A 56,390-nucleotide genomic window follows, 5' to 3' on the forward strand; every position below is an offset into this window, starting at 1 on the left:
CGCCGTGAGGGTGACGTCGCCGCGCGCGAAGCCCGCAAGACCCGCGACGAACCGCATCACGGTCCCCGCCTGCCCGCAGTCCACGACTGTCGACCCCTGCAGTGGCCAGACGGGCGTCACGACGAGATCGTCGCCGTACCTGCCGGCGCCCTCGCTCGCCTCGATGCCGACGCCGAGCGTGCGCAGGGCCGCGATCATCTTGGCGGAGTCGTCGGAGTGCAGCGGAGCCGTCAGCCGGCTCGGACCGTCGGCCAGCGCCGCGAGGATGAGCTCGCGATTCGTGAGGGATTTCGATCCCGGCACGGTGACGGTCGCGCGAAGCGGCCCGCCGGCGGTGGGCGCGTGCCATCGGCCGCGAACAGCCCGTGCGGGCAGATGGGAATACCGGTCGCCTGTCATCGGGTTCTACCCTACTGAACCCCCACCACCAACCAGCAGAAGTGGAGCCGGATGATCGCCATCCTGGATCGCCCGGACGCGGACGCCCTCGCCGAGGTCGACGTGTCGTGGGATCCCGCCGCCGTAGACTGGCGCGTGATGAACGACGAGGCAGAGGCCGCCACCGACGCGCGCACGCAGTTCGAGGTGCAGGCGCTCCCCTTCATGGACCAGCTCTACGCTGCGGCCATGCGCATGACGCGCAACCCCGCGGATGCCGCGGACCTGGTCCAGGAGACGTTCGTCAAGGCGTTCGCGTCCTGGGCGACCTTCACCCAGGGGACGAACCTCAAGGCGTGGCTCTACCGCATCCTCACGAACACGTACATCAACATCTATCGCAAGCGTCAGCGCGAGCCCTACCAGGGCACGATCGACGAGCTCGAGGACTGGCAGCTCGGCGGCGCCGAGTCCACCACGGCGACGAGCAGCCGATCCGCGGAGGCCGAGGCGATCGACCGGATGCCGGCGTCCGTCGTGAAGGACGCGCTGCAGGCCATCCCCGAAGACTTCCGGCTGGCGGTGTACCTCGCGGACGTGGAGGGCTTCGCCTACCAGGAGATCGCCGACATCATGAAGACACCCATCGGCACGGTCATGAGCCGTCTGCATCGTGGCAGGCGAATGCTCCGTGAGCTGCTGGCGGAATATGCGGCCGAGCGCGGAATCAGCGCGGCCGCCACAGGGAGCACCAAATGACCGATTGCGGCTGCGAGAAGGCCCGACGCGACCTCGAAGAGTACCTCCGCCACGAGGTGTGCAAGACGTCGCAGACCGACATCGCCGAGCACCTCGAGAACTGCGCGAGCTGCCAGGACGAGGCACTCGTCTCGCGCACCCTCACCGAGGTGGTCGCGCGGGCGTGCAAGGAGACGGCACCCGAAGAGCTGCGCGACCAGGTGATGGAGCGCCTGCGCGCCGTTCAGGCCACGCACTGAGCCCCAGCGGCGAGCGGGTGGTCAGGGCGTGAAGACGCTGAGGGCCGCCGGAGCGACCTCGACGGTCAGCGGAAGGGCCCCGATCGGGTCGCCGTCCGCGTAGGCCGTCACGCCGGGCGAGGCCAGCCGCACCGCCCGGACACGGTACGTCGAGACCTCGGACACCGTGGTGTGCGTGCCGCGGTAGACCCGGGGGAGCAGGCGCAGCAGACGCATGCGGCCTGCCGGGCGCATGAGGGTCACATCCAGGAGTCCGTCGGCCGGGTCGGCGTCGGGGCAGATCGGGATGCCGCCGCCGTATGTCCGGCCGTTGCCGACCGTCCCCATCACGAGGTCGCCCTCGATCCGCTCCCGTGTGCCGTCCGCCAGTTCCAGCTCGACGTCGTACGGGATGCCCTTGAGGGTGAGGAACTCGATGAGGATCGCGATGTTGTAGCGCGAGCCGCCGCGCGGCCAGCGCATCGCGTTCGCGCGGTCGTTCACGCGCGAGTCGAACCCGCTCGCCAGCACGGTTCCGAAGTACGCCGTGGATCCGTCGTCACGGACGACGCGCGCCAGGTCGATCCGGCGTGTCGCGCCCGCCGCGATGGCGTCGGCCGCCGCTTCAGCGTCGAGCTCTCGAAGACCGAGGGCGGTCGCCATGTCGTTGCCCGTGCCCGCGGGGATGATCCCGAGCGGCACGTCGGTGCCGGCGAGCTCCTGGATCGCGAGGCTCACCGTCCCATCGCCCCCGGCGACCGCGACGGCATCGGTGCCCAGCGCGATCGCTGTGCGGAGCAGTTCGCTCGATTCAGCGGCGCTGCCGCCGCTGATGATCGTGGTGCGCACGTCATGGGCGCGCAGTCGCTCGGCCGCGCGCGTGGCCGCGCCGGTGTGTGCACCGCCGCGCGCAGCGGGGTTGACCAGCAGTGTGACGTTCATTCGGCCTTCGGTGACGGGGGCGCGGATGCGGGCGGGACGAGCACTCCCGGATTCATGATGCCGCGCGGATCGACGGTGGCCTTCACGGCGCGCAGCACGGCGATGCCGAGTTCGCCGATCTCCGTCTCGAGATACGGCCGGTGATCGCGGCCGACGGCGTGATGGTGCGTGATCGTGGCACCGGCGTCGCCGATCGCCAGCGACGCGGCATCCTTCGCGCGCGCCCACTGCCCTGCGGGATCATCGGTCAGGGCGGCGACGACCGTGAAGTACAGCGACGCCCCGGCCGGATAGACGTGGGAGATGTGGCACATCACGATCGGCTTCGTGCCCTCCCCGCTCAGGCTGCGGGTCAGCGCCGCGGTCACGGCGGCCTTGAGCGCGTCGAGGTTCGCCCAGGTCGTCGCGGTCTCGAGCGTCTCGGCGAGCACGCCGATGTCGAGCAGGGTGTCCCGCAGGGCGGGGGACGCGAACCGCCCGCGCTCCCATGAGCGGGCGGGGTCCTCCCCGCGGGCCGATGCGCCGTGGCTTCGGAACAGGTCGTCCGTCTGCTCGAGCGTCGCGCTGGCATTCGCCGGGTCGCCCGCTTCGAACGTCGCGACGGCGAGGCACCCGCGTGCGCGCGTGAGGTGTCCGCCCATCAGCGCGTTCACGCGGGTCTCGCTCGCATCGCTCAGGCGGAGGACGGTGGGGCGGATGCCGCGCTGGGTGAGCTCGCGCACGGCCGCCGCTCCGCTGGGGAAGTCCGGAAAAGTCCATGCGCCGTACGCCGTCGCCGCGGGAAGGGTGCGGATGCGCACGGTGACCTCGGTGATCACGCCGAACGCACCCTCGGAGCCCAGGAACAGCTCGCGAAGGTCCGGGCCGGCGGCGCTCGCCGGCGCGCGCCCGAGTCGCAGCTCGCCCATCGGGGTGGCGATGCGCAGGGCGTGCACGAGGTCGTCGAAGCGGCCGTACCCGCGTGAGGCCTGACCGCTCGACCGGGTCGCGGCGTACCCTCCGATCGAGGCGAACTCGTAACTCTGCGGGAAGTGCCCGAGCGTGTAGCCCCTCGCGTTCAGCAGCTCTTCGGCCTGAGGTCCCGTCGTGCCGGCGCCGAAGGTGACCAGGAGCGAGGCCTCGTCCAGTCCCCACATGCCCGCCGTCCGCGTCAGGTCGAGGGCGATCACGCGGGCGTGTTCGCCGGCGGCCGGATCCACACCGCCGACTACGCTCGTGCCGCCGCCGAACGGCACGACCGCGATGCCGCGGTCGTCGCACGCGGACAGGATCGCGATCGTTTCGGCATGGGATGCCGGGAAGACGACGGCATCGGGCGCGCGCTGAAGTTCGCCCAGACGCCGCGCAAGGAGATCGGGTGTGCTCTTGCCGCCCAGGTGCAGGGCGCGTACGTCGTCGTCGCTCGTCACGGCGCCCGCGCCGACGACCGCGGCCAGCGCGTCGATGTCGTCTGCGCCGAGGCGCGCCGGCGTCAGCGTGGGGGAGGCTCGGCGTGGCACCGGATGCGGCTTGCCGGAGAGCACGGTCGACACCAGTGCCTTCGCGCCGGCCGGCAGCCGGACCGGATCGGTGCCCCATGCATCCCAGGCCGATCGCGGCCGAGGGGAGGGAACGGCGATCGACGCGTTCGGAGGATCGAGAGGCGTCGTCGCATCCATGGCGACAGTATGACACATTCTGTATGGTTGTCACATGACTGGCGTGACGGACACAGAGACCGCGATGCTCGACGCCGCGCTCGACGAGGTGCTCGCCCACGGCATCCGGCGCACGACCGCAGCCGACATCGCCCGCCGCGCCGGCGTCTCGAGACAGACCCTCTACCGGTACTGGCCCGACGTCCAGGCCCTGCTGGCGGCGCTCGTCACCCGCGAGCTGTTCGCGGTCGTGCCCCGCGGCGACGCCGCGACCTCGCTCGAAGGTTTCGCGGACGCGCTGGTGGACACCGCGGACCGCATCCGTGCATTGCCGCTCGTCGACCGGCTCCGCGAGACCGATCCCGAACTCTTCGCCCGCTACATCCTGGAACGCCTCGGCACGAGCCAGCGCGGCATCCATCGGGAGATCGCCGCCCGCGTCGCGCGCGGCCAGCACGCGGGCTTCATCCGCCCGGGCGACCCCGACCGGCTCGCCGCCATGCTCCTGCTCATCGCGCAGTCCGCGATCCAGTCGGCGCCGCTCGTGCGGGAGTGGCTGCCACCGGTCGCGTGGAAGCACGAGCTGCACGCGGCTGTCGTCGGATACCTCGCGGTTCGGGACGCCGCCCGATGACGCAGGTCGTGGTCGGCCGTCATCCGCATCCCTCGGCACTCAATGCGGCGCGCAGGTCGAGGGAACTTGTCGCGCTGGGTGATGATCCGATCGTCGACGTGCTCGTGATCGGCGGTGGCATCACGGGGGCCGGCATCGCTCTGGATGCCGCGAGCCGAGGTCTGCGGACCGTCCTGGTCGAGCGGCATGACCTTGCCCACGGGACCAGCCGGTGGAGCTCGAAGCTCGTGCACGGCGGCCTTCGGTACCTCGCGACCGGGCAGTTCGGGATCGCGCACGAGAGCGCCACCGAGCGGCACGCGCTCATGACGCGGATCGCCCCCCACCTCACCCGGCCCCTCGCCCAGGTGCTGCCGCTCTACGCGCCGGGGCATATGGCGCGCGGGGCATACGTCGGAATGGGCTTCGGCCTCGGCGACGGGCTGCGCCGGCTGGTCGGCACGCCCGATGCCGTGCTGCGCGCGCCGGGGCCGATCGGTCACGCCGAAACCCTTCGCCTCGCGCCTGCGGTGCGGCTCGACGGCCTGCGCGGCGGGATGCGCGGATGGGACGGGCAGCTCGTCGACGATGCGAGGCTCGTCGTGGCCGTTGCGCGCACGGCCGCAGGCCACGGAGCGGCGATCCTCACGCGCGTCGCGGCGGTGCGGGCCTGGGGGGACGGAGCGCTCCTGCGGGACGAGCTGACGGGCGCCGAGATCGAGGTCCGAGCGCGGGCCGTGCTCAGCGCGACCGGGGTGTGGGCGGGGGAGCTCGACGCCGGGGTGCGGCTGCGCCCGAGCCGCGGCACCCACCTGGTGGTCGAGACCGCGCGCCTGGGCGGCTCGGACGTCTCGCTCACGGTTCCGGTGCCGGGTTCGGGCAGCCGATTCGTCTTCACCGTGCCGGCTCCGCACGGGCGCACCTACATCGGGCTCACCGACGTACCGGCCGACGGACCGCTGCCGGAGGTCCCGCATGCGAGTGAGGCCGAGGTCGACATGCTGCTGGACACCGTGAACACCGTGCTGCAGGAGCCCCTGCTGCGATCCGACGTCATCGCGACCTTCGCCGGCCTGCGCCCTCTCCTCGGCACGGCGGAGGACGACACGAGCGACCTGTCGCGGCGTCACGCGATCATCGAGTCCTCCACCGGAGTGCTCAGCGTCGTCGGCGGCAAGCTCACGACGTACCGGCGCATGGCGCAGGACGGCGTGGATGCGGCAGTCGCGCGGCGGTTCGCGCCCGGCGAGGTCGCGGCTTCACGCACGCGAATCCTGCCGCTCGTCGGCGCCTGGCCGCGCGGCCGCTCAGACGAGATCGAGGCAGCGCCGCGGCTCGTGCGACGCTACGGCGCCGAGGCCCCGTTCGTGGCGCGGCTGGCTGACGGGCCGCCGGCGGCCCGCGGCGTGACGGCCCAGGAACTGCGCTGGGCTGTGCTGGTCGAGGGAGCGCTCGACGTCGACGACCTGCTGGACCGCCGCACCCGCCTCGGGCTCGTCGCCGCAGACCGCGACGCCTCCGTGGATGCGGCCGCAGCGGCGCTGGCGGACTGACCCCGCCGCGTCGTGGCCGGTCGGTAGGGTGGGGCGCATGCCCGCGCACGACTGGAAGAACGCCCCCGCCGACCGCACCTCCACCGATACCCTCTCGGCGGCCGGACTCGAGTATCGCGTGATCGACACCTCCGATGCAGAGACGTTCCACCCGTATCTTCAGGCCGAGATGCGAGGATTCCTCGCCGGCGAGCAGAGCGACGAACAGCTGGGCGGCATTCGCGACGGGCTGGCGTTCCGACGCTTCGCCGGCGTCTACGATCCAGCCGCGCTCGAGCCCACGCAGCCGGTCGGCACGGTCAACTCCTGGGTGACCGACATGACGATGCCGGGTGGCCGCGTGATCCCGATGTGGGCGATCAGCGGCGTCACGGTCGCGCCGACCCACCGCCGGAAGGGGATCGCCCGGGCGATGCTGGAGGGCGAGCTGCGCACGGCAGCGGCGGCCGGAGTCCCGATCGCGGGCCTGACGGTGTCGGAGGCGACGATCTACGGCCGCTTCGGGTTCTCGCCGGCCACCTACGCGTCGGACTGGTCGATCGAGACCAAGCGCGCGGTCTGGGTGGGACCGCGTCCCGACGGGCGGCTCGACTTCATCGATCGGGAGCGGCTTCGCGAGCAGCTCGCCGAACTGCATGGACGGATCCGCACCGCTCGGCCCGGTGAGATCGAGGCGTGGCCGGGTCTGTGGCTGCGGATGTCGGGCCTCGCCCCCGGCCAGGAGGGCGGCGGCAAGCTGCGGGCGGTGCGCTACGCGGATTCGGCCGGGACGACGCGCGGGATCGCCGTGTACCGCCTGTCGGACGAAGGGTCGGACTTCACCAAGCACGAGCTCGACCTGCACTACCTGCTGAGCGAGACGGATGATGCCTATGCGGCTCTGTGGCGCTTCGCCCTCGAGCACGATCTGGTGTCGATCGTGAAGAGCCCCCTGCGATCGGTCGACGAGCCGGTGCGCTGGATGATCGCCGACCAGCGCGGTGCGACCGTCGAGACCTCGGAGCACGGCTGGCTGCGCATCCTGGATGTCCCCACGGTGCTGACGGCCCGGACGTATGCGCGCGGTGGTTCGTTCACCCTGCGGATCACGGATGCGCTCGGCTTCGCCGCGGGCACCTGGCGGCTCACGGTGACGGAGGGCGGGCAGGCGGAGGTCTCCGCGGTCGAAGGGCCGGCGGATGCCGCCATGTCGGTGAACGCCCTGTCGTCGATGCTGCTCGGAGGGGTACGGCCGACGACCCTGCGGACGGCGGGACTCGCGGATGCCGAGGCAGATGTCGCCGCCTCGCTCGATGCCGTCTTCGCGTCGCGGGAGACCCCCTACCTGAGCCTCTGGTACTAGTCCCGACCGGTTGGCAGATGCCCGGCCACGATTGGCAGAGGGCGGTGCCGGTGCTGTCGCCGGCCCGGGGCAGACTGGACGGGTGACCGTTCCGCTCGCCGTGCCGCCGCCGGTCGTCCAGACCCACGGGACGCTCGGCCTGCCGCAAGGCGTCGCGCTCTACATCGGCGCCGTCCTCGGAACGGGGCTCCTGGTGCTGCCAGGCATCGCCGCCGAGGTCGCGGGTCCCGCGAGCATCGTCGCGGTCATCGCGGTCATCGTCCTGTCCATCCCTCTGGCCGGAACGTTCGCCGCGCTCGCCGCGCGGTTCCCCGATCCCGGCGGGGTCGCGAGCTATGCGCGCCGCGCTCTCGGCCCCACGGCCGCCCGGATGGCCGGGTATTGGTTCATGTTCGGCGTCTGCGCCGGGGGTCCGGTCGTCGCGGTGCTGGGTGCCGAGTACGTCGCAGCCGTGGTCGGCGCCGATCGTTCGGTGGTGCCCGTGCTGGCCGTGGTGTTCTTCATCCCACCGTTCGTGGTCAACGCGTTCGGGGTGCGGGTCGCCGGATGGCTGCAGCTCGTGTTCACGGCGCTGCTGCTGGTCGTCGTGATCACGGTGGTCGCGCTCGCCGCGCCGTCGGTGCAGCCCCAGAATTTCCAGCCGTTCCTGCCGCACGGATGGAGCGGCGTCGGCACCGCGATCAGCCTGTTCGTCTGGGCCTTCGCCGGGTGGGAGGTGGGCACGCACGTCTCCGGAGAGTTCCGCAACCCCCGCCGCGTCATCCCGGTCGCCACGGCGATCGCGCTCGTCGTGACGGGAGCCTGCTACCTCGTGCTGCAGATCGTGACCGTCGGCGCCCTCGGCGGCGCGGCCGGGGAGGGCGTGGTGCCTCTGCTGACGCTCGCGGGACTGGGCTCACCGGGGTTCGGCTCGATCGCGGTCGGCGTGATCGCGGCGATCGTCGCGCTCGGCGTGCTGAACGTGTACCTGGCGGCATTCGCGAAGCTGGGCGCTTCACTCGCGGCGAACGGCGATCTGCCTCGGTGGTTCGCTCCGGGCGCGGAGTCGGGCGGCATCCCGCGTCGAGCACTCGGCCTGGTCGCCGTCGTGGTGGCGGTGTACTTCGGTCTCATGCTCTGGTCGGGGCTGGAGCTGACGCCGTTCATCCTCGTGCACACCAGCAGCATGGTCGCCATCTACGTCATCGGCATGATCGCCGCCGTCCGTCTGCTCGCGCGCTGGACACCGGGCTGGTGGATGGCGTGCATCGCCGTGGTGCTCTGCGCGGGAATGCTCGTCCTCGCTGTCCGCTCGCTCCTGCCGGCGCTGGTCCTGGCGGTCGCCGCGGTCATCGTCACGATCGCGCAGCGACGACGGGCGCGCCTGGCCTGAGACGGCGATCCTGCTACAGCGTCAGGGCCTTCTTGAGGATGGCAGCCTGCTCGAGTGCGTGCACCTTCGGCGACCCGGTGGCCGTGGAGGCGGCCGAGGCGCGCGAGATGCGGCGGATCGTGCGGCCGTGCAGGTGCTTGACGACCTCGAGCGCGATGAACGGCCATGCACCCTGGTTCTCGGGCTCGTCCTGCACCCAGAACAGCTCGGCGTTCGGATAGCTGTCCAGCACCCGGTTGAGTTCCTCGATGGGCGCCGGATAGCACTGCTCGAGGCGCACGAGGGCGATCTCCGGGTTCGGATTCTTCTCGAGCTCGGCCTTCAGGTCCCAGTGGATCTTTCCCGCGTGCAGCAGGACGCGCTTGACGGCGGTCCGGTCGAGGGAGCGGTCGTCGTCCAGGACCGGCTCGAACCTGCCGGAGAGGAAGTCCTCGACCGGGCTCGTCGCGCCGCGCAGGCGCAGCATGGCCTTCGGCGTGAAGACGATGAGCGGCCGGCGCGGGCGGGCGTATGCCTGGCGGCGGAGCAGATGGAAATAGGACGCCGGGGTCGAGGGGCGTGCGACCGTCATGTTGTCCTGGGCGCACATCTGCAGGTAGCGCTCGATGCGAGCTGACGAGTGATCCGGCCCCTGACCCTCGTAGCCGTGGGGGAGCAGCAGCACGACGCTCGAGAGCTGACCCCACTTCTGCTCGGCGGAGGAGATGAACTCGTCGAGCACGGACTGGGCGCCGTTGGTGAAGTCGCCGAACTGCGCCTCCCACAGGACGAGGGCGTCTGCGCGTTCCACCGAGTAGCCGTACTCGAATGCCAGCGCGGCGTACTCGCTGAGCAGGGAGTCGTAGACCCAGAACTTCCCCTGCTTCGAACCGAGGTTGGTGAGCGGGATCCACTCCTGCCCGTTCGCGCGATCGTGCAGCACCGAGTGACGCTGCACGAACGTGCCGCGCCGCGAGTCCTGACCGGCGAGCCGCACCGGCGTGCCCTCGAGCAGCAGGGAGCCGAATGCCAGCAGCTCGGCGAAGGCCCAGTCGATCGACCCGTTGCGGCTCATGTCGAGGCGCTTCTCGAGCAGCTGCTGCAGTTTGGCGTGGACGGTGAAGCCCTCGGGCTTGTTGACGAACGCATCGCCGATCGTCTGCACGATCTCGCGGGAGACCCCGGTCGTGTCCGGCGAGCCGACAGCGGGTTCGACCACCGCATCCGTGACGACGGGCGACGTGCCCGTCTCTGCGGCATGCGTCTCGGCGAACGCGATCTCCAGTCCGTTCTGGAAGTCGCGCTTGGCCTGGTCGTACTCCTCCTCGGTGATGTCACCGCGACCGACGAGCGCCTCGACGTACAGGCGGCGCACGGAGCGCTTCGCCTCGATGAGGTTCGTCATGAGCGGCTGCGTCATCGAGGGATCGTCTCCCTCGTTGTGGCCGCGTCGGCGGTAGCACACGAGGTCGATGACCACGTCGCGGTGCCAGCGCTGCCGGTAGGCGAACGCGAGCTGGGAGACCCGGACGACGGCCTCGGGGTCGTCGCCGTTCACGTGGAAGATCGGCGCCTGGATCGTCTTAGCGACATCCGTCGCGTACACCGAGGAACGTGCATCCTGCGGGACGGTCGTGAAGCCGACCTGGTTGTTGACGACCACGTGGATCGTTCCGCCGGTGCGGTAGCCGCGCAGCTGCGACATCTGCAGGGTCTCGACGACGACCCCCTGTCCGGCGAACGCTGCGTCGCCGTGCACGAGGATGGGCAGCCACGAGAAGGTGCCGATCGGCTTGCGATCCTGCTTGGCGCGGACGATGCCCTCGAGCACGCCGTCGACGGTCTCGAGGTGCGACGGGTTGGCGGCCAGATAGACCGGCAGCTCCTCGCCTCGATCGTCGACGAAGGTGCCCTCGGTGCCGAGGTGGTATTTCACGTCGCCCGAGCCGCTCTTGCTGCCGATGGCGACGGAACCCTCGAACTCGCGGAACACCTGGCCGTACGTCTTGCCGGCGATGTTGGTCAGCACGTTCAGGCGTCCGCGGTGGGCCATGCCGATGGCGGTGCCGTCGAGGCCGGCCTCCGCGGCGCCCTGCAGGATCTCATCGAGCAGCGGGATGAGCGACTCGCCGCCCTCGAGGCTGAAGCGCTTCTGGCCGACGTACTTCGTCTGCAGGAACGTCTCGAACGCCTCGGCCTCGTTGAGCTTGCTGAGGATGCGCAGCTGCTCGTCGTGACCAGGCTTCTGGTACTTCATCTCGACGTTCTCCTGGAACCAGAGGCGCTGCGCCGGGTCCTGGATGTGCATGTACTCGATGCCGATCGTGCGGCAGTACGAGTCGCGAAGGACGCCGAGGATCTCGCGCAGCTTCATCTGGCGACGGCCGCCGAAGCCGCCCGTCACGAATTCGCGGTCGAGGTCCCAGAACGTGAGGCCGTGCTGCTCGATCTCCAGATCGGGGTGCGTGCGCTGCACGTATTCCAGCGGGTCGATGTCGGCCATCAGGTGCCCGCGGACACGGAACGAGTTGATGAGCTCCTGCACGCGGGCGGTCTTGTCCACGCGCTCGGCGAGGTCGACGTTGATGTCGTTGCCCCAGTGGATGGGGGCGTACGGGATGCGCAGCGCGGCGAAGATGTCCTCGTAGAAGTTGCGCTGCCCGATCAGCAGCTCGTGCACCTTCTTGAGGAACTCCCCCGACCCCGCACCCTGGATCACGCGGTGGTCGTACGTGCTCGTGAGCGTGATCGTCTTGCCGATCGCGAGCTCGTTGAGCGTCTTCTCACTCGCACCCTGGAACTCGGCCGGGTATTCGAGGGCCCCGGCGCCGATGATGGCACCCTGCCCCTTCATGAGGCGCGGCACGGAGTGCACAGTGCCGATGCCGCCCGGATTCGTGAGCGAGATCGTCGTGCCCTGGAAATCGGCAGCAGTGAGCTTGTTTCCACGCGCCCGTGTGATCAGGTCCTCGTAGGAAACCAGGTATTCGCTGAACGTCAGGGTGTCCGCGCGCTTGAGGCTCGGCACGAGCAGTGCGCGGGTGCCGTCCGGTCGGGGCAGGTCGATCGCGATGCCGAGGTTGACGTGCGCGGGCGCGACGACCGACGGCTTGCCGTCGATCTCGGCGTAGAACACGTTCTGGCTCGGGAACTCCTTCAGCGCCCGGATCAGCGCCCACCCGATCAGGTGGGTGAAGCTGATCTTGCCGCCGCGCGTGCGCGACATGTGGTTGTTGATGACGATGCGGTTGTCGATCATCAGCTTCGCCGGAATGGTGCGGACGCTCGTGGCGGTCGGAACGGTGAGCGACTCGTCCATGTTCACGGCGAGCGCCTTGGTCATGCCCTTCAGGACGGTGACCTTGTCGTCTTCGGGGTTCTCGGCGCTGGAGGACGGCGCGACCGCAGGAGCCTGCGCCGGAATCGGCTGGGCTGCGGCCGGACGAGCCGTGGTCCGCGCGATGGGCTGCGTGCCGATCACGGGGATGGGCGCGGTGACCGGGTGCGCGTCCGGCGCCTGCGCGGTCGGCTTCGCGGCCTCGGTGGTCGATTCGGTCGGAGCGGGCGCTGACGGCTCCGGGGTCGTCGCGGGGGCCGGAGCCGGCGCGGCCGGCTTCGCGGCATCGGCGGCCGAAGTCGTGTCCGACGCGGGCGGCGTCTCGGTGTCAGTGGCCGCCTCGGTGTCGACGGGCTGGTATGCCTCGAGGATCGGCCACCAGGCCTTGTCGACCGAGTTCTTATCGACTTTGTACTGCTCGTAGAGTTCGTCGACGAGCCATTCGTTGGCTCCGAACTCTCCTTCGCTCGACACCCCGACGCCCGTGACCTGGCTCGACACGCTCGATCGCCTGCTTTCGTGAGGACTGTTGGAGCGTGCAGGGCGAGATCCAACGGCCCCCACGCACGACTGATAAGCCTAACCCAGTCTGGCGTCCGGTTCCCCGGGACCGGAAGGGCGGGGCGAACACAATTGCGCATCGTTATCCGTACCGCAAGAGTCACTAACCTTTCGGGTATGGAGTTCTACGGAGAGCAGCCCGAGGTCGATCTGACGTATTCCGACGTCTTCCTCGTGCCCCGGCACTCGTCGATCACCAGCCGGCTCGACGTCGACCTCTCGCCCGGAGACGGCACGAACGCGACGATTCCGCTCGTCTCGGCGAACATGAACTCCGTCACCGGCGCGCGCCTCGCGGCGACGATCGCCCGGCGCGGCGGGCTCGGTGTGCTCCCGCAGGACATGCCGCTGCAGGAGTTGGATGCCGCGATCCGCTGGGTGAAGGATCAACCGGTCCGCTGGGACACGCCGCTCGTGCTTCCCCCGCAGGCGACGGTGGCGGATGCCGCGCGGCTGCTGCCCGCCACCGAGGGCCACGGCATCGTCGTGGCCGATGCCGCGGCCGGGCACCTGAACATCGACGCCGTCCTCGGCGTCGTGCCGGCGACGCGACTCGGCACGGCGCTTCCCGATGCGCGTCTGGGCGATCTGGCGCGCGGGCGGACGGCATCCATCGACGCCGACGACGTCGAGGATGCCCGCCACGCGTTCGACCTCATCGTCGGCGCCGGTGCCGAGACGGTGTGCGTCCTGCATCACGGCTTCGTCGTCGGCACCCTGTCGCGCCGCAGCGCCCTGCGATCGACGCTCTACCGCCCGGCGGTCGACGCGTCGGGTCGCCTCAACGTCGCAGCCGCGGTCGGCATCAACGGCGACGTCGCCTCGAAGGCGCGTGCCCTCGCCGCCGCCGGCGTCGACGTCTTGGTCGTGGACACCGCCCACGGGCACCAGGAGGGGATGCTGCAGGCCCTGCGCACCGTTTCGGAGCTCGGGCTCGGCATCCCGATCGCGGCGGGCAACATCGTCACCGCGGAGGGGGTCAACGATCTGGTCAGGTCGGGGGCGGACATCCTGAAGGTCGGCGTCGGACCGGGGGCGATGTGCACGACCCGCATGATGACGGCGGTCGGCCGGCCGCAGTTCTCCGCCGTTCTGGAGACCGCGGAGGCCGCGCGGATGATGGGCGCGCACGTGTGGGCGGACGGGGGAGTGCGCTACCCGCGGGACGTCGCGCTCGCGCTCGCCGCGGGTGCGGCATCCGTCATGATCGGCTCGTGGTTCGCCGGGACGATCGAGGCGCCCGGCGAGCTGCAGGTCGACGGGGCCGGCAGAGCGTACAAGGAGTCCTGGGGGATGGCATCCACGAAGGCCGTGCACGACCGGTTCGGGCGGCTCGACCCGTACGAGCTCGCGCGCAAGGAGCTCTTCGCCGAGGGGATCTCGTCTTCCAAGATCTACCTTGACCCGCTGCGTCCCGGTCTCGAAGACCTGATCGACATGATCACCTCGGGCGTGCGCTCCTCCTTCACGTACGCCGGCGCGTCCTCGATCGCCGAGTTCCACGACCGCGCCCGGGTGGGTCTGCAGTCCGCAGCGGGGTACGAAGAGGGCAAGGCGCTGCCGGTCAGCTGGTAGTCCCGGCCGCAACCCGGCGGGATGCCAGCCCGTAGACTTGTCGCCACAATGGACGACCCTCCCAGTTGCAGACCCTCGCCCCATCGACCCGCACCCGCCATGGCGGGGGGTGATGCGTGATGGAGTTCATCATGCTGGGCGTGGGGCTTCTGCTCACGGTCGGAACCGGCCTGTTCGTTGCGAGCGAGTTCGCGCTCGTCAACCTCGATCGAGCTGATCTCGAGGCGCGCCGCGACGCCGGCGAATCGCGCCTGTCGCTGACGATCAACGCGCTGCGGATCACATCCACGCACCTCTCCAGTGCGCAGCTCGGCATCACCCTCACGACCCTGCTCACGGGTTACGCGATGGAGCCGGCGATCTCGAACCTCCTCCGGCCGGTGTTCACCGCGTGGGGATGGCCGGAGAGCATCGTCTCGCCGCTCGCCGCCTTCATCGGCATCACGGTCGCGACGATCCTGTCGATGATCCTCGGCGAGCTGATCCCGAAGAACTTCGCGCTGGCGATCCCACGTCAGACCGCGAAGTTCGTCATGCCCTTCCAGGTCGCCTTCACCACTGTCTTCCGGCCGGCGATCTTCGTGCTCAACGGCAGCGCGAACGGCGTGCTGCGCCTGATCGGCGTCGAGCCCAAGGAGGAGCTCTCAGGTGCGCGCACGGCTGAGGAGCTCTCCAGCCTCGTGCGCCGATCGGCGCTCGCCGGCGTCCTCGAGGAGGACACCGCCTCGCTCCTGGATCGCAGCCTCACGTTCGCCCGCCTGAGCGCGGCCGACGTGATGACCCCGCGCCCCAGCATCCACGCCCTCGCCGTGGACGACTCCGCGGACGACGTGATCCAGCTCGCCCGGCGCACCGGCCACAGCCGCTTCCCCGTGTACGACGATTCGATGGATGACATCGTCGGGATCGTCCATCTCAAGGCCGCGGTGGGGGTGCCGCGCGAGCGACGCGCGGACGTTCCCGCGGCGGCGCTGGCCACCGAACCGCTGCGGGTGCCCGAGGCCGTCCACCTCGACACGCTCGTGGCGGAACTGCGCGCCCGCGGCTACCAGATGGCCATCGTGGTCGACGAGTACGGCGGCACCGCCGGTGTGGTGACCCTTGAGGATCTCGTCGAGGAGATCGTCGGCGAAGTGCTCGACGAGCACGACCGCCGACGTGCGGGCATCGTCCGCGGCGAGGACTCGCTCACGTTCCCCGGCGACCTCCGCCCCGACGAGGTGCTCGACCGCACCGGCATCCGCATCCCCGAGGGCGACGTGTACGACACGGTCGGCGGCTACATCATGAGCGTCCTCGAGCGGATCCCCGTCGTCGGCGACACCCTCGAGATCGAGGACGGCACGCTGGACGTGCAGCGCATGGACGGCCGTCGCGTCGACCGGGTCCGGTTCACGCCCCCGCCGATGCCCGACGAGCCCGACACGACCGAGGGCGGTGGGCGATCGTGAGCGACTGGGCGGGAATCGCATGGCTCATCGTGCTGCTCGCATTCAACGCGTTCTTCGTCGGCGCCGAGTTCGCCGTCATCTCCGCGCGACGCTCGCAGATCGAGCCGCTCGCCGAGCGCGGCTCGCGGGCGGCCAAGACCGCGCTCTACGCGATGGAGCACGCGACGCTCATGCTGGCGACCAGTCAGCTGGGCATCACGATCTGCTCGCTGCTCATCCTGAACGTCTCCGAGCCGGCGATCCACCATCTGCTGGCGGAACCGCTCGCACTGACCGGTCTCGCCGAGGGCACGGTGGATGTCATCGCATTCCTGGTGGCGCTCGTGCTCGTCTCGTACCTCCACGTCGTGTTCGGCGAGATGGTGCCGAAGAACCTCGCGTTCTCCGTGCCCGATCGCGCCGTGCTCATGCTCGCGACCCCGCTCGTGTGGGTCTCGCGCCTGTTCCACCCGGTGATCGTCGCGTTGAACTGGATCGCCAACCACGCGGTGCGACTCTTCGGCGTCGAACCGAAGGATGAGGCCGCATCGACGTTCACGCTCGAAGAGGTCACGACGATCGTGAACCAGTCGCGCATCGAGGGGGTCCTCGACGACGCGGCGGGGACGCTCTCCGCCGCGCTCGAGTTCACCGACAAGCAGGCGAAGGACATCGCGGTGCCGCTGACGCAGCTCGTGACGCTTCCGGAGTCCGTCACGCCCGACGAGATCGAGCGTTCGGTCGCAAGGCACGGCTTCTCCCGCTACGTGATCGTGGATGCCGAGGGGATCCCGCTCGGCTACGTGCACCTCAAGGACATCCTCCGCGCGGCTGAGGGCCCCGACGCCTCGACGGACGTGGTCCGGCCGATCCCGCGCAAGCGCATCCACCAGATGGTGCCCGTACTCGAAGACACCGACCTCGAGGACGCGCTCGCGCTGATGCGACGGGCAGGCCGCCATCTCGCGCAGGTGCGCGACGAGAACGGCGACACCACCGCGGTCCTGTTCCTCGAGGACATCATCGAGGAGCTCATCGGCGAGGTGCGGGACGCCACCCGACGTCGCGCCTGAGCCGCTCCGGGCTCAGGCGGGGCGCGCGCGGAGGTACTGCTTAGGCCAGTAGTCGATCTCGACCCCGAGCTCGGATGCCGCACGCAGCGCGAAGTGCGGATCGCGCAGCCATTCGCGGCCCGCCATGACGGCGTCGGCCTGGCCCTCCGCGATCAGCCGCTCGGCCTGGACGGCGCCGGTGATGAGACCGACCGCGCTGACCGGTACGCCCGCGCCCTGGCGGACGGCCGAGGCGAAGCCGACCTGATATCCGGGGCCGGGGACGATGCTCTGGTGCGCCACGAGCCCGCCGCTGGAGATGTCGAACAGGTCGGCGCCGTGCTCGGAGGCCCACCCGGCGACGGTCGTGGTCTCCTCGATGCTCCACCCGCCCGGGGCCCAGTCGGATGCCGAGAACCGCACGAACAGCACGACGTCGGGGGCCGCATCCCGCACCGCATCGACGATCCGCAGCAGCAGGCGGGCGCGATTCTCGAGCGGACCGCCGTACTCGTCTTCGCGCTGATTGGACAGCGGAGAGAGGAACTGGTGCAGCAGGTAGCCGTGGGCCGCGTGGATCTCGATGACCTGGAACCCGGCGTCGACCGCGCGACGCGCTGCGGCGGCGAAGTCGCGGACTGTCGCGTCGATGCCCGCGATGTCCAGCGCGACCGGCTCGGCGAATCCGTCGAAGGCCATCGCGGAGGGGGCGAGCGTCGGCCATCCGCCCTCGTCGATCCCGACGGAGCCGCGGCGGCCGGAGAACGGCGACCACGTGGACGCCTTGCGTCCGGCGTGAGCGAGCTGGACACCGGCCAGCGCGCCGCGAGCCCGGATCGCGGCGGCGATCGGCGCCCACGCGTCGCGCTGTGCGTCGGTCCACAGGCCCGTGTCCTCCGGCGAGATCCGCGCGGCGGGTGACACCGCCGTCGCTTCGGCCATCACGACCCCGGCGCCGCCGGACGCGAACTGGGCGAGGTGGGTGTGATGCCACTCCTGCGGCACGCCGTCGGTCGCGCTGTACTGGCACATCGGCGCGACCCAGAGGCGGTTGCGTGCGGTCAGCCCGCGCAGGGTGACGGGGGAGAACAGGGTGCTCATCGATTGCTCCAGCGCGGGTAGGGTGTCGGGCATGGTCGGCTCGTGGACGGTGCAGGATGCGGCGCGCGTCCTGCGGAGGCCAACCGCCGCCGACGACAAGTATTCCCGCGGCGTGCTCGGCGTGCGCACCGGATCGGACGCCTACCCGGGTGCGGCAGTGCTCGGAGTGGAGGCGGCCTGGCGGACCGGACTGGGGATGGTGCGGTACCTCGGACCCTCGGTACCGACCTCCCTGGTGCTGCAGAGATGCCCCGAGACCGTCACCGTCGACGGGCGGGTTCAGGCGTGGCTGATCGGATCGGGGACTGATGCCTCCGCCCGGACGGACGCCGACACCGACGCCCTGCGCACTGTGCTCTCCTCGCCCGAACCGGTCGTGGTCGACGCGGGCGCACTCGATCTCGCGCCGGATGCGAGTGCTCCGATCATCGTGACCCCCCACGCCCGCGAGCACGCCCGGCTCCGGTCGATCCTCGGCCTCGCCGAGGTCGCCCCGGGGGCGGATGCCGAACGAGCGGCATCCGCCGTCGAAACTGCCGCCGCGCTCGGCGGCACGGTCGTGCTCAAGGGATCGGTCACGATCGTCGCAGCTGCGAACGGCTGGGTCACGAGCGTGTCGGCGGGGACGCCATGGCTGGCGACCGCCGGGACGGGCGATGTGCTCGCGGGTGCGATCGGGGCAGTCGTCGCGGGCGCCGGAGCGGGCGCCGCGGGCGACCTCGGCCGGCTCGCGGCCGCAGGCGTCTGGCTGCACGGCCGCGCGGGCGCCCTCGCGGCGGCGGAGTTCGGCCCCGCGGGCGGCCCGCTCACGGCGAGCGATGTGGCGGCCGCCCTGCCGCGGGCGGTGGCGGAGGCGCTCGCGACGCGCTGACCGCTGTCGTCGGCGCAGCACCCCCGCGCGGGCCACACGTCGCCGGCCACCTAGAATCGACGAGTGTCGAGGCGGGCGGTGCTGTGGATCGCTTTCGCGATCGTCCACGTCGCCGTCGCCGTCCTCGGCTTCGTGCTGCCGAACCAGCCGATGGGCGACGTCCACAACGTCTACGACCCGTGGTCGACCGCGGCGATCTCGGGCCATGGCATCGTCGGGATCACCGAGACGTGGGTGTACCCGCAGCTGGCGCTCGTGCCGATGGTGCTCGCGCAGGGGCTGGCCTGGATCGCAGGGTACGAGGTCGCATGGGCGATCCTGGTCACGCTGATCGACGCGCTCGCGTTCGCGGTCCTCATCGGAACGGCGCGGTCCGCCGGCCGCAGGACCGCGGCCTGGTACTGGCTCGCGTTCATCGCGCTCCTCGGACCGGTCGGCATGTACCGGCTCGACGGCATCACCGTGCCGCTCGCGCTCGCAGGCTGTCTGTGGCTGGTGGGTCGTCCGTGGCTGGGCTCGATCCTGCTGGCGGTCGCCACGTGGATCAAGGTGTGGCCGGCAGCCCTCCTGGCGGCGGCCGTGATCGCGGTGCGGCGGAGGTTCGCCGTCATCGGCGGCGCGCTCGCGGTCTCCGTCGCGACGCTCGCGGTGGTGTTCGCCGCGGGCGGCGGAGCCCACGCCTTCGGCTTCATCACCGACCAGGCCGATCGCGGGCTCCAGCTGGAGGCCCCAGTCAGCGCGTGGTACCTCTGGCGCGCCGTGTTCGGCATCCCGGGGTCGTACATCTACTACGACAACGACCTTCTGACCTTCCAGGTCGCCGGGCCTGCCGTGGACGTCGTGATCTCGGTCATGACGCCGCTGCTGGTGATCGCCGTCGCCGGCATCGCCGGCCTCGGGGCATACCGCGCCTGGCACGGCGCGAGCTTCGTGAGGCTCTTCCCGCCGCTCGGACTCGCCCTCGTGCTCGCCTTCATCCTCTTCAACAAGGTCGGCTCCCCGCAGTACATGACCTGGATCATCGCGCCCCTCGTCGTCGGCCTCGTGGTCGACCGTCACCGGTGGTGGGGGCCAGCGTCACTGGGACTGGCGATCGCCCTGCTCACCCAGATCGTCTACCCGCTCGTGTACTGGCAGCTGCTGGATGCCGAGCTGCTGCCGGCCATCCTGCTGACGCTTCGCAATCTCCTCATCGGCGTGCTTCTGGTCTGGGCCGTCGTGCGAGTCGGCAGCGTCCCGCGTCGCACGCCCACCCTCCTTCGCACCGCAGCCATCCACCCCTGATCCGGAGGTCGTCATGCTCATCGCCTTCTCCGTCGCACCCAGCGGCGCGCCGCGCGATCCCGTACCGTCATCGCCGGGATCCGCCGACGCCTCGGTGCACGATGCGGTGGCCGCGGCGGTGCGGGTCGTCCGCGATTCGGGTCTGCCGCATCGCACCACCTCGATGTTCACCGAGCTCGAGGGGGAGTGGGACGAGGTGTTCGACGTCGTCAAGCGGGCGACCGAAGCGGTCCTGCCGTTCGGTTCGCGCGTCTCGCTCGTGCTGAAGGCCGACATCCGGCCCGGATGGACGGGCGAGCTCGACGGCAAGGTGGAGCGTCTCGAACGCGCGCTCGGCACTGCGCCGATCGGTGATTCCGACGCGGTCTAACCCACGGAACCACAAGCTTCGAATCGATTCGACAGGATGCCGCATCCCGGCTAGCATGACGGGGTGACCTCCTCGAATCCCACGAGGGGTGCGGCGATGTGGGCGCTCCTCTCCCTCGCCATCGGCAGCTTCGGCATCGGCATGACAGAGTTCGTCGTCATGGGGCTGCTGCCGAACATCGCGGCCGACGTGCTCCCTGCGCCGTGGGCCGTGGACCAGGGCGCCGCGATCGCGCAGACCGGCTGGCTCATCACCCTGTACGCGCTCGGCGTCGTCGTCGGCGCGCCGCTGATCGCCGGGTCGGTCGCGAAGTACCCGCGCCACCGGGTGATGATCGCCCTCGCGCTGGCGCTCACGCTCTTCAACGGACTGACCGTGATCCTGCCGACGTTCGAACTCGTCGCGGCGTCCCGCTTCCTGGCGGGCCTTCCGCACGGCGCGTACTTCGGGATCGGCGCGCTCGTGGCTGCCGACGTCCTCGGTCCGGGCAATCGCGCCAAGGGCGTCGCCTTCGTGCTGACCGGTCTGACCCTGGCCAACGTCGTCGGGGTACCGCTCGGCACGTTCCTCGGTCAGCAGGTGGGCTGGCGTGCGGCGTTCATGGTCGTCACGGCGATCTTCGCGACCGCGACGGTGTGCATCGCGTTCTTCGTGCCGCCGCACCCCGGCGAACCCGGCCGCACGCTGAGGGCCGAGCTCGGGGTGTTCCGCATCGGGCAGGTGTGGCTCGCGCTCGGGATCGGGGCGATCGGCTTCGGCGGGTTCTTCGCGGTCTACAGCTACGTCGCGCCGCTGGTCACCGACGTCGCGGGCTCGCCCGCGTGGGTCGTGCCGATCGTACTGGTGCTGATGGGGATCGGGATGACGATCGGCAACCTCGTCGGCGGCCACCTCGCGGACGTCAACCTCGGGCGCACCCTCGTCGGCGGTCTCGGCGCGCTCGCGGCCGTCCTCGTGCTGCTCGCCCTGACCGCGCAGTGGATCTTCGCCCTGGGCTTCTTCGTGCTCGCGACCGGCTTCGTCTCGTCGATGCTGAGCCCGACGATCCAGACTCGGCTCATGGACGTCGCCGAGGACAACCAGTCGATCGCCGCCGCCCTCAACCACTCAGCCCTGAACGTCGGCAACGCGCTCGGCGCGTTCCTCGGCGGTGTCGCCATCGCATTCGGACTCGGATTCGTCGGCTCCGTGTGGGTCGGCGTGGGTCTGACCCTCGTCGGAATCGCGATCGCGCTCGTCAGCCTTCGCCTGGATCGGTCGAGGGCGCTGATCCCCGCCTAGAGTGGTGGCGTGCCAGAGCCATCACCCGGCGACCGCGCTCTGCGGGCGCTCGCCGATGCCGTGGGGGAGTCCCGGCCACGTCGTGCGGGAGACGCAACGGATCCCGACGTGCCCGTGGCCGCGACCGTCGTGATCCTGCGCGACACCGGCGGTGGGCCGGAAGTCCTGATGATCGAGCGTCCGGATCGGGGATCGTTCGCCGGCGCCTGGGTCTTCCCCGGAGGCAAGCTCGAGCCCGCCGACGGCGACCCCCTCGATGAGTTCGGCGCAGCGCGTCGTGCTGCCGCGCGGGAGACGTGGGAGGAGACCGGTCTGCGCTTGGATGCCGCCTCCCTCGCTCCGCTCTCCTGCTGGGATCCGCCGCCTGGGCTCGCGCTCCGGATCCGCACATGGTTCTTCCTCGCCACGGATCCGGGCGGGGCGCAGACGCTCGCCCCCGACGAGGTCATCGCCGCCCGGTGGGTCCGTCCGGCCGTGATGCTCGAACGACACGCGCGTGGCGAGGTCACGCTCTACCCGCCGACGTGGGTGACGCTGCACGAGCTCGCCCCGCAGTCCGACGCGGCCGCGATGCTGGCGGATGCCCGCGTCGGCGGCGTCCGCCGCTACGAGAGCGTGGCGCGCCGAGGAGCCGCCGGACCCATGCTGCTGTGGCAGGGCGACGCCGAGTACGAAGAGACCGACGATCGATCCGGCCGGCTGGATCCGGCATCCCGCCATCGCCTCGAAATGGCGGCCCTGCCCTGGGTGTACACCCGAACCGGCTGAGCGCCGGGTCAGGGGCCGGGGGACTCGAGGAGTCGTCGCAGCTGCGCGCCCACGGCGCGCGACTCGATGAGGAATCCGTCGTGACCGAAGTCGCTCGGCAGGACCACGGCGGCGCCATCGAGCGTTGTGCGGATGCTGCGCGCGATGCGGTGCTGGCCGTCGACGGGGAACAGTCGATCGCTGTCGATCCCGAGCACGAGCGTGGTCGCGGTGACGCGGGCCAGCGCATCCTCGACGCCGCCGCGGTCACGGCCGACATCGTGCGAGTTCATCGCCTCGACGAGGGTGATGTAGCTGTTCGCATCGAAGCGCCGCGTGAAGCGGTTGCCGTGGAAGTCGAGGTACGAGGCCACCGCGAAGCGGCCGCCGTGGCCGAGCGGGCTCACGCCCGACTGCCAGGACCGCTGGAACCGCTGGTTGAGCTCGGTCGGGGAGCGGTAGTTGAGCAGAGCCATGCGGCGGGCCAGCGCCAGGCCTCGATGCGGGCCGTCGCCGTCGCCGGCGTCGTAGTACTCGCCGCCCTGGAATCGCGGGTCGATGTGGATCGCCTCGAGCTGCACCGAGTTCAGCGCGATCTGATCGGCCGTGTTCACCGGTGGCGCGGAGAGGATGCCGACCCGTTCGACGCGATCCGGGAAGCCGACCGCCCATTCGAGCGCGTGCATCCCGCCCATGGAGCCGCCGACGACCGCTGCCCACACATCGATTCCCAGTGCATCGGCCAACCTCACCTGAGCGGCGACCTGGTCTCGGATCGTCAGGTACGGGAATCGCGAGGCCCACTCGTATCCGTCCGGCGCGATGCTCGACGGCCCGGTCGACCCCTGACAGCCGCCGAGCATGTTCGGCGCGATGACGAACCATCGGTCCGTGTCGATCGCGGCACCGGGTCCGACGATGTCGTCCCACCAGCCTTCGGTGGGGTGTCCCGGGCCTGCCGGGCCACGGACGTGGCTGTCGCCGGTGAGAGCGTGGAGCACCAGCACGGCGTTGTCGCGCGCCGGCGACAGCTCGCCCCACGTCTCGTAGGCCAGGCGGTACGCGGGGAGCTCTCGACCGCCCTCGGTGCGGAAGGCGCCGAACCCGGCGAAGTGCCGATCGCCGACCGGATCGCCGTCGCGCCACGCACCTGTCGCGGGCGGGCGACCGAGCAGCAGGCGCGCGTCGGCCTCCGTCACCGGCGCGCTGGGCACCGTGTCCTCGGAGGTCTGCCAGTCCATTCCCCCATTCTCGCGTGCAGATGTGCACGGGTCGGGCGTGTTACGACCGACCGCTCGCCCGGCCCCTGAACGGGAGGGTCTCGTAGAGCGCGCCGTGCTGACCGGCCATGGCGATCGCCACGCCGTCGCGGGTCTGCACGAAGCGGTGCGAGGTGTCCGCGTCTGCAGGCACCTGCGCGTCGATCTCGGGCAGGGTGCCCTTCGTCTCGTTCGAGAGCCACACGACGTCGCGCCCGATCGCCTGCCCGAGCCGCGCGACGAGATCGGCGAAGCGTCGACGCTGCTCGGCGTTCAGATACAGCAGCACGGCGCTGTGGAAGACGACGAGGGTCGCATCCGCCGGCGCCTCGGCGGCGACGTCCTCCAGCCGGTCCAGCAGATCCCCGCGGACGATCTGCGGCGGGTCGGCCGCCGCGATCCGTGCTGCCGCGTGCAGCCGCGCGACGCGGGCATCGTGGTGCGGCCCGGGCCACACCAGCGTCGCGAGCCAGGCGACCGCGTCGGGGTCGGCCGCGTCGATCGGATTCAGGTCGATGCCGCGTCGCCACACCACGTCGGGCATCCGCGCCGGGACCGCTGAGGCATCGTCGAGCGAGCATGCCAGCAGCACACCGCTCGGACCGCTGTCGGGATCGACGCGGACGACGCCCGCGGGAGTCGTGTACTCGGTGCTGTATCGGTCCGGGTACAGGCACAGCCCAGCGGAGGTGCCGACCTCGAGCAGCGCGATCGGACCTTCGATCAGTGACAGCGGAGGAAGCCAGGTCGCGCAGCGGTTCGGCTCGTTGGTCTGCGTCGTGCGCTCGAGCGCGGTCGCGATCACCCGGTCGCCGTTCGCGAGCAGCCAGTTCCTCCACTCCGGGTACGGTGCGAGCGGAGCGCCCTCCCAGCGGGCCGCGGCGAAGATCAGCGTCGGCTGCCGCCTCGCGTTCGGGAGCCGCCTCAGCAGGCCGAGCATGTCGGCGTCCGCGGCGATGCCGGTGGCCCACTCTTCGTAGAGAGGCGAGGTGTCATGCGCCCATCGGCGGCCGAAGTCGTCGTACGTGGCGGCGATCTCATCGTCCACGAGCCCACCCTACGTCGCGCGTCGGAGCGCCGTCGTACACTCACGCCCATGGACGTCACCGCCTACCTCCTGGACTCGGACCCTGCAATCCGCTGGCAGGTGATGCGCGACCTGACCGACGCGCCGGAGGACGAGGTCGCCGCCGAGCGCGCGCGGGTGGCGACCGAGGGCTGGGGTGCGCGGCTGCTCGCCGAGCAGGCGGAGGACGGGCGATGGGACGGCGGAACCTATCGGCCCGGGTGGGCCGACGAGGAGCGTCCGTTCTTCGATGCGTGGACCGCCACGCATCCGTCGCTCGAACTGCTGCGCGAGTTCGGCCCCGACCGCGACGCGCCCGAGGTTGTCGCCGCGATCACCCGGGTCCGCGAGCACGTGCGGTGGGAGCACGACGGCCAGCCCTACTTCGACGGCGAGGTCGAGCCCTGCATCAACGGGGGCGCCCTGGCGAATGCCGCGTACTTCGGACAGGACGGCGCGCGTATCGCCGAGACGCTCCTGGCCGGACAGCTGCCGGATGGCGGCTGGAACTGCTGGGACGAGGATGGCACGAGCCCCTCCTCCTTCCACTCCACGATCTGCGCCCTGGAGGGGCTGCGGGCGTGGCAGCAGGAGAGCGGCGGGTCGGATGCCGTGGCCGCGGCACGCGCGAGAGGCGAGGAGTATCTGCTCGCCCGGCGTTTCCTCTGGCGCGCATCCACCGGCGAACTCGTCGATCCCCGGTTCTCGATGCCGTCGTTCCCGACGCGCTGGTACTACGACGTGCTGCGCGGACTGGACTACTTCCGTCTTGCGCGCCCCGGGCGCGACGAGCGGTGCGGCGAGGCCATCGAGCTGCTCCGCGCCAGGATGCTGCCGTTCGGGCTCTGGAGGCTCGAACTGACCCATCAGGGAGCGACGCTGTTCGAGCTGGAGGCCGAGCACGAGGGCTTCCCGAGTCGCTGGATCACGCTGCGCGCCGCTCGCGTGCTGCGCTGGTGGGACGGGGCCCGATCGGAGCCCGGAATGCCGAAGCGCCCGACCACCTGAGTGATCGGGCGCTTCGAGGATGCTGGTGCATCCCCCCTTGCACAGGTCAGGCGCGCGCGGCCTCGCTGACCCGGCGAGCGGCGGCCAGCGCCTGCTCGAGGTCGGCCTTGAGGTCGTCGATGTTCTCGAGTCCGAGCGAGAGGCGCACGAGGCCCGGCGTGACACCGGTCGTGAGCTGCTGCTCGGGAGTCAGCTGCGAGTGCGTCGTGGACGCGGGGTGGATCACGAGCGATCGCACATCGCCGATGTTCGCGAGGTGGCTGAAGAGGGTCAGTGCGTTGACGAACTCACGGCCCGCTTCGACACCGCCCTTGAGCTCGAACGACAGCACTGCGCCGACGCCCTTGGGCGCGTACTCGTTCGCCTTCGCGTACCAGGGCGACGTGGGCAGGCCGGAGTAGTTGACCGACGCGACATCGGACTGGTTCTCGAGCCACTCCGCGATCTCCTGCGCGTTCTGCACGTGACGCTCGATGCGCAGCGACAGCGTCTCGATCCCCTGGATCAGCAGCCACGCGCTCTGCGGCGAGATGGCGGAGCCGAGGTCGCGCAGCAGCTGCACGCGGGCCTTGATGATGTACGCCAGTGCGTCGCCGACGGCCGCGGTGTAGCTCGCGCCGTGGTAGCTCGGGTCGGGAACGGTCAGGCCCGGGAACTTGTCGACGTTCTTGGACCACTCGAACGTGCCGCCGTCGACGATGACGCCGCCGATGACCGTGCCGTGGCCGCCCAGGAACTTCGTGGCGGAGTGCACCACGATGTCGGCGCCGAACTCGAAGGGCTTGATCAGGTAGGGCGTCGCGATCGTGTTGTCGACGATCAGCGGGATGCCGTTCTCGTGAGCCACATCGGCGACGAGGCGGATGTCGAGGATGTTGATCTTCGGGTTGCCGATCGTCTCGGCGAAGAAGAGCTTCGTGTTCGGTCGGACCGCGGCGCGCCACTCCTCGGCGTCGTCCTGGTTCTCGACGAACGTGACATCGATGCCGAGCTTCTTGAGCGTGTACTTGAACAGGTTGTACGTGCCGCCGTAGATCGAGCTCGACGAGACGATGTGGTCGCCGGCCTCCGCGATGTTGAGCACGGCGAACGTCTCGGCGGCCTGGCCGCTGGCGACGAGGAGGGCACCGGTGCCGCCCTCGAGCGCGGCGACCCGCTCTTCCACGACGGCCTGCGTCGGGTTCTGGATGCGGGTGTAGATGTTGCCGAACTCGGCGAGCGCGAACAGGTTCGCCGCGTGCGTCGTGTTGTCGAAGACGTAGGACGTCGTCTGATAGATCGGGGTGGCGCGAGCCTTGGTCACCGGGTCCGGCTGGGCGCCGGAGTGGATCTGCTTGGTCTCGAAGCGCCAGTTCTCGGGTGCGGACATGTGCATGCTCCTGCGGGTATGTCGAGCGGCGACGGCGGATGCCGTGGCCTGCATCGAGAGTATGGATGCGGCATCCTGTCAACAACGAACCGGAAATGTTACGTAATACGGGTCCGGCGCCGAGCGGCCCGGCCGAAGCATGTTCTGCGGTGGGCGATCCTCGGTAGCGTGGACGCATGGCGACTCGACGTGCAGTGGTGACAGGAGCGAGCTCGGGCATCGGCGAGGCCTCCGTGCGCGCGCTCCGCTCGACCGGGTGGGACGTGGTCGGCGTTGCCCGGCGCGCTGATCGTCTGCAGCAGCTCGAGGAGGAGACCGGAGCCGTCGCGTTCGCCGCGGATCTGACCCGTCAGGAAGACGTCGACGCGCTCGCGGCATGGCTCGCCGAGACCGGCCCCGTGCACGCCCTCGTCCAGGTCGCCGGCGGCGCTCGCGGCACCGACCGCGTCGAAGACGCCAAGCCCGAGGACTGGCAGTGGATGTTCGATGTCAACGTGCTCTCGGCCCAGCGGCTCGTCGCGGCGCTGCTGCCCCAGCTTCGCGCGGCGGCCGCGTCCGACGGCCACGCCGACACGCTCTTCGTCACCTCGACGGCAGCCTTCACCGCCTACCCGGGCGGCTCCGGCTACAACGCGGGCAAGGCGGCCGAGGCGATGATCGCCCACGTGCTGCGGCTGGAGCTGAACGGCGAGCCGATCCGTGTCATCGAGGTCGCGCCCGGGATGGTCTTCACCGAGGAGTTCACGCTCAACCGGCTCGGAGGCGATCGGGATGCCGCCGAGCGGGTCTACGAGGGCGTGGAGAATCCGCTCACGGCGGGCGATGTCGCCGACGTGATCGCGTACGCGCTCAACGCGCCGGGGCATGTGAACCTCGACCTCATCACGATGCGCCCCGTTGCGCAGTCGGCCCAGCATCTGCTCGCCCGCGGCCCGCTGCGCGTGCGCGGCGGCTCGGACTGACAGCCGCCGATTCAGGAACGACCGACGACGAACGCAGGAGGCTGCTGGGATGGTGGATGCGACAGGGGAGCGCGAACGGCTCTCATGGGAGCAGTTCGGTGAGGCATCGCGGGAGCTCGCCCGCTCGATCCTGCGGGACGGCTTCGAGCCGGAGGTGGTCGTCGCAATCGCACGCGGGGGGCTGCTCCCGGCGGGCGCGATCGCGTACGCGCTCGGCGCGAAGAACTGCGGCGCGCTGAACGTCGAGTTCTACACGGGGATCGGAACCGTCCTGGACGCTCCCGAGGTCCTTCCTCCGGCGCTGGACATCTCGTATCTCCGCGGCCGCCGCGTGCTGCTCGTGGACGACGTCGCCGACAGCGGCCGCACGCTCGCTCTCGCCGTGCAGCTCCTGCGCGACAGCGGCGCCGACGTGCGGTCGGTCACGGTCTACACGAAGCCCGCATCGATCGCGATGCCCGACTACTCGTGGCGTGAGACGTCCCTGTGGATCGATTTCCCGTGGTCGTGGCAGGGGACCGTGACCCTCGACGGCTCGGCGGGCGCCGAGGGGGCCTGAGCGCATGGCGCGGTCGCTCCCCGAACTCGCCGAGGCGGGCCTCATCGACGCGGGCTGGGCGCGTGCCCTCGAGCCGGTCGCGCCGGACATCGCGGCGCTCGGGGATCGACTGCGCGCCGAGGTCGCGGCGGGGCGACGATACCTGCCCGCGGGAGATCACGTGCTGCGCGCCTTCCAGCGGCCGCTCACGGACGTGAAGGTCCTGATCGTCGGCCAGGACCCGTACCCGACCCCCGGTCATCCGATCGGTCTCTCGTTCGCGGTGGACAAGCACGTCCGGCCGCTGCCGCGGAGCCTGTCGAACATCTACCAGGAGCTGGACGCCGATCTCGGCATCCCGCCCGCGCCGCACGGCGACCTGTCCGCGTGGAGCGATCAGGGCGTGATGCTGCTGAACAGAGTGCTCACGGTCGCGCCCGGCGCACCGGCATCCCATCGCGGCTGGGGGTGGGAGAAGGTGACCGAGCACGCGATACGTGAGCTGGTCGCGCGAGGGGAAGCGCTCGTGGCGGTCCTCTGGGGGCGGGATGCCGCGAACCTGCGACCGCTGCTCGGATCCACCCCGATCATCGAGTCGCCGCACCCGTCTCCGCTGTCTGCGAGCAGGGGATTCTTCGGGTCGAAGCCCTTCTCGCAGGCGAACGAACTGCTCGCTCAGCAGGGCGCCGACCCGGTCGATTGGCGAGTCCCGGCGTGAGCGTAGGCTGTCGGAATGCTCGAGGAGGAATACGACCGGGATCGCCGCAGACTTCCGCGGCACCTGCGCAAGCCCCCTCCGCCTGAGCCCGGCTTCTCGTACAAGATCCGGCCGATCGAGGACCGCGACATCCCGGACATCCGCGAGATCTACAACTACTACGTGACCAATTCGGTCGTCACGTTCGATGAGAAGAAGTGGACGCTCGCGCAGTGGCGGGACAAGGCCGCCCAACTCGCGAAGCTCGGTCTGCCGTTCCTGGTCGCTCAGTCGCCGTCGGGGCAGATCCTCGGGTACGCCCTCGTGCAGCCGATGTCGAGCAAGTCCGCGTACCGGTTCTCGGTCGAGAACTCGATCTACCTCGGGCACGCCGCGGCCGGCAAGGGTCTGGGACGGGCGCTGCTGGAGGCTCTGATCGAGGCCTGCGAGCAGGCCGGTATCCGCGAGATCGTCGCCGTGATCAGCGACAAAGGGGCCGAGGCGTCCGTCGCCCTGCACGAGAAGCTCGGTTTCGTCGAGGTCGGGCGCATGGGCCGGGTCGGCTTCAAGTTCGGGCGCTGGCTCGGCACGATCTACCTGCAGAAGCACCTGAAGCCCGCCAAGAAGCGGCGCCTGTTCGGCCGCTGATCAGCGCGGCGAGCCGGGCCGCTCGCCGCCGGTCTCCGCGGACCGGACGGCGTCGATGAGATCCCGCCACGGGCCCTGCACCTCGGGGTCGGCGAGGGCTGCCGCACGGGCCGCGTCGCCGCACCTCGCGTCGACCCGCCACATGAACAGGTCGGCGCCGTTCGGGGCGATCGGGCGCCCGGGATCGGCGGCATCCCACGGGCACTCGTCGATGAGGGCGATCCACTGCGGCGTCTCTGCCGTGTCGGGCTGGGCGTGCCAGGTGCGTCGCAACCCGGCGAATCCGCCGGTGCGGGTGACCGTCACCGCGACAGCGATGATCCCGTCATCCGTTCGCTGCTCGCCGTCCGAGCCGCGGCGGGTTCGCGCTGACTCGTGGTCCGGGGTGCGGCCGTCAGGCGCTGTCGGGTCCGTCATCGAGCACTCCGACGCCGGTCCAGCCCGCCCGCACCGCGTCGACCTCCTCCGATCCCTCACCGTACTCCGCCTCGGCGGCGGTGAGGGTGGCGCGGGCGAAGGCACCGAAATCCGAGGTCGGCGCGAGTTCGCCCGTCGTGAGGGTGCGGTACCAGATCAGCCCGGCGCGCTCCCACGCGTTTCCCGCGAGCGCGCGCGCGGTCAGGTAGAACGCATGGTTCGGGATGCCGGAATTGATGTGCACGCCCCCGTTGTCGTCGGTGGTCTGCACGTAGTCGTCCATGTGCGCGGGCTGCGGGTCGCGACCGAGCACGTCATCGTCGTATGCGGTGCCCGGCGCGGCGAGCGACCTCAGCGCCACGCCCTGGACGGCCTCGGTGAAGATGCCCGCTCCGATGAGCCAGTCCGCCTCAGCCGCCGTCTGCCCGCGATGGTGCTGCTCGGTGAGCGCCCCGAACACGTCGGAGATCGACTCGTTGAGCGCGCCGGACTGCCCCTGATAGAGCAGCCCGCCCTCGAACTCGGTCACGCCGTGGGTGAGTTCGTGTGCGATGACGGTCAGCGATCCGGTGAAGCCGACGAAGACCTCGCCGTCGCCGTCGCCGAACACCATGCGCTCGCCGTTCCAGAACGCGTTGTCGTAGTCGCGTCCGTAATGGACGGTCGCCAGCAGCGGACTGCCGGCGCCGTCGATGCTGCTGCGCCGATAGGCGTCCCAGTAGAAGTCGAACGTCGCGCCGAGTCCGTCGAAGGCCTCATCCACCGCAGCGTCGCCTGTCGGCGGGTCGTCCTCGCCGCGCACCCGGACGCCGGGAAGGCGCTCGAGCCGGCGTGCATCCGAGATGGTGCGATCGGGTGCCGGCACGCCCTCGATCACGAGCGTTCCGGGCTCTTCGATCGACATGCGGATGCGCGAGCGCACCGAACGGTACTCGCGCGGAGCGTCGAGCGTCGCGCGGGCCGCCTGCGCCGCCCGCGCCCAGGTGGGCTCGCGTGCCGCAGCGATCCTGGCGAGCAGATACGGGGGGACGATCGCATGCGTCATGGTCCGAGGCTAACCCGCGCGCCCGACACCCGGCGCGGTGCCTAGCGAGCAGTCCGGGGTCAGCCGCCGGGTTCGATCACCGGGATCGAGGCGAGCAGACGACGCGTGTAGGCGACCTGAGGCTGCTGGAGCACCTTCTCGGTCGGTCCCTCCTCGACGATGCGTCCGTCCTTCATCACGACCACCTCGTCGCAGAGGTTCTGCACGACGCCGATGTCGTGCGAGACCAGCACGAGGGTGAGTCCGTCGCGGATCCGCAGCTCGCTGAGCAGCTCGAGGATCTGCGCGCGCACCGTCACGTCGAGGGCCGACAGGGGCTCGTCGCCGACGAGCAGGCGGGGGCGATGCACGACCGCGCGGGCGATGGCGATCCGCTGACGCTGGCCGCCGGAGAACTCGTGCGGGAACCGGTCCGCCATCGCCGCTTCCAGGCCGACCTCTTCGAGCACCTGCCGCACGCGCGCCCGACGGTCGCCGTCGATCCCGAGCGCCCAGAGCGGCTCGCCCACGATGCGGCCCACGCTCATGCGCGGATCGAGGGACGCGTACGGATCCTGGAACACGATGCCGGTGTCGCGGCGCAGCCAGTGCAGGTCGTGCGCCCGCGCCGCGGCATCCACGGGTCGTCCGTCGAACTCGACCGTGCCCTCGCTGGGTGTGTCGAGGGCCAGCAGCAGGCGCACGAGCGTGGACTTGCCGGAGCCGGACTCGCCGATGATCCCGACCGCGGAGCCGCTGCGCACGTCCAGGTCCGCGTCGGCCAGCGCCGTCGTGTACGTCGTGCGCTCGAACAGGGCCGTCTTCGGCACCGGGTACCGGCGCGTGAGGCCCCGAGCGCGGACCAGGAACTCAGTCATGCCGGCCTCCCTCGCCCGAGACCGGCCGTTCTCTCCGGGGCTCCGGCCCAGGCCAGCTGCTCGCCGGCGCGCGCCACAGGGTCGCCGTCGCATCGCGCAGCAGACCCTGCGCGACCACCGAGCCCGGTGCGGTCAGCAGCGTCGAGACGGGCGCCGATTCGATGACCCGGCCCTCGTCCAGCACGACACCGTGCGTGGCGATCTGCGAGAGCACCGCGAGGTCGTGGGTGATGAACACCAGCGACATGCCGTCGTCCTCGACGAGCGAGAGCATCAGCTCGAGGATCTCGGACTGGATCGTGACATCCAGCGCGGTGGTCGGCTCGTCGGCGATCAGGAGGCGCGGGCGGCACGCGAGTGCCATGGCGATCGCGGCGCGCTGACGCTGGCCGCCGGAGAGCTGGTGCGGATACCTCGCCACGATGCGCTCCGGGTCGGGGAGGGCGACCCGCGACGCCTCGGCAACGGCTCGGGCGCGAGCCTCGGAGCGGGAGAGACCCTCATGGATGCGGACCGACTCGGCGATCTGTCGCCCGATGGTGCGGATCGGGTTGAGCGCGGTGCGCGGCTCCTGGAAGACGATCCCGATCTCATCCCCGCGCAGGGTCGCGAGCTCGCGGTCCGGCATGCCGATGAGCTCGCGGTCGTTCCAGCGGACGCTGCCCCCCGCCTCGGCGCCGTCGGGCAGCAGTCCGAGGATCGCGAGGGCGGTCAGCGACTTGCCCGATCCGGATTCCCCGATCAGGCCGACCCGGGCCCCGTCCGGCACGTCGAAGGACACGCCGTCCACGATGCGACGGCCGTCGATGTCCACCGTGAGGTCGCGCACTTCCAGGCTCACGCGACCACCTCCGGGACGTGCCGGATCGCCCCACGAGGCGGATGCAGGGGGTCGCGGCCCCGCGAGAGGGTGGGGTCGGTCGCCTCGCGCAGCGCGTCGCCGAGGAGGTTCAGCCCCAGGACGGTGAAGGTGATGGCCAGCCCGGGCCACAGGACCGACAGGGGATAGACCGTGATGTACTGCTGCAGCTCGGCCAGCAGAAGTCCCCAGGACGGCTCGGTCACCGGGGCTCCGAATCCGAGGTAGGACAGGCCCGCCTCCGCGAGCACCGCGACCGCCATTCCCCATGACAGCTGGACGATGAAGACCGGCGCCACATTCGGCAGGAGATGCCGCCAGAGATTCTGCATCGGCGAGAGACCGGACGCGCGGCCGGCGAGCACGAAGTCGCTGTGCAGCACGCGGCGCAGCTCGGGTCTGGTCACGCGCGCGATGTTGACGCCGAAGCCGATGCCGACCGACCAGATCACGACCGCGAGCGAGCCGCCCCAGACGGCGCTGATCATCATCGCGATGATCAGCACGGGGAAGGCGATCAGGATGTCGACGAAGACGGCCACCGACTCCCGCATCCAGCGCGCGGTGAGTGCTCCGAGCGCCGCGAGGGCCACCCCGATCACCGTGGCGATCACGCCGGCGCCGACGGCGACGATCACGGTCGTGCGGGAGCCGGCCATGAGCAGACTCAGGATGTCGCGACCGGACCCGTCAGTGCCCAGCAGGTGCGGCCAGCCGGGGAGCGCCCACCGTTCCGCGATGTTCACCTGCCGCGGGTCGAACGGCGTCCAGAACAGGGAGACGATCGCAGTGACGACGACGACGGCGATCACGATGAGTCCGAAGCGGCCGGTGGACAGGCTCCACAGGCGCCGCAGCCATCCCCACCTCATGACGCCTCCCGCTGGCGGGGATCGATCACGCGGTGCACGAGATCGACGACGAATCCGACGACGAGCACGAATCCGGTCAGCACGAGGAGCTCGCCCTGCACTTTCGGCAGGTCTCGCGCGCTGACGTCGGCGACCAGCATCCGTCCGATTCCCGGCAGGGAGAACAGCTGCTCGATCACCACCGCCCCGACGATGATGCCGGCGACCTGCAGGCCGAGGACGGTGATGACCGAGAGGCCGACATTCGGCAGTCCGTGGCGGATGAGCGCCGCATTGCGGGTCAGCCCCTTCGCGGCGGCAGTCCGGACGTAATCCTGACCGACCGCCTGCATCGTCGCGCTGCGCACGAACCGCATGAGCATCGCTCCCTCGACGATGCCGATCGTCAGGGCCGGCAGCAGGAGCGACCGGAAGGCGGCGGCGGGGTCGTTCCATCCCGCGCGCGGGAAGCCCTGTGCGGGCAGCCAGCCGAGCCAGACCGCGAACACGACGACGAGCATCATGCCCGCCCAGACGACGGGCACCGCGGCCAGCGCCTGCGCGCCCACGCTCAAGGCGGTGCCGCCGCCGCGACGCCGGCGCATCGCCGAGATCACACCGAGCGGGATGCTGAAGAGGATCGCGATCGTGAGCGCCATGATGCCGAGCGGGACGGTCACCTGCGCCTTCTGCGCCAGCTCGGAGGTCACGCTCGAGCCGGTCAGCAGGGACGAGCCCAGATCACCGCGGAAGACCCCGCCGATCCAGTCCAGATACTGGGCCGGGAGCGGCTGGTTCAGTCCCAGTCGCTCCCGGATGGCCTCGATCTGCTCGGGCGTGCTGTTGGTGCCGGCGATCAGCTGTGCGATGTCACCGGGCAGCACCCGCAGGGTGAGGAAGATCAGCACGCTGGCGACGAGGAGCCCGAGCAGGAGCAGGGCCGATCGCGTCAGCGTGTAGCGGATCACCCGTTGCTCTTGGCGAGCTCTGCGAGATTGAGCCGCTCGTTGACGTTGATCGAGGGCATACCCGTGATGTTAGTGCCGACGGCGACGACGGAGGCGCCGTTGTAGAGCCAGTCGCCGGCGGCGTCCTCGGACACGATGCGTGCGGCCTGGGCGAGCAGGTCGGCCGCTTCGGCTTCGTCGGTGGCGGCGAGGGACTGCGCGTAGAGGTCCTGGACTTCGGGGTTGTCGTAGGTGAAGTAGTAGTCCGGGTTGGCCCAGTTCTCGAAGTCGTGCGCTTCGGTGTGCAGGACGAAGCTGAGGTCGTAGTCCTTGTTGACGTAGACGTCGTTGAGCCAGGTCGGGAAGTCGACCGAGTTGACCTGCAGGGTGATGCCGACCTCGTTTAGGTCCGAGACGAGGATCTGCGGGATGGTGGTGGAGTAGAAGCTCGGGATGGTCAGGGTCAGGGTGAGGTCCTCCACTCCGGCTTCGGCCAGCAGCGCCTTGGCCGCTTCGGGGTCGTACGGGGCGACATCGGACAGGTCCTGGAATCCGGGATCCAGCGACGGGATGGGGCCGTACAGGGTTTCGCCGGAGGCGAGCGCCTCGACGAACGCGTCGTGGTCGATGGCCTGGCGGATCGCCTGGCGGACCCGCTTGTCGGCGAGCGGGCTGCCCGGTGCCTGGTTGAACGCGAGGGTGCCCTTGTCGGTGGACGCACCGAGGACGAGCGCGAACTCGCCGGTGGCCTCGATCTGCTCCTTCAGATTCGCGTCGAACCCGGTGACCGCGTCGACCTCGCCGGCGAGCGCGGCATTGAGCGCGGCCTGGTTGTCGGGGATGTACGCGAATACGATCTCGGCGACCTGGGCCTTGTCGCCCCAGTAGGCGTCGTTGCGGGCGAACGTGATGCTGTCGCCCTGCTTCCAGCTGGACAGGGTGAACGGTCCGGTGCCGTTCGCCTTGGTCTGGTAGTCGACCGTGTCGCCTTCCTTCAGGATCAGTCCGGCGCGCCCGGTCAGGTTCCACAGCAGGCTCGAGTCCGGCTCGGTGAGGGTCAGGGTGATCTCCTGCCCCTCCGCCGTGATGGTGGCCACGTTCGCGAGCCGCGCCGAGTCCCGCCACTCCGGGGTGTTCTTGCGCGTCGTCAGCGACCACACCACGTCCTGCGGGGTCAGCTCCTGCCCATCGTGGAACAGGACCCCTTCACGCAGCGTGAACGTGTAGGTCAGGCCGTCGTCGGAGACCGTCCAGTCCTCGGCCAGCGCGGGGACGATGTCCTGCTCCGGGGTGCGCGAGACCAGCCCCTGGTAGATGTTGTCGACCAGGATCTGATCCAGCGCCGCACCCGCCGTCTCGCGGATGTCGAGGTTGCCCGGCTCGAGCACGAGCCGGATCACGGCCGACGCGTCGGTGTCCGGCTCCGCCGTGGTCGTCGCATCGGGCGTCGACCCACCCGTGCAGGCGGTGAGCAGAAGCGCTCCGGCGGCGAGCAGGGCGGTGGCGGCAAGAGCGGTGCGGCGAAGCATGGGGGTCCTTTCGGAGGTCATCCGTTGCTGTGCGGATGCCTCGGGCGGCGATCCTGAGGATCTCAGGTCGGTCCGATAGTCCAGCCTAGAGAACGCCCGAACCTGGTCAGGCGCCCGCTACATGGAACGCAATACAAGCGTTAACCGTTCCCCGAGAACGTCCGGAGGCGCGCGCCGAGTTCCACAGGCACCTCCTCCTGGACGTTGTGACCGGAGGAGACGACGGCGAGGGATGCGGCCGGCACCCTTTCCTGGAACTGTGCGGCGTTCTCGTCCGTGACATAGCCGTGGTCGCCGCGGATGAGCGTGATCGGGGCGCTGACAGCGGCGAGATCGTCCCATCCCGTCTCCGAGAGCACCGACGAGACGGCATCCTGCTGCGCCGCGGCGGCCGCGGCGAACTCGGGCGAGGCTGCCATCGCCGCGGACAGGTGCGCGAAGTGATGCTTCCACTCCACCCGCCCGTCCGGCCGGATCCGCGAGTTGAAGTACACGCCCCGCTCGGCGGCCTTGCGCGTGCCGCCCAGGCCGAAGGCGAGCGCGCGATCGACGAGCTCGTCGCGCGTCGCCCAGTCGGTCGGCCCTGCGAAGAACTCGCGGATCTGCGTCGGGCCCGCGTTCGGATCGACCCCGGGCGTGATGTCGATGATCACCAGCTCACGCACCAGATCGGGTCGGGATGCCGCCAAGGCGGCCGCCGTCAAGCCGCCGAGGGACTGCCCGACCAGCAGCTGCGGTCCGCTCGTCCACGTCTCCATCCCGATGGCCACGTCGGGTGCGAGCACTCGGCCGGTGTACGCGAAATCGGGGCGCCACGACGAGTCACCGTGGCCGGGCAGGTCGATCGCGAGGGCCGGCAGGCCGAGGGCCAGGATCGTCGTGTCCCATGTATGCGCGTTCAGCCCGGCCCCGTGCAGGAAGGTCACGACCGGAGGCGCATCGCCATACCGCAGCGCGCTCAGGCTCCGTCCGTCGGGGAGCGTGAGTCCGACGCGCTCGCCGCGCGGGATCGGCTCATCGATGCCGAAGTCGGCGGCCTGACCGGCCAGGAAGGAAAACTCGTCGACGGGTTCGCTCACCCTGTCATTCTGCCCTTGCCCGGTCCTCTCCGCGGACGGCTCGGTAGGCTGGCGCAATGAGCGAACTCGCCCGCGTGCACCTGTCGAAGTCTGCTCCGGAGGCCTACAAGACGCTTGCCGCGTTCTCGAAGGCGGTGGGCGCGATCGCCGAAGAGGCAGAGGTGGATGCGCGGCTCAAAGAGCTGGTTCAGATCCACGTCTCGCAGCTGAACGGGTGCGCGTTCTGTGTGCGCGTGCACGTCGAGCGGGCGTCCAAGGCAGGGGTCACGGCCGACACGATCGCGCAGATTCCGGTGTGGCGTGAGTCCGGGGTCTTCTCCGAGCGCGAGCGCGCCGGACTGGAACTGGCCGAGTGCTTCACCTTCATCCACGAGGACGGCGTCCCCGACGATGTCTACAACCGGGTGGGCGCCATCCTGAGCGAACGCGAGTACGTGGGCCTGAGCTGGATCCTGGTCTCGATCAACGCCTTCAACCGGGTCGCCATCGCGGGACGCTACGGCGTCCCCCCGCGCGAGGACCTGGTGGGAGAGGACCGGGACGCCGCCACGGGCGCGGCGTGGTGAGCACGCCCGGCGACCCCGTCGTACCCGGCGCCGTCAACTTCCGCGACGTCGGGGGACTTCCCGCCGGGACCGACCGGACCAGGTGGGGCGTGCTCTATCGCTCCGGCAATCTCGCCCGGCTCGACCCCGACGGCGTCGCCGCGCTCGGGGGTCTCGGCATCCGTCACATCATCGATCTCCGCGCCGACGAGGAGGTGGCGCATGCGCCCAGCCGAGTGGGTGGCCTGGAACTCACCACGTTGCGGGTGCCGCTGTTCCTGGGCTCGGTTGCGTCGTTCTTCGCGGACGACATCTCTCTCGATGAGATGTACCGGCGGCTCGTAGAGGACTCCGCGGATCGCGTGGTCGAGGTCGTGCGGGGGATCGCGGCCGCGCAGCCCGTCCTCGTCCACTGCACGGTCGGCAAGGACCGCACCGGTGTCACGGTCGCCCTCGCGCTCGCCGCTGCGGGCGTGGACCACGACGCCGTGGTCGCCGACTACGCGCGCACCGAGTCCCTCCTCCCGAAATGGCGGAACCGGCGCATCGTCGCCCGGCTGCGCACCCTGCATCCCGAGGCGGTTCATCTCGAGGACCTCGCGACCAGATCTCCCGCGGCCGTCATGCAGGGTCTGCTCGACGCGATCACCACGCAGCACGGATCCGTTGGCGGCTACCTTCGCGCCAACGGACTCACCACGGCGGAGATCGATGCCCTGCGACAGGCGCTGATCGATCCCGGCCCGACCTCGGCCGACTGACTCACAGCGTAAGCAAGGTTAGGCAACCCTTCGTTCGCGCTATAGTTGAAGGGCCATGTCACATACCACCGAGCACAACGCCGCAGCCTGCCGCTCCTTGCGGCACACGCGCGTGCAGCACCTGATCACGGCCGACGAGTCGTCGCTGGCCGAGCTCGAGGCGCTGCTGGCGACGCTGCCGATCTGCTCGACGGGCCGTGTGTTCATCGAGATCCCGGACGCCGCATGGCTTACCGAGCTCGATGCGCCGAGTCGCATGGTCGTCACCTGGCTCGACCGCGCCGCCCGCACCGGGGAGCCCGGTTCGGGTCGCAGTTGCGCGCCCGGCCAGGCCCTGGCACGCGCCGTGAACGCGTGGGCCGACGAGATGCTCTGCGAGGACGACGACCACACGCGGATCTTCCTCATGGGCGGATACCTGGGCACGGCCGACATCGTCGACCACCTCACGAGCCGTCGTGGAGTCGCCGCCGAGGCGATCCACACGCCTGCACGCTTCGGGCTCGCCACCGCGCGTTGACTCCTCACGCTCGCGACCGTGCCCCGTCGCGTGCACCGTCGTTCAGCGGGCCGCGCGTGAGCGTCGTCGCGTCCGAGGGGTCTTGTCCCGGTATTGCAGCGGTGCTAGACATGCCGCAGTCGACTTCTGGGGACCGACAGCGAGCGTGAATTGGGGCGCGCGCGCGTGAGTGTGTGGAGTTGCAATGAAGAAGACACTGGTTGGCGCTGCGATCTGTGCGGCATTGATCTTCGGCTCGAGCGGCGCTGCATTCGCCGGCGAGGTCAACGGCAACGGGGACCCGACGGGCGGACCGGGCCACGCGCGGTCACTGTGCGTGTACTCCGGTTTGGAGGACGGCGAGGAAGGCGGCGAGGCCGGCCCGGGCAACGTCCAGAACTGGGGTCACGTTCCGCAGGAGCTGCGCAAGCAGTGGAGTTCGCGCGGCGCTTCGTACGTGAGCGTGCCAGGAGAGGGCAACGTCGGCTGCAACCCGCACTCCGTCGGAGGCGAGTAGTCCTCGCAGTCAGACGATGAGGTGTGGCCGACGTGCTCGGCCACACCTCATCGGTTCGCGCGGCGCGGGACGTAGTTGCCGTCTTCCAGCCCCGCCTCGATCTCGAATCGGTTGCGCAGCGGATCGCGTCCCGCGAGCAGGTACAGCAGCGGCATGAGGAAGCCGTAGCGGCGCCATTGCCTGGCGTGGACCGCCTCGTGCGCCAGCACGCGGTCGGTCACGCGATCGTCGCCTGTGAGATAGCAGCCGCCGACGCAGACACCGCCGCGCCGGAACGCCCAGCGCGGCATTCCGCGGAACACCCACAGCCCAGCGCGTCGCTCCACGCGGCCGGTGCTCCAGATCGACCCCCAGATCCACCCCACCGTGGTTCCCCAGACGTAGCCGGCGTGGCTCAGCGGCGAGTCCAGGAACGGCAGGAACCTGTCGACCCGCCGTCCGCGGGCGACGGCGCGATCGGCCGTCTCGCGCCATCCTGCCGGGGGATCCGGAATCGGACTCACGCGAGCGCCCCGACGATCCGCAGGATCGTGCCCAGATCGTCGACTGCGGCCGCGGGCGAGGGGGGCGCGAAGCCGGTGATGCTCGAACCGGCCAGCGGCAGGGTCGCGCGGACACGTCCGATGGAGGCCAGCAGGTCGGCGAGGGAGACGCCGAAGGGGACGGATGCCGTCACTCCGGACATCGATGAGGGGTCGAGCACGTCGAGGTCGACGTGGATGTAGACCGCCGGTGCGCCGGTCGCGGCGACGGCCGCTGCGAGCGCGTCGGAGTCGGAGAGGGCGCGGGCGTCGAGCGTGGTGAGGCCGAGGTCGGTCACCACCGCCTCCTCGGCAGGGTCGTACTCACGAGCGCCGGCCAGCACGAGTCGATCGGCGGTGACGGCGGCGCCATCGAGTGTGAGACCGTCTGCGCCTTCGCCGAGTATCGCCCTGAGGGTCATGCCGCTGAAGGCACCGGACGGCGAGGAGCCGGGGGTGTGCAGATCGGGGTGCGCGTCCAGCCAGACCACGGCGAGCCCGGGATGGCGGCGCGCGGCGTGACCGACCGCCCCGACGGCGACCCCGCAATCGCCGCCGATCAGCATGACCGGGTCGGAGATCGGCGCCAGCTCGAGGTCGACGAGTTCGCGGGTGCGACGGAGGGTGCTGAATCGGTGCACGCCCGTCCCCACGGCCTCGCCCGCTTCGAGCGGGATGTCGACGGTCGTGCATGCGGCACGGGGAAGGTCGCCGGCGATCGCCTGCGCCCCGTCGATGAGCTGCATCGCGCGCGATGACGGCGACCCCTGCCACTGCGGAACGATCACGAATCGGGCCATGCGCTCATCCTCCCTCACATCGACGGCAGACCGACACGCGGAACGGGCGGGAGCCCCGCAGGGATCCCGCCCGTCCTCGTCGCGCTACGGCGTGTACGGCGCCGTCGAGGCGTCGATCGCCTGCTGTGCCGGGACGGTGCCCGCCTTCAGCTCTGCGAGCCGCGCCTCCACCTCGGTCAGCTCGCCCATGTCGTCCAGACTGTTGAACTGGGCATCGAGGCTCGATGCGGCCAGTTCCTCCTTGCCGGCCGCCAGCGCCTCCTGACGGCGGACCTTGTCCTCGAACCGCCCGAGCTCGCTGGTCGGGTCGAGCACGTCGATCGACTTGACGGCATCGTGCACCTTGTTCTGGGCCTCGGCGGTCTTCGCGCGCGCGAGCAGTTCGCTTCTCTTGCTCTTGAGCTGCTCGAGCTTCTGCTTCATGCCGTTGAGGCCGTCCTTGAGCTTGGCGACGACCTCCGTCTGAGACTCGATCGTCGGCTCGACGGCCTTCGCCTCGCGCTCGGAGCCGATCTGGCGCTGCAGGGCGATCTTGGCGAGGTTGTCGAACTTGTCGGCATCCGCCGTGCTGCCCGACGCGCGAAGCTGATCCGCCTTCTTGCTGGCAGCGAGGGCCTTGTTGCCCCATTCGGCGGCTTCCTGGATGTCTTCCTCGTGATCGCGCTCCAGCAGACGCAGATTGCCGATCGTCTCGGCGATCGCCGACTCCGCATCGGCGATGCTGTTGGTGAAGTCGCGCACGAGCTGGTCGAGCATCTTCTGGGGATCCTCGGCGGAGTCGAGCATCGAGTTGATGTTCGCCCTCAGGAGGGTCGAGATGCGACCGAAGATGGACTGCTTGGCCATCTGGGTTTCCTTCCTATCGATGGTTCAGAACGTACTGTCGTGGGCTGATGGATGCCGTCGCTCGGGCCTGCTCAGAAGCGACCACCTCCTCGGCGAGCGCGTGTGCCGCCACCGCCGAAACTGCCGGGGCTCATGCGTCCGCCGCCGCCCCCGCCGAACATGCCTCCCAGGCCACCGGAGGAGCTGCCCCGGCCGGAGCCGCCCCCTCCGCCGAGCAGGGAGTTGATCACGATGCCGCCGAGCACGGCGCCGAGCATTCCTCCGCCGTTGCCGCCGCCGCTGCCGCCGACCATGCCGCCGCCACCGCTGCTCGGGAAAGCGCTCACGTCGTTCTGGGCGTATTGGATCGCCTGCCCGGCGAGCTGGTTGGCGCGCTGCGCGTACTGGAGCGCCTGCTCGGGGTTCGCCGTCTGCAGCTGCTGCGCCTGCACGAGCGCCGCACCGGCCTCCGCGAGGCGGGTCCGCGCCTCGGCGCCGATCGCACCGCGCCGCGCGACGATGTAGTCCTCAGCGGCGGACACCTGGGCCTGCGCCTGCATGATCTGCTGGCCGATCATCTGCTGGGCGCGCTGCGCCTTGGCCGCCGCATCCCGCACGCCGGCGATGACTCCGTCGATCTGGGCGTCGGCCGCCTCGAGGCTCTGCAGCGTCTGCAGCGGGCGCCGCGCGGTTCCGACCAGACTCGCCTTCGCCGCGTCGACCTGCTGGCGGGTCGCTGCGATCGCGCCCGCGACCCGGCCGTCGGCGTCGGGCAGCGCGGACGCGGTGGCGATGTCGGACTCGAGCTCGGTGATGAGGGCCGCGGCGCTCTGCTCGCCCGCGGCGATGTCGCGACCCAGCTTGTCGATCGCGTCCTCCAGCAGGATGGCCTGGCCGACGGCCTCCTCCGCGGCCTTGATGCTGACGGCCGCCTCACCGCCCTTGCCCTCGCCGATCGCCGTCTGCGCGAGGGCGAGCTGCTCGTCGGCGAACTGCATGCGCTGCCGAGCCTGCTCGGGGTTGTCGGCCACAGTGGCGAGCGCCTCCGGCGCGTAGCCGGCCGCGAGCGAGCGAAGGTGCTCGTCGGCCGTGTCGATGGATGCCGCCGCCTTGTCGCGAAGCTCCTGCACGCGTGCGAGCGACTCGGGCGCATTCTGCTCGAGTCTGCGCAGCTCGTCGAAGTCGGCCGCCTTGTCGTCGAGACCCTTGTTGGCCTCCTCGCAGAGCCGCAGGATCTCGACGTTCCAGGCGCGGGTCTGCTCGTCGGTGTCGGCGGTGCTGTCATCGAGCTGCTGCTTGATCGTGAACGCCTTGTTGAGGTTCTCGCGCGCGGTCTGCAGCGCCTGCGCGAATTCCACGGTGGCGGCATCGCCGAACTGGGCGCGGGCGAAGCCGAGCTCCTGATCGCTCGTCTTGACCGCGTCGTCGGTCTCCACGAGCGCCGAGGATGCACGTCGCGCGAGCTCCTTCAGATCGATCTGCTCGACCGGTCCTGCCGGTGCCCCCTGGCCGCCGACCTTCTTCCGACGGCGACGGACGACGATCACGATCACCACGATCGCGATCGCCGCGATCACGAGGAAGATGATCAGCCCCGTGGGGAATCCTCCCGCCGCGGAGCCCGTCGCGTCCTCGATGCCCGTCGCCGCGGCATCGACCGCGCCGACCCAGTCCTCGGCGACGAGTTCGGGCTGGATCGCCTGTTCGATCGCAGCGAGCTGGTCACCGGTGAGCGGGCCGGAGGAGTCGCCCGACAGGTAGAACTGGCGGGACTCGGTCGCGACCGCGAGCAGGTACTGCGTCGGTCCGAGCCCGTTCTGCTCAGCGGTGTCGTTGGCCCATTCCTCGGAGCCGGCCGGTTCGGTGAACTCGTCGACGTACACGACCCACAGATCAAGTCCGGTGTCGGTCTTCAGCTGCTCCAGGCGTGCCTGCGCCTCCGACTCCTGGCTGTCCGACAGCGCGCCGACGTCATCGAGCACGTACCCGGAGCCGAGTGTGACGGGTGGTGTCGCAGCGGCCGGGGTGACCGAGAGCAGCAGCACCGCCAGGAACGCACCCAATGCCGTGGTGAGCATCGCTGCCCGTCGCGCACGCATCGTTCCCCTCCTCGGGGACGCGCAGTGCAGGCCCCGAAGATCGAGTCTATTCACGCGCGGGCGGGCCGCGGTAGGAGTTTCGCCGCACGCGGACGGGCGGGTCGCGACGGGTTCCGGCGCGTCCGCCGGTAGCGTGTCGAACTCGGAGGACCCATGGACGATCGATACCCGGGCGACGTGCTCGCGGACGGCTGGCGCGCCCGCGGACGTCGCGAGGTGCCCAGGATCGCCGCATCCGCCGACCTGGTCGTCGAGGTGGCCGCCGACGGGTTCTGCGGGGCCGTCGTAGGGGTCGCCTCGGGGCTCGTCGAGCTCGAGGACCGGCTCGGCCGTCGACGGCTCTTCCCGCTGGGACCCGGCTTCCTCGTCGACGGCGACGACGTCGTGCTCACCCTGCCGGCAGCCGCGCCTGCCACCGCGCCGAGGCGGACGGCATCCGGATCGTTCGCCGCACCCGAGACCCGCGCCCGGGTCGCACGCGCCAGCCGGATCCTGGTCGAGGGCCGACACGATGCCGAGCTCGTCGAGAAGGTGTGGGGAGACGACCTGCGCGCCGAGGGCGTCGTCGTCGAGTATCTGCAGGGCATCGACCTCCTCGAAGCGGCGCTGGATGACGAGCCGCCGTCGGCCGAGCGCCGGTACGGCGTCCTGGTCGATCATCTGGTGACCGGTTCGAAGGAGTCCCGGATCGCCGAGGCGATCATGCGCGGGCGCCACGGCCGGTTCGTCCGGATCGTGGGACACCCGTACGTCGATGTGTGGCAGTGCGTGACTCCTCAGGCCATGGGCATCGCGAAGTGGCCGGAGGTGCCACGGGGGACCGACATCAAGGTGGGCACGTGCCGTGCGCTCGGATGGCCCGCTGAGACCCCCGCCGACCTCGCCCGCGCGTGGCAGCGGATCCTCGGCCGGGTCCGCAGCTATCGCGACCTCGACCCCGCCCTGCTCGGCCGTGTCGAGGAGCTCATCGACTTCGTGACGGACTGAACGCGAGCCCGCGGCGTCGGCGCGCCTGGTTAGCCTGGAGGGGTGTCCGAACCCGCCGCCTTCCGCGACCGCCCCGTCTCGTTCGTCCGCCGCAACGGCCGGATGACCGACGGTCAGGAGCGCGCCTGGACCGACCTCGCCCCGCGCTATGTCATCGACGCACCGCGCGATGACGCCGCGACGAGTGTGCGGCCGGGCGCGGCGATCACGCCCAGCGACGTCTGGGGGAGGGATGCGCCCCTGGTGGTCGAGATCGGCTCGGGCCAGGGTCACGCCATCATCCATGCCGCCTCCTCGGCGCCCGAGACCGACTTCCTCGCGATCGAGGTCTTCACCGCCGGGCTCGCCCGCACGATGCTGGGCGCCGAGAAGGCGGGTGTCGAGAACCTCCGCCTGGTCGAGGCGAACGCTCCCGAAGTGCTCGAGCACCTGCTGCCCCCGGCATCCGTCGATGAGCTGTGGGTCTTCTTCCCCGACCCGTGGCACAAGAACAAGCACAACAAGCGGCGGCTCCTGACGCCCGAGTTCGCGACGCTTGCCGCCGGTGCCGTGCGAGACGGCGGCGTGCTCCGGCTCGCGACCGACTGGGAGCAGTACGCGCGGCAGATGCGCGATGTGCTGGATGCCGCGCCCGAGTTCGCGCGCTCGTTCGAGGGGGAGTGGGCGGACCGGTTCCCCGGCCGCGTGCTGACCGCATTCGAGCGCAAGGGGGCGCGCGCGGGTCGCGCCATCCGCGACCTGGCCTACGTGCGACGGCACCGCGGATGACCGACGGCGATGATGCGGCATCCGTCGCCCCCGGCGACCGGACGACACCCGCCGCCGCCCCGCGCGATCGCTGGCGGATGCTGCGGCCGCTCGCGCACCGCGACTTCCGCGCACTGTTCAGCGCGGTCGTGCTGTCGATCTTCGCGGCAGGCATGTGGGCCGTCGTCATGGTCTACGCGGTCATCGCGATCGGCGGAGGGCCGGTCGAGCTGTCGCTGGTGGCGGCGTCCAACGCCACCGGACTGCTGCTGTGCGCGATCCCCGGCGGCATCGTCGCGGACCGGATCTCGCGCCGGCTGATCGTGCGGGCCGTCTCGCTCGCGGAGTTCCTCGCGATCACCTCCGTGGTCGTGGTCGGGGCATTCGGTCCGGTCGGCATCCCTCAGCTCGTGATCGTCGCGTTCATCCTCGGTGCCGGAGCCGGGTTCTTCTTCCCGGCGTACAGCGCGATCCTGCCGCGCCTGCTGCCCCCGGGAGAGCTCCTCGCCGCGAACGGGCTCGAGGGAGCGATCCGCCCGGCCCTGCAGCAGGCCGCCGGCCCGGCAGCGGCCGGCATGCTCCTGGCCGCTCTGATCCCGGCGCACGCGGCTGTCGTGATCGCCATCGCGCACGGCGCCGCATTCGTGATCCTGATGTTCCTGCGACCCGAGCCCGCGCAGCAGCCGTGGGAGCACAGCGGCTCCGGCGACCCCGAGGCCGCGGATCACTCCGCCAAGAGCGTGTTCCACGATCTGCGCGAGGCGGTCGTGTTCACGGTTCGCACGCCCTGGCTGCTGTGGACGCTCCTGTACGCGACGCTGTGGGTGCTCGTCGTGGTCGGGCCCGAGGAGGTGCTGCTGCCGTTCCTCATCCGCGATCGGATCGGCGAGGATCCGCGGCTGTTCGGGTTCCTCCTGGCCGTCTACGGCGCAGGTGGAGTGCTCGGCTCGATCTTCGTGTCGTCCAGGAAGCTTCCGCGCCGATACCTGACGACGATGAACCTGGTGTGGGGCGTCAGCACCCTGCCGTTCATCATCGTCGGCTTCACCGACCAGTACTGGCTGCTCATGGCGTCGCTGTTCACCGTGGGATTCGGGTTCAGCTACGGCAATGTGATCTGGGGGACCCTGCTGCAGCGGCGAGTGCCCCGGCACATGCTGGGACGGATCTCGAGCCTGGACTTCTTCGTCTCGCTCGCCCTGATGCCGCTGTCGATGGCGCTCGCCGGACCGCTGTCCGAAGTGCTGTCGCTGCAGGTCATCTTCACCGCGGCAGGCATCCTCACGCTCGCGTTCGGCATCATCGCCATCTTCGCCGCACGCATGCCGCAGGATGAGATCGCCCATCCCCTGGGAGACTGAGAGCGTGCCCGCCCACCCCACTGCAGTCCTCGGCGTCCGCCCGCGTGTCTCGGTCGGACTCGTCCCGGCACTGCTGGTGTGCCTCGCCGCTCCTGCGTTCTTCGTGGTGCGCATCGCATGGCTCGGCTGGGTGCTGCTCGCGGCCGGGATGCTGCTGGCGTGGCTGGTGCGCTCGCGGACGGATGCCGAAGCCGACGCCGCGCGCGCCTCGATCGCCCCGCCGGCAGGCGCTTCATCGCGCACGCCGAGCCTGGTGCGCGACCTGTCGCTGATCGCACTCGGCCTGCTGATCGTCAGCTCCATCCCGCTCGCGGCGGAGCTGGACAACCTCGCATTCGTCCGGTTCTCCCTGGGTCTGGGCGGCGCCGTGGTGGCGCCCTACGTCGTGTCGCGCTTCGTCTTCCGAGACCACGCGATCCGCTTCCCCTGGCGCGGGGGCGGGCGGTGGACCGCGTTCCAATGGAGCTGGCTGGTCGCCGTGCTCGCACTCGGCTGGCTGATCCTGCCCTTCTACTTCATCACCTCGGGCGTCTACACGAACTGGCCGGTCGTGGACACGCCCGAGATGATCGCGCGCCTGTTCGTGGGAGTCGGCGCGGTGGGGATCTGGGACGAGCTGTTCTTCATCTGCATCGTCTTCACCCTGCTGCGGCGGCACTTCCCCGACTGGCAGGCGAACCTGCTGCAGGCCACCGTGTTCGTCTCGTTCCTGTGGGAGCTGGGGTACCAGGCATGGGGACCGCTGCTCACGATCCCATTCGCCCTCGTGCAGGCCTACATCTTCAAGCGCACGCGGTCGCTGACCTACGTCGTCACCGTGCACCTGCTTTTCGACGCCGTCGTGTTCCTGGTGCTCGTCCACGCGCACAACCCCGGGCTGCTGGACGGACTGTTCCTGGTCTGAGGTCCGCGCGCCGCGTTCATCCGTCACCTCTGCACGCGGATCGGGCGCCGCGGCGTGCACGGGTGACGGATGAAGCGAGGATCGACCGGTGCCCAGGGGGTGCACAGGGGGGTCGGGTAGCGTGGTCCACGGATCCCGAACCGGATCCCCGGACGACGGATCAGTACCCGGTGAGCGACAAGACTGGCCTTTGGAGGGCAGTCCCGTGTCGTGGGTCATCCTTGTCGCATCCGGAATCCTCGAAGCCGTCTGGGCCACGGCCCTGGGCAAGTCCGAGGGATTCACCAAGCTCTGGCCGAGTGTGATCTTCGGCGTCTCGCTGATCGCCAGCATGGGTGGCCTGGCCTGGGCGATGCGCGACATCTCGACCGGAACCGCCTACGCCGTCTGGGTCGGGATCGGCGCGTCGCTCACCGTGGCCTACGCCATGACCACCGGCGCCGAGCCGTTCTCGATCGTCCGGATGCTGCTCATCCTCGGCCTCGTCGGATGCGTGATCGGGCTCAAGATCGTGGGCCACGAGTAGGCCTGCGCGCGCTCGGATTCTTCACCTTCATGTTCACATTGAGGTGACTTCGGAGTGAACTCTTGACGACGGTTCGGCGATGAGTATCTTTGGTCTTGCAGATGGAAAACGGAAACGAAACGGACCCGCAAGGGAACGGGAAACGGGAACCGAAGTTCGCAGATGATCGGCCCGGGGCTTCGGCTCCGGGCCGATCTTCATTGTGCCCGGGAAACGAAGAAATCCCAGGTCATCCCTGGGATTTCTTACAGTGCCCCCGACTGGAATCGAACCAGCGACCTTTGGTACCGGAAACCAACGCTCTATCCCCTGAGCTACGGAGGCGTACCGATCGAGGTTATCACCAGCCTCGCACCTGTCCGTTCCCGTCAGGGGCCGGTCAGGTCCTCGTCGTGGGGCGCGTCCGCGATGACATCCGTCTCGCCGCTGATGGCGGACAACGCCTCCGCGAGCCGCGTCGCGAGATACGCGTGCCCGTTCGTCGAGGGGTGGTCTCGCCCGATGCCCGTGTCGATGACCTCGGCGTAGTTGTCGGTCGTGATCCACTCCTGAGCGATCGGCGAGATGTACCACCAACCGCGGGCGGCCGCGAGTTCCGCGAGGTCGGCATCGATGCGCACCGTGGCCTTCTCGACCGGCAGCACCTGAGGCGCCGGACCGAGCACGACGATCGTCGCATCCGGATACAAGGCGGCCAAGGCGTCCCACGCCGAGGTGACGGCATCCCGATAGCCGGCCGCCGGCAGCCGCCGGTCGTTGATCGACCCTTCGATGATCACGAGGTCGGGATCCATGGTCGGGTCGAGCGCTGCGATGCGCTCGCCGAACGAGCCGCCGTCCAGTCCGGGCTTGAGGTAGCCGCTGCCGCGGACGCCGTCGACGATCGTCTCCCAGCCGAGCTGCTCGCCGATCAGGTACGCATAGCCGAGGGTCGGCAGGGTCGCCGCCGAGCCGTAGGTCCACGAGTCGCCGAAGATCAGCACACGAGGCTGCTCGGGCAGGGTCAGGGCAGCGGGCGCCACGGCGACCGCCACCGGCTCCTGTCCCGTGGCCACGACGGCACTCGGTTCCGGCGCCCAGGGGCGCAGTGCGGCGACCGCGCACACCGCCGCGATCGCGAGCGCCGCGACGGCGAAGGGCCACAGCCGACGCGCTCTTCGCGCGCGCGATGAGCGCGTCGCGGAGGCGGTGTTCGGCGTGGTCACCTAGCGAGGGTAAACGATGATCCGTCGTCCGCCGAATACGGACGCCATCGAGCGGCGAGACCGCCTGCCGGGGCCGGGGAATGCGCCGCCGAAACGGGGTCTCCACGCTCTTCGCGGGCGGCCGGATCAGCCGACTTCGCGGTTGCGTGCGAAGCACCCGATCGGGCGTGCGAGGATACTTCGGTGCAACGCGTCGTGACCGCCGAACTGGACCTCGAGCTGGGGTCGTCCGTCGACCTCATTTTCCAGGTCGCGGCGGCCCAGCATGTGCCCATCGTGAGCGAGGAATTGACCTTCACCCAGGGCGAGCGCGTGTACACGCCGACTGAGATCGTCGACCAGTCCGGCAGTCGCCTGCACCGCCTCACCGGCGAGGCCGGCCGACTCGAGGTGAGATACGAGGCGACCGTCGACGGGCAGACCACGAGCGGTCGCACGAGCGATCTCGAGGCGATCACCTATCTGCGTCCGAGCCGCTACTGCCAGTCCGACGAGGTGTTCGGGCAGGCGCGGCGCCAATTCAAGGGGCTGCAGGGTCACGATCTGATCGCGGCGGTTTCGGAGTTCGTCGCGACCAGCACCACCTACACCCCGGGCCTCAGTCAGGGGACCGACTCCGCCGTCACGACCCTGATGACCGGCCAGGGCGTCTGTCGCGACTACGCGCACGTGGTGATCTCGCTGCTGCGGGCGATGGACATGCCGGCCCGCTACGCCGCCTGCTACGCACCCGGCCTGCAGCCGATGGACTTCCACGCGGTCGCCGAGGCGTACCACGACGGCGCGTGGTACGTGATCGACGCAACCCGCCTCGCGAACCGCCGGTCGCTCGTGCGCATCGCCACGGGACGGGATGCTGCGGACTGCGCGTTCCTGAGCTACCACGGCGGCCACGTCGGCCTCGCCCACATGCGCGTCGACGCCTGGGTCATGCCCGAGTCCGCCTCGGAGGACGGGCTCGAAGGGGACGGGCGTCCCGGTGCGCTCGAGCGCGTGTCGACGGACTCCGATCTGTCCGCCGACGACTTCACCGCACTCATCCAGCTGGCGTAGGCCTGCGCCCGGGGCGGCCGTCGCGGAAACGTAGACTGGTGCGGCCATGAATCCCGAAGAACTCGCCGCCGCTCTGCTCGCCGTCGTCACCCCGATCGCCGAGGGTCGACGCGAGGGATCGACGGCAGGGCTCACGGCATCCGATTTCACCGTCGATCGCCCCAAGAACCGCGATCACGGAGACTGGGCGTCCAACGCCGCGCTCAAGCTCGCGAAGGCGGTCGGGGCGAACCCGCGGGAGCTCGCCGCCGAGATCGCCGCCGACCTCACCCGGACGCCGGGCATCGCGAGCGTCGAGGTCGCAGGTCCCGGCTTCATCAACATCCGGCTGGATGCCGCAGCCGCGGGTCTGCTCGCCAAGACGATCGTCGATTCCGGCGCGGCATTCGGGACGAACGACTCCCAGCGCGGGAACACGATCAACGTCGAGTTCGTCAGCGCGAACCCGACCGGTCCGCTGCACATCGGGCACACGCGCTGGGCGGCGCTGGGCGACTCGATCGCGCGGCTGCTGCTGGCCAGCGGCGCGACCGTGGCGCGCGAGTTCTACATCAACGACGCCGGCGCCCAGATGGAGCGGTTCGGCCAGTCCGTGCTCGCCGCGGTCAAGGGCGAGCCCACACCCGACGGCGGCTACGCCGGCTCGTATATCGACGATCTCGCCCGGCGGGTGATCGAGGCGCGGCCCGACCTTCTGGAACAGGACGCCGACCAGCAGGCCGCGCTCGCCCGCGATCTGGCCTACGACTTCCAGCTGGGCGAACTGCAGGCGTCGCTGGCGAAGTTCCACGTCCACTTCGATGTGTGGTTCTCCGAGCGCACGCTCCACGCGGCGGGCTCGTCCGGCGAGCCGAGCCTCGTGGACGAGGCCGTCGATCGTCTGCGGGCGCAGGGACACGTCTTCGACGAAGAGGGTGCCGTCTGGGTGCGCACCACCGACTTCGGCGACGATAAGGACCGTGTGATCCGGCGCTCGAACGGCGAGTACACGTACTTCGCCGCGGACGCGGCCTACTACCTCAACAAGGGCGACCGGGGCTTCGCGCACAAGATCTACCTTCTCGGCGCCGACCACCACGGCTACGTGCACCGACTGAAGGCGCTGGCCGGCGCGGCCGGAGACGACCCCGAGAAGGACATCGAGGTCCTGATCGGGCAGCTCGTCTCGATCAACGGGGCGCGGCTGTCCAAGCGCGCAGGCAACATCATCGAGATGGACGATCTGCGCGAGTGGCTCGGCGCCGACGCCCTGCGCTACTCACTCGCGCGGTATCCCGCCGACTCCCCGCTCACGCTCGATCCCGAGCTGCTGCGCAAGCGGACGAACGACAACCCGGTGTTCTACGTGCAGTACGCGCACGCCCGCACGCACAACGTCGCGCGCAACGCGGCGGCATCCGGTGTCGACCGCAGCGAGTTCGCCCCCGAGCTGCTGGACCACGAGACCGAGTCCGCACTGCTCGGCGCACTGCAGGAGTTCCCGCGCATCGTCGGCTTCGCCGCCGAAGTCCGCGAGCCGCATCGCGTCGCGCGCTACCTGGAAGAGCTCGCGGGGCTGTATCACCGCTGGTACGACAACTGCCGGGTGATCCCGCTCGGCGATGAGCCCGTGGGCAGTGTGCATCGAACGCGTCTGTGGCTCAACGATGCCACCGGCCAGGTGCTGCGCAACGGGCTCGACCTCCTCGGCGTCGATGCGCCCGAACGGATGTAGGCAGAGATGACCACCGGCGACACGCAACCGACGCAGCCCCTTCCTCCCGTGTGGACGCAGGGCGATCCGGAGCCGAAGAAGCGCCGCCGCGCGTGGCCGTGGCTCCTCGCGCTCGTCATCGTCGTGGGGCTCGCGATCGCGGCGTGGTTCGCGGGGGAGTGGATCGCCAGGGACATCGTGACCAAGACGATCCGCGATCAGGTGGTCACCCAGCTCTCGCTGCCCGCCGACCAGCAGATCGACGTGGTGGTCGCGGGCGCCGTGCTTCCCCAGCTGATCAAGGGCAGTCTCGACGATGTCACCGTCTCCTCCGATGACGTCGCCCTCGAGGCGTTCGTCGGCGATGTCACGATCCACGCACAGGACATCGCGATCCGCGGCGAGTCCACCGGCGGCACGGCCACCGCGACCGTCGTGCTCGACCAGGAGCAGCTGCGCACGCTGCTGTCCACGATCGAGAGCTTCCCGACCGACTCCGTCGGGCTCGCCGAGCCGAACGTGACCATGACGACCGAGCTCAGCCTCTTCGGCATCACACTGCCGATCGGCGTCGCCCTCACCCCGAGCGCGGCGGAGGGCGACATCGTCCTGACCCCCGCGGCACTGCAGCTGGCGGGCAGCGACATCTCGGTCGATGCGCTCAAGAACCAGTTCGGCGGCGTGGCCGATGCCGTGCTGCGCGACTGGACGATCTGCATCGCGCAGTACATCCCTGCAGGGGTGGAGCTGACCGGCATCGCCGTCACCGGCGAAGAGGTCGTCGCAGAGCTGGACATCGACCCGGCGATCGTCAATGACACGTCGTTGCAGGAGACGGGCGTGTGCGAGTGACCGGCGTCATGGAAGCCGATCACGGCATATGGCGTGCCCTAGACTTCTGAGAACCGCCCGGCGCGTGAGTCCACCGCTGCCGCGGCACCCCCGCTGAGAACGGGTCCCGCCCGCAGCAGTCGCGCCGAAGCCTCCTTTCCACGATTGGTCCGAGTTGTCCGTCTCCCCCTCGCCCACGCCGGAATGGCTCCTGCCGCCGGACGACGCGAACGCGCTCGCAGCCGGCGTGTGGCCGGCATCCGCTCGTCGCGACGACGAGGGCGTGCTCCACATCGCGGGCGTGTCGGCGACGCAGCTGCGGCATCGGTTCGGGACTCCGCTGTACGTCGTGGACGAGGCGGAGGTGCGCGCGCACGCGCAGCGCACGCTGGCGGCATTCCGCTCGGCGGTCGAGCCGCACGGCGTGCAGGCGCGCGTGTATTACGCGGGCAAGGCCTTCCTGTGCTCGGAGGTCGTCCGATGGGTCACCGCCGAGGGCATGGCGCTCGACGTGTGCTCCGGAGGCGAGCTCGCGCTCGCGCTGGCAGCGGGCGCCGACCCGGCGCGGCTCGGATTCCACGGCAACAACAAGAGCGTCGTCGAACTCGAGAACGCAGTCGACGTGGGCGTCGGCTCGATCGTGATCGACAGCTGGATGGAGCTGGACCGCCTCACGGGGATCGTCCAGCGCGGAAGCCGGACCCAGGCGGTGCTCGTGCGCGTCAACAGCGGCGTTCACGCAGAGACGCACGAGTTCCTCGCGACGGCCCACGAAGACCAGAAGTTCGGCTTCACGCTCGATGAGGCTCCCGATGTCGTCGCCCGCATCCGCGAGACCGCGGGACTCTTCTTCGTCGGGCTGCACTGCCACATCGGCTCGCAGATCTTCGGGACCGCAGGATTCCAGGAGTCCGCGGCGCGCATCGTCGAGGTGCACGCCGCGCTGCTGTCCGGCGGCGACATCCCGGTCCTCAACCTCGGCGGCGGATTCGGCATCGCCTACACCTCCGCCGACGACCCGACCCCGATCGAAGCCCTCGCGACCGGCATCGTCGAGGCCGTCGCCCGCGAGTGCGAGCTGCGCAGCATCCCGATGCCGAACCTCGCTTTCGAGCCGGGGCGCGCGATCGTCGGCCAGGCGGGCGTGACGCTGTACGAGGTGGGCACGACGAAGGCGGTCGAGATCGGCGACGGCGATCGGCGCCTGTACGTGAGCGTGGACGGCGGCATGAGCGACAACGCCAGGCCGGCCCTGTACGGTGCGGACTTCTCGGCGCGGATCGCGTCCCGCGTGAGCGACGAGCCGCCCGCGCTGGTGCGCGTGGTCGGCAAGCACTGCGAATCGGGTGACATCGTCGTGGATGCCGACTACCTTCCGGGTGACGTCTTCGCCGGCGACCTGCTCGCCGTCCCCGCGACCGGCGCCTACTGCTTCTCGCTCGCGAGCAACTACAACTACGTGCCCCGCCCGCCGGTCGTCGCCGTGCACGACGGAGTGGCCCGGGTGATCGTGCGCGCCGTGACCATCGACGACCTCCTGGCGCACGATGCCGGTCTGGATGCCGAACCGAGCACGCCGGGCGAGGGAGATCGCTTCGAGACGACCGAGGGAGCCGCCGGATGATCGACTACCGCCGACTGAGAGTCGCGCTGCTGGGCGCCGGAGCCGTGGGCTCGCAGGTCGCGGCACTGCTCCTCAAGCATGGTGACGAGCTCGCCGACCGCGCGGGCGCGGCACTGGAGCTCGTCGGCATCGCCGTGCGCGACCTGGACGCGCCTCGCGAGACCGATCTGCCCCGGGAGCTGTTCACGACGGATGCCGAATCCCTCATCGTCGGCGCCGACATCGTGATCGAGCTCATGGGCGGCATCGAGCCGGCCAAGACCTACCTGCTGCAGGCGATCAACTCCGGCGCCGACATCGTCACCGCCAACAAGGCGCTCCTTGCCACGCACGGCCCGGAGATCTTCGATGCCGCCGACCAGGTCGGGGCGCAGGTCTACTACGAGGCGGCGGCCGCCGGCGCGATCCCGATCATCCGGCCGCTGCGCGACTCGCTCGCCGGCGACCGCGTCCAGCGGATCATGGGCATCGTCAACGGCACGACGAACTACATCCTCGACCGGATGGACACCGAGGGCGCCGACTTCGCGGACGTGCTCGCTCAGGCCCAGGCCCTCGGCTACGCCGAGTCCGACCCGACCGCCGACGTGGAGGGCTACGACGCCGCGCAGAAGGCGGCGATCCTCGCGAGCCTCGCGTTCCACACGACGATTCCGCTGGATGCTGTGCACCGCGAGGGCATCACCTCGATCGACAAGGCGATGATCGACTCCGCGCGGCACGCCGGCCACGTGATCAAGCTGCTCGCTGTCTGCGAGCGGCTCGCCGCGGACGCAGACGCGGACTCCGAGTCGATCTCGGTTCGCGTCTACCCCGCGCTCATCCACCGCGACCACCCCCTGGCGAGCGTGCACGGCGCGAACAACGCCGTGTTCGTGGAGGCCGAAGCCGCCGGCAACCTCATGTTCTACGGCGCCGGCGCGGGGGGCGTGCAGACCGCTTCCGCCGTGCTGGGCGATGTCGTCTCGGCGGCGCGCCGTCACATCGCCGGTGGCGTCGGCGTGGGCGAGTCCACCCGCGCGAACCTTCCGATCGTCCCGATCGGACGCGTCACGACGCGGTACCAGATCACGCTCGAGGTCGACGACCAGCCGGGCGTGCTCGCGACGGTCGCCGGAATCCTCAGCGACGGCCGCGTCTCGATCGCGACGGTCGAGCAGACGGTGATCGACCACCCCGACCTCGGCGTCCCGGTCGCCCGACTCGTGATCGGAACGCACAAAGCCCGTGAGCAGGACCTCAGCGACACCGTCGACCGACTCGCCGCCAGCGGCGTGGTCGAACGGGTCGTGTCTGTTCTGCGCGTAGAAGGAGACTGACAATGGCACACGTCTGGCGCGGAGTCCTCCGCGAGTACGC

55 protein-coding genes, 1 tRNA gene and 1 riboswitch (2 of these 57 cut by a window edge) are annotated in these 56,390 nt (G+C 70.3%); of the genes, 34 read left to right on the top strand and 22 right to left on the bottom strand.

Going from position 1 to position 56,390, the window contains the following annotated elements; translation table 11 throughout:
* On the bottom strand, positions 1–399 hold the start of the coding sequence (gene aroA, locus BM349_RS06425; RefSeq protein ID WP_091705243.1) for a 3-phosphoshikimate 1-carboxyvinyltransferase. Its footprint begins 975 nt before the window's first position; 399 of the gene's 1,374 nt are visible here — the first part of the coding sequence; the start codon lies at positions 397–399; its stop codon lies beyond the left edge, outside the window.
* A gap of 138 nt (positions 400–537) precedes the next feature.
* Between aroA and BM349_RS06430 the strand changes: the two genes are divergently transcribed.
* Positions 538–1,137, top strand: coding sequence for a sigma-70 family RNA polymerase sigma factor (locus tag BM349_RS06430; protein WP_217645666.1), 600 nt, complete (start codon positions 538–540; stop codon positions 1,135–1,137).
* Positions 1,134–1,376 (top strand): zf-HC2 domain-containing protein, encoded by a 243-nt coding sequence (locus tag BM349_RS06435; RefSeq protein WP_091705254.1) that lies wholly within the window; start codon positions 1,134–1,136, stop codon positions 1,374–1,376. The genes BM349_RS06430 and BM349_RS06435 overlap by 4 nt, the downstream gene beginning before the upstream one ends.
* 21 nt (positions 1,377–1,397) lie before the next feature.
* On the opposite strand, the gene BM349_RS06440 is transcribed toward BM349_RS06435, so the two are convergent.
* Both BM349_RS06440 and BM349_RS06445 read right to left on the bottom strand, forming a co-directional pair.
* A complete protein-coding gene (locus BM349_RS06440) occupies positions 1,398–2,297 on the bottom strand; it encodes a diacylglycerol kinase (protein WP_091705259.1) in 900 nt (299 codons plus the stop codon).
* Positions 2,294–3,955, bottom strand: a complete 1,662-nt coding sequence (locus BM349_RS06445) for an FAD-binding oxidoreductase (RefSeq protein WP_091705262.1) — start codon at positions 3,953–3,955, stop codon at positions 2,294–2,296. The genes BM349_RS06440 and BM349_RS06445 overlap by 4 nt, the downstream gene beginning before the upstream one ends.
* A gap of 34 nt (positions 3,956–3,989) precedes the next feature.
* Between BM349_RS06445 and BM349_RS06450 the strand changes: the two genes are divergently transcribed.
* The 4 genes from BM349_RS06450 (at position 3,990) to BM349_RS06465 (ending at position 8,814) form a co-directional block, all read left to right on the top strand.
* Positions 3,990–4,568: a TetR/AcrR family transcriptional regulator gene (locus BM349_RS06450; protein ID WP_091705265.1), complete on the top strand. Its 579-nt coding sequence runs from the start codon at positions 3,990–3,992 to the stop codon at positions 4,566–4,568.
* Entirely contained in the window at positions 4,565–6,100 is a 1,536-nt protein-coding gene (locus BM349_RS06455) for a glycerol-3-phosphate dehydrogenase/oxidase (protein ID WP_091705268.1), read from the top strand. The genes BM349_RS06450 and BM349_RS06455 overlap by 4 nt, the downstream gene beginning before the upstream one ends.
* A gap of 37 nt (positions 6,101–6,137) precedes the next feature.
* On the top strand, positions 6,138–7,442 hold the full coding sequence (locus BM349_RS06460) for a GNAT family N-acetyltransferase (protein WP_175525221.1): 1,305 nt from the start codon (positions 6,138–6,140) through the stop codon (positions 7,440–7,442).
* An 82-nt stretch (positions 7,443–7,524) separates the two neighbouring features.
* Positions 7,525–8,814, top strand: coding sequence for an APC family permease (locus BM349_RS06465; RefSeq protein WP_254773768.1), 1,290 nt, complete (start codon positions 7,525–7,527; stop codon positions 8,812–8,814).
* A gap of 13 nt (positions 8,815–8,827) precedes the next feature.
* On the opposite strand, the gene BM349_RS06470 is transcribed toward BM349_RS06465, so the two are convergent.
* On the bottom strand, positions 8,828–12,631 hold the full coding sequence (locus BM349_RS06470) for a multifunctional oxoglutarate decarboxylase/oxoglutarate dehydrogenase thiamine pyrophosphate-binding subunit/dihydrolipoyllysine-residue succinyltransferase subunit (RefSeq protein ID WP_091705277.1): 3,804 nt from the start codon (positions 12,629–12,631) through the stop codon (positions 8,828–8,830).
* A 177-nt stretch (positions 12,632–12,808) separates the two neighbouring features.
* Here BM349_RS06470 and BM349_RS06475 point away from each other — a divergent pair, with 177 nt between their 5' ends.
* From BM349_RS06475 to BM349_RS06485, 3 genes are all read left to right on the top strand, one after another.
* Complete coding sequence (locus BM349_RS06475) at positions 12,809–14,266, top strand: GMP reductase (RefSeq protein ID WP_091705281.1); 1,458 nt, start codon at positions 12,809–12,811, stop codon at positions 14,264–14,266.
* 119 nt (positions 14,267–14,385) lie between these two features.
* Positions 14,386–15,717, top strand: coding sequence for a hemolysin family protein (locus BM349_RS06480; protein ID WP_091705285.1), 1,332 nt, complete (start codon positions 14,386–14,388; stop codon positions 15,715–15,717).
* Positions 15,714–16,769 (top strand): hemolysin family protein, encoded by a 1,056-nt coding sequence (locus BM349_RS06485; RefSeq protein WP_091705288.1) that lies wholly within the window; start codon positions 15,714–15,716, stop codon positions 16,767–16,769. Before BM349_RS06480 ends, BM349_RS06485 begins: the two co-directional genes overlap by 4 nt.
* Positions 16,770–16,781: 12 nt before the next feature.
* On the opposite strand, the gene BM349_RS06490 is transcribed toward BM349_RS06485, so the two are convergent.
* Complete coding sequence (locus BM349_RS06490) at positions 16,782–17,849, bottom strand: NADH:flavin oxidoreductase/NADH oxidase (RefSeq protein WP_091705290.1); 1,068 nt, start codon at positions 17,847–17,849, stop codon at positions 16,782–16,784.
* Between the two features lie 31 nt (positions 17,850–17,880).
* Between BM349_RS06490 and BM349_RS06495 the strand changes: the two genes are divergently transcribed.
* From BM349_RS06495 to BM349_RS06515, 5 genes are all read left to right on the top strand, one after another.
* Positions 17,881–18,720 (top strand): ADP-dependent NAD(P)H-hydrate dehydratase, encoded by an 840-nt coding sequence (locus BM349_RS06495; RefSeq protein WP_091705293.1) that lies wholly within the window; start codon positions 17,881–17,883, stop codon positions 18,718–18,720.
* Positions 18,721–18,783: 63 nt separating this feature from the next.
* A complete protein-coding gene (locus BM349_RS06500; protein WP_254773769.1) occupies positions 18,784–20,004 on the top strand; it encodes a glycosyltransferase 87 family protein in 1,221 nt (406 codons plus the stop codon).
* 13 nt (positions 20,005–20,017) lie between these two features.
* A complete protein-coding gene (locus BM349_RS06505) occupies positions 20,018–20,374 on the top strand; it encodes a thiamine-binding protein (RefSeq protein WP_091705295.1) in 357 nt (118 codons plus the stop codon).
* A gap of 96 nt (positions 20,375–20,470) precedes the next feature.
* A complete protein-coding gene (locus BM349_RS06510; protein WP_175525284.1) occupies positions 20,471–21,655 on the top strand; it encodes an MFS transporter in 1,185 nt (394 codons plus the stop codon).
* A gap of 9 nt (positions 21,656–21,664) precedes the next feature.
* Positions 21,665–22,423, top strand: a complete 759-nt coding sequence (locus BM349_RS06515; protein ID WP_091705300.1) for an NUDIX hydrolase — start codon at positions 21,665–21,667, stop codon at positions 22,421–22,423.
* An 8-nt stretch (positions 22,424–22,431) separates the two neighbouring features.
* Here the strand turns inward: BM349_RS06515 and BM349_RS06520 are convergent, their stop codons facing one another.
* Both BM349_RS06520 and BM349_RS06525 read right to left on the bottom strand, forming a co-directional pair.
* Complete coding sequence (locus BM349_RS06520; protein WP_091705302.1) at positions 22,432–23,643, bottom strand: homoserine O-acetyltransferase MetX; 1,212 nt, start codon at positions 23,641–23,643, stop codon at positions 22,432–22,434.
* A 40-nt stretch (positions 23,644–23,683) separates the two neighbouring features.
* A complete protein-coding gene (locus BM349_RS06525) occupies positions 23,684–24,709 on the bottom strand; it encodes a DUF2332 domain-containing protein (RefSeq protein ID WP_254773770.1) in 1,026 nt (341 codons plus the stop codon).
* Positions 24,710–24,757: 48 nt separating this feature from the next.
* Here BM349_RS06525 and BM349_RS06530 point away from each other — a divergent pair, with 48 nt between their 5' ends.
* Positions 24,758–25,735, top strand: a complete 978-nt coding sequence (locus BM349_RS06530; protein WP_091705305.1) for a hypothetical protein — start codon at positions 24,758–24,760, stop codon at positions 25,733–25,735.
* A 46-nt stretch (positions 25,736–25,781) separates the two neighbouring features.
* On the opposite strand, the gene BM349_RS06535 is transcribed toward BM349_RS06530, so the two are convergent.
* Positions 25,782–27,104, bottom strand: a complete 1,323-nt coding sequence (locus tag BM349_RS06535; RefSeq protein ID WP_091705307.1) for a bifunctional o-acetylhomoserine/o-acetylserine sulfhydrylase — start codon at positions 27,102–27,104, stop codon at positions 25,782–25,784.
* Positions 27,105–27,280: 176 nt separating this feature from the next.
* On the opposite strand from BM349_RS06535, the gene BM349_RS06540 reads away from it, so the two are divergent.
* From BM349_RS06540 to BM349_RS06555, 4 genes are read left to right on the top strand one after another with little or no spacing between them, the layout of a single operon-like run.
* Complete coding sequence (locus tag BM349_RS06540) at positions 27,281–28,066, top strand: SDR family oxidoreductase (protein WP_175525222.1); 786 nt, start codon at positions 27,281–27,283, stop codon at positions 28,064–28,066.
* 49 nt (positions 28,067–28,115) lie between these two features.
* The gene (locus BM349_RS06545) at positions 28,116–28,625 is read left to right on the top strand and encodes a phosphoribosyltransferase (RefSeq protein ID WP_091705312.1); all 510 of its coding nucleotides are present in this window, start codon (positions 28,116–28,118) and stop codon (positions 28,623–28,625) included.
* A 4-nt stretch (positions 28,626–28,629) separates the two neighbouring features.
* Positions 28,630–29,322: a uracil-DNA glycosylase gene (locus BM349_RS06550; protein ID WP_091705314.1), complete on the top strand. Its 693-nt coding sequence runs from the start codon at positions 28,630–28,632 to the stop codon at positions 29,320–29,322.
* 15 nt (positions 29,323–29,337) lie between these two features.
* The gene (locus BM349_RS06555; protein WP_091705316.1) at positions 29,338–29,949 is read left to right on the top strand and encodes a GNAT family N-acetyltransferase; all 612 of its coding nucleotides are present in this window, start codon (positions 29,338–29,340) and stop codon (positions 29,947–29,949) included.
* On the opposite strand, the gene BM349_RS06560 is transcribed toward BM349_RS06555, so the two are convergent.
* The 8 genes from BM349_RS06560 to BM349_RS06595 form a co-directional block, all read right to left on the bottom strand.
* Positions 29,950–30,366 (bottom strand): protealysin inhibitor emfourin, encoded by a 417-nt coding sequence (locus BM349_RS06560; RefSeq protein WP_254773771.1) that lies wholly within the window; start codon positions 30,364–30,366, stop codon positions 29,950–29,952. It abuts the gene before it with no gap.
* Entirely contained in the window at positions 30,344–31,411 is a 1,068-nt protein-coding gene (locus BM349_RS06565) for a M4 family metallopeptidase (protein ID WP_091705318.1), read from the bottom strand. The genes BM349_RS06560 and BM349_RS06565 overlap by 23 nt, the downstream gene beginning before the upstream one ends.
* A 59-nt stretch (positions 31,412–31,470) precedes the next feature.
* The gene (locus tag BM349_RS06570) at positions 31,471–32,268 is read right to left on the bottom strand and encodes an ATP-binding cassette domain-containing protein (protein ID WP_175525223.1); all 798 of its coding nucleotides are present in this window, start codon (positions 32,266–32,268) and stop codon (positions 31,471–31,473) included.
* Complete coding sequence (locus BM349_RS06575) at positions 32,261–33,109, bottom strand: ATP-binding cassette domain-containing protein (protein WP_091705320.1); 849 nt, start codon at positions 33,107–33,109, stop codon at positions 32,261–32,263. Before BM349_RS06575 ends, BM349_RS06570 begins: the two co-directional genes overlap by 8 nt.
* Positions 33,106–33,999 (bottom strand): ABC transporter permease, encoded by an 894-nt coding sequence (locus BM349_RS06580; protein WP_091705323.1) that lies wholly within the window; start codon positions 33,997–33,999, stop codon positions 33,106–33,108. The genes BM349_RS06575 and BM349_RS06580 overlap by 4 nt, the downstream gene beginning before the upstream one ends.
* Positions 33,996–34,946 carry an ABC transporter permease gene (locus tag BM349_RS06585; RefSeq protein ID WP_091705326.1) on the bottom strand — a complete coding sequence of 317 codons (951 nt, stop codon included), beginning with the start codon at positions 34,944–34,946 and terminating at the stop codon, positions 33,996–33,998. Before BM349_RS06585 ends, BM349_RS06580 begins: the two co-directional genes overlap by 4 nt.
* A complete protein-coding gene (locus BM349_RS06590) occupies positions 34,943–36,454 on the bottom strand; it encodes an ABC transporter substrate-binding protein (RefSeq protein WP_091705328.1) in 1,512 nt (503 codons plus the stop codon). Before BM349_RS06590 ends, BM349_RS06585 begins: the two co-directional genes overlap by 4 nt.
* Before the next feature lie 140 nt (positions 36,455–36,594).
* Positions 36,595–37,533 carry an alpha/beta fold hydrolase gene (locus tag BM349_RS06595; protein ID WP_091705330.1) on the bottom strand — a complete coding sequence of 313 codons (939 nt, stop codon included), beginning with the start codon at positions 37,531–37,533 and terminating at the stop codon, positions 36,595–36,597.
* A 56-nt stretch (positions 37,534–37,589) separates the two neighbouring features.
* Here BM349_RS06595 and BM349_RS06600 point away from each other — a divergent pair, with 56 nt between their 5' ends.
* The 4 genes from BM349_RS06600 (at position 37,590) to BM349_RS06615 (ending at position 39,855) form a co-directional block, all read left to right on the top strand.
* On the top strand, positions 37,590–38,099 hold the full coding sequence (locus tag BM349_RS06600; protein WP_091705333.1) for a carboxymuconolactone decarboxylase family protein: 510 nt from the start codon (positions 37,590–37,592) through the stop codon (positions 38,097–38,099).
* Complete coding sequence (locus tag BM349_RS06605) at positions 38,096–38,839, top strand: tyrosine-protein phosphatase (protein ID WP_091707168.1); 744 nt, start codon at positions 38,096–38,098, stop codon at positions 38,837–38,839. Before BM349_RS06600 ends, BM349_RS06605 begins: the two co-directional genes overlap by 4 nt.
* Positions 38,840–38,894: 55 nt before the next feature.
* Positions 38,895–39,359, top strand: a complete 465-nt coding sequence (locus BM349_RS06610; protein ID WP_091705336.1) for an SIP domain-containing protein — start codon at positions 38,895–38,897, stop codon at positions 39,357–39,359.
* Between the two features lie 184 nt (positions 39,360–39,543).
* Positions 39,544–39,855, top strand: a complete 312-nt coding sequence (locus BM349_RS06615; protein ID WP_091705339.1) for a hypothetical protein — start codon at positions 39,544–39,546, stop codon at positions 39,853–39,855.
* A gap of 47 nt (positions 39,856–39,902) precedes the next feature.
* Here the strand turns inward: BM349_RS06615 and BM349_RS06620 are convergent, their stop codons facing one another.
* The 4 genes from BM349_RS06620 to BM349_RS06635 all read right to left on the bottom strand — a co-directional run bounded on the left by BM349_RS06620 (position 39,903) and on the right by BM349_RS06635 (position 44,100).
* Complete coding sequence (locus BM349_RS06620) at positions 39,903–40,358, bottom strand: Fe-S oxidoreductase (RefSeq protein WP_091705342.1); 456 nt, start codon at positions 40,356–40,358, stop codon at positions 39,903–39,905.
* Positions 40,355–41,176 carry an arginase family protein gene (locus BM349_RS06625; protein WP_091705344.1) on the bottom strand — a complete coding sequence of 274 codons (822 nt, stop codon included), beginning with the start codon at positions 41,174–41,176 and terminating at the stop codon, positions 40,355–40,357. Before BM349_RS06625 ends, BM349_RS06620 begins: the two co-directional genes overlap by 4 nt.
* 84 nt (positions 41,177–41,260) lie before the next feature.
* Positions 41,261–42,022 (bottom strand): PspA/IM30 family protein, encoded by a 762-nt coding sequence (locus BM349_RS06630; RefSeq protein ID WP_091705347.1) that lies wholly within the window; start codon positions 42,020–42,022, stop codon positions 41,261–41,263.
* A 71-nt stretch (positions 42,023–42,093) separates the two neighbouring features.
* The gene (locus tag BM349_RS06635; RefSeq protein WP_091705349.1) at positions 42,094–44,100 is read right to left on the bottom strand and encodes a TPM domain-containing protein; all 2,007 of its coding nucleotides are present in this window, start codon (positions 44,098–44,100) and stop codon (positions 42,094–42,096) included.
* 153 nt (positions 44,101–44,253) lie between these two features.
* On the opposite strand from BM349_RS06635, the gene BM349_RS06640 reads away from it, so the two are divergent.
* The 5 genes from BM349_RS06640 to BM349_RS06660 all read left to right on the top strand — a co-directional run bounded on the left by BM349_RS06640 (position 44,254) and on the right by BM349_RS06660 (position 48,625).
* Entirely contained in the window at positions 44,254–45,087 is an 834-nt protein-coding gene (locus tag BM349_RS06640) for a DUF3097 family protein (RefSeq protein ID WP_091705352.1), read from the top strand.
* A 102-nt stretch (positions 45,088–45,189) separates the two neighbouring features.
* Positions 45,190–45,855 (top strand): tRNA (guanosine(46)-N7)-methyltransferase TrmB, encoded by a 666-nt coding sequence (gene trmB, locus BM349_RS06645; RefSeq protein WP_217645667.1) that lies wholly within the window; start codon positions 45,190–45,192, stop codon positions 45,853–45,855.
* Between the two features lie 77 nt (positions 45,856–45,932).
* Positions 45,933–47,195 (top strand): MFS transporter, encoded by a 1,263-nt coding sequence (locus BM349_RS06650; RefSeq protein WP_254773854.1) that lies wholly within the window; start codon positions 45,933–45,935, stop codon positions 47,193–47,195.
* Positions 47,167–48,099 carry a CPBP family glutamic-type intramembrane protease gene (locus tag BM349_RS06655; protein ID WP_091705360.1) on the top strand — a complete coding sequence of 311 codons (933 nt, stop codon included), beginning with the start codon at positions 47,167–47,169 and terminating at the stop codon, positions 48,097–48,099. The genes BM349_RS06650 and BM349_RS06655 overlap by 29 nt, the downstream gene beginning before the upstream one ends.
* Before the next feature lie 127 nt (positions 48,100–48,226).
* Positions 48,227–48,291: riboswitch (guanidine-III (ykkC-III) riboswitch) on the top strand.
* Positions 48,292–48,304: 13 nt separating this feature from the next.
* Positions 48,305–48,625 carry a DMT family transporter gene (locus tag BM349_RS06660; RefSeq protein ID WP_091705362.1) on the top strand — a complete coding sequence of 107 codons (321 nt, stop codon included), beginning with the start codon at positions 48,305–48,307 and terminating at the stop codon, positions 48,623–48,625.
* Between the two features lie 251 nt (positions 48,626–48,876).
* Here BM349_RS06660 and BM349_RS06665 read toward each other — a convergent pair.
* Both BM349_RS06665 and BM349_RS06670 read right to left on the bottom strand, forming a co-directional pair.
* A tRNA-Arg gene (locus BM349_RS06665) sits at positions 48,877–48,949 on the bottom strand.
* A 44-nt stretch (positions 48,950–48,993) separates the two neighbouring features.
* Positions 48,994–49,830 carry an SGNH/GDSL hydrolase family protein gene (locus BM349_RS06670; protein WP_254773772.1) on the bottom strand — a complete coding sequence of 279 codons (837 nt, stop codon included), beginning with the start codon at positions 49,828–49,830 and terminating at the stop codon, positions 48,994–48,996.
* A 183-nt stretch (positions 49,831–50,013) separates the two neighbouring features.
* Between BM349_RS06670 and BM349_RS06675 the strand changes: the two genes are divergently transcribed.
* From BM349_RS06675 to thrC, 6 genes are all read left to right on the top strand, one after another.
* Positions 50,014–50,883, top strand: a complete 870-nt coding sequence (locus tag BM349_RS06675; protein ID WP_091705364.1) for a transglutaminase-like domain-containing protein — start codon at positions 50,014–50,016, stop codon at positions 50,881–50,883.
* Between the two features lie 46 nt (positions 50,884–50,929).
* Positions 50,930–52,597, top strand: a complete 1,668-nt coding sequence (gene argS, locus BM349_RS06680; protein WP_091705367.1) for an arginine--tRNA ligase — start codon at positions 50,930–50,932, stop codon at positions 52,595–52,597.
* Between the two features lie 6 nt (positions 52,598–52,603).
* Entirely contained in the window at positions 52,604–53,428 is an 825-nt protein-coding gene (locus BM349_RS06685; protein ID WP_091705368.1) for an LmeA family phospholipid-binding protein, read from the top strand.
* A gap of 154 nt (positions 53,429–53,582) precedes the next feature.
* Positions 53,583–55,031, top strand: a complete 1,449-nt coding sequence (gene lysA, locus BM349_RS06690; RefSeq protein WP_091705370.1) for a diaminopimelate decarboxylase — start codon at positions 53,583–53,585, stop codon at positions 55,029–55,031.
* Positions 55,028–56,350 (top strand): homoserine dehydrogenase, encoded by a 1,323-nt coding sequence (locus BM349_RS06695; RefSeq protein WP_091705373.1) that lies wholly within the window; start codon positions 55,028–55,030, stop codon positions 56,348–56,350. The genes lysA and BM349_RS06695 overlap by 4 nt, the downstream gene beginning before the upstream one ends.
* A 2-nt stretch (positions 56,351–56,352) precedes the next feature.
* Positions 56,353–56,390: the 5' portion of a threonine synthase gene (gene thrC, locus BM349_RS06700; protein ID WP_091705375.1), read on the top strand. 1,051 nt of this gene lie beyond the right edge of the window; the window shows 38 of its 1,089 coding nt (coding positions 1–38); the start codon lies at positions 56,353–56,355; its stop codon lies beyond the right edge, outside the window.

The sequence above is a fragment of the Microbacterium sp. cf046 genome, from assembly GCF_900114345.1.
GTDB lineage: Bacteria > Actinomycetota > Actinomycetes > Actinomycetales > Microbacteriaceae > Microbacterium.

Bases quoted from the DNA above. Each gene is read 5' to 3' on its own strand.
- BM349_RS06505 (WP_091705295.1), top strand. From the start codon at position 20,018: ATGCTCATCGCCTTCTCCGTCGCACCCAGCGGCGCGCCGCGCGATCCC.
- BM349_RS06610 (WP_091705336.1), top strand. From the start codon at position 38,895: ATGTCACATACCACCGAGCACAACGCCGCAGCCTGCCGCTCCTTGCGG.
- BM349_RS06580 (WP_091705323.1), bottom strand. From the start codon at position 33,999: ATGAGGTGGGGATGGCTGCGGCGCCTGTGGAGCCTGTCCACCGGCCGC.
- BM349_RS06625 (WP_091705344.1), bottom strand. From the start codon at position 41,176: ATGGCCCGATTCGTGATCGTTCCGCAGTGGCAGGGGTCGCCGTCATCG.
- BM349_RS06560 (WP_254773771.1), bottom strand. From the start codon at position 30,366: ATGACGGACCCGACAGCGCCTGACGGCCGCACCCCGGACCACGAGTCA.
- BM349_RS06685 (WP_091705368.1), top strand. From the start codon at position 52,604: ATGACCACCGGCGACACGCAACCGACGCAGCCCCTTCCTCCCGTGTGG.
- BM349_RS06440 (WP_091705259.1), bottom strand. From the start codon at position 2,297: ATGAACGTCACACTGCTGGTCAACCCCGCTGCGCGCGGCGGTGCACAC.
- BM349_RS06650 (WP_254773854.1), top strand. From the start codon at position 45,933: ATGCTGCGGCCGCTCGCGCACCGCGACTTCCGCGCACTGTTCAGCGCG.
- BM349_RS06545 (WP_091705312.1), top strand. From the start codon at position 28,116: ATGGTGGATGCGACAGGGGAGCGCGAACGGCTCTCATGGGAGCAGTTC.
- BM349_RS06520 (WP_091705302.1), bottom strand. From the start codon at position 23,643: ATGGACTGGCAGACCTCCGAGGACACGGTGCCCAGCGCGCCGGTGACG.
- BM349_RS06490 (WP_091705290.1), bottom strand. From the start codon at position 17,849: ATGAGCACCCTGTTCTCCCCCGTCACCCTGCGCGGGCTGACCGCACGC.
- BM349_RS06455 (WP_091705268.1), top strand. From the start codon at position 4,565: ATGACGCAGGTCGTGGTCGGCCGTCATCCGCATCCCTCGGCACTCAAT.
- BM349_RS06535 (WP_091705307.1), bottom strand. From the start codon at position 27,104: ATGTCCGCACCCGAGAACTGGCGCTTCGAGACCAAGCAGATCCACTCC.
- BM349_RS06640 (WP_091705352.1), top strand. From the start codon at position 44,254: ATGGACGATCGATACCCGGGCGACGTGCTCGCGGACGGCTGGCGCGCC.
- BM349_RS06655 (WP_091705360.1), top strand. From the start codon at position 47,167: ATGAGATCGCCCATCCCCTGGGAGACTGAGAGCGTGCCCGCCCACCCC.
- BM349_RS06570 (WP_175525223.1), bottom strand. From the start codon at position 32,268: ATGACTGAGTTCCTGGTCCGCGCTCGGGGCCTCACGCGCCGGTACCCG.
- BM349_RS06445 (WP_091705262.1), bottom strand. From the start codon at position 3,955: ATGGATGCGACGACGCCTCTCGATCCTCCGAACGCGTCGATCGCCGTT.
- BM349_RS06430 (WP_217645666.1), top strand. From the start codon at position 538: ATGAACGACGAGGCAGAGGCCGCCACCGACGCGCGCACGCAGTTCGAG.
- BM349_RS06450 (WP_091705265.1), top strand. From the start codon at position 3,990: ATGACTGGCGTGACGGACACAGAGACCGCGATGCTCGACGCCGCGCTC.
- BM349_RS06635 (WP_091705349.1), bottom strand. From the start codon at position 44,100: ATGCGTGCGCGACGGGCAGCGATGCTCACCACGGCATTGGGTGCGTTC.
- BM349_RS06435 (WP_091705254.1), top strand. From the start codon at position 1,134: ATGACCGATTGCGGCTGCGAGAAGGCCCGACGCGACCTCGAAGAGTAC.
- BM349_RS06565 (WP_091705318.1), bottom strand. From the start codon at position 31,411: ATGACGCATGCGATCGTCCCCCCGTATCTGCTCGCCAGGATCGCTGCG.
- BM349_RS06510 (WP_175525284.1), top strand. From the start codon at position 20,471: ATGTGGGCGCTCCTCTCCCTCGCCATCGGCAGCTTCGGCATCGGCATG.
- BM349_RS06460 (WP_175525221.1), top strand. From the start codon at position 6,138: ATGCCCGCGCACGACTGGAAGAACGCCCCCGCCGACCGCACCTCCACC.
- argS (WP_091705367.1), top strand. From the start codon at position 50,930: ATGAATCCCGAAGAACTCGCCGCCGCTCTGCTCGCCGTCGTCACCCCG.
- BM349_RS06550 (WP_091705314.1), top strand. From the start codon at position 28,630: ATGGCGCGGTCGCTCCCCGAACTCGCCGAGGCGGGCCTCATCGACGCG.
- BM349_RS06480 (WP_091705285.1), top strand. From the start codon at position 14,386: ATGGAGTTCATCATGCTGGGCGTGGGGCTTCTGCTCACGGTCGGAACC.
- BM349_RS06495 (WP_091705293.1), top strand. From the start codon at position 17,881: ATGGTCGGCTCGTGGACGGTGCAGGATGCGGCGCGCGTCCTGCGGAGG.
- trmB (WP_217645667.1), top strand. From the start codon at position 45,190: ATGACCGACGGTCAGGAGCGCGCCTGGACCGACCTCGCCCCGCGCTAT.
- BM349_RS06530 (WP_091705305.1), top strand. From the start codon at position 24,758: ATGGACGTCACCGCCTACCTCCTGGACTCGGACCCTGCAATCCGCTGG.
- BM349_RS06630 (WP_091705347.1), bottom strand. From the start codon at position 42,022: ATGGCCAAGCAGTCCATCTTCGGTCGCATCTCGACCCTCCTGAGGGCG.
- BM349_RS06555 (WP_091705316.1), top strand. From the start codon at position 29,338: ATGCTCGAGGAGGAATACGACCGGGATCGCCGCAGACTTCCGCGGCAC.
- BM349_RS06590 (WP_091705328.1), bottom strand. From the start codon at position 36,454: ATGCTTCGCCGCACCGCTCTTGCCGCCACCGCCCTGCTCGCCGCCGGA.
- BM349_RS06540 (WP_175525222.1), top strand. From the start codon at position 27,281: ATGGCGACTCGACGTGCAGTGGTGACAGGAGCGAGCTCGGGCATCGGC.
- BM349_RS06600 (WP_091705333.1), top strand. From the start codon at position 37,590: ATGAGCGAACTCGCCCGCGTGCACCTGTCGAAGTCTGCTCCGGAGGCC.
- BM349_RS06475 (WP_091705281.1), top strand. From the start codon at position 12,809: ATGGAGTTCTACGGAGAGCAGCCCGAGGTCGATCTGACGTATTCCGAC.
- BM349_RS06615 (WP_091705339.1), top strand. From the start codon at position 39,544: ATGAAGAAGACACTGGTTGGCGCTGCGATCTGTGCGGCATTGATCTTC.
- BM349_RS06695 (WP_091705373.1), top strand. From the start codon at position 55,028: ATGATCGACTACCGCCGACTGAGAGTCGCGCTGCTGGGCGCCGGAGCC.